The organism is Chryseobacterium sp. C-71 (assembly GCF_020911865.1).
Taxonomy (GTDB): domain Bacteria; phylum Bacteroidota; class Bacteroidia; order Flavobacteriales; family Weeksellaceae; genus Chryseobacterium.
The window spans coordinates 2,076,172-2,133,842 of record NZ_CP087131.1 but is presented as its reverse complement, the minus strand read 5'-3'; the positions used below and the strand labels follow the sequence as shown (position 1 = coordinate 2,133,842).

Genomic DNA, 57,671 nt, shown 5'->3' with positions numbered 1-57,671 from the left:
CTTTAAAAGAATGCGCTAAAGTCAGTCTCTGATAAGGAAAAAAACATGATAAATGCCAAGATAGTTCACAGGTTTCGGGGATGTCGCTCTGTCTGTAAAAGAATGTTTTTTCGGTATCTAGTCCGCAGGCAAGCCAAGCTGCAGCAATTTCGTAGGTGTTGTTTTTTAATTCTTTTGCGTCTTTGATCTGCGTAAGTGAGTGCAGATTCGCAATAAATAAAAATGATTCGTTTCCTGCTTGCTTTGAAAGTTCAATTGCAGGAATAATTGCACCCAAAAGGTTTCCAAGGTGCGGCGTTCCGGTGGCTTGTATGCCGGTAAGAATTCTTGACATTGTTTAAAATTGTTTGTGCAAAAATAGGGAAAATTTAGAATTTTACTTGTTCAAACGGATGTAGAATAATATAAAATAATCAATCTCACTTAATTGAAATTTATAAAAACCTATTTCTTCAATTCAATTGTATATTTAAAAGTTAAAACCTTTAGATGCCAAAGCGTCAAGGTCTGTTCCGCTGAGATGATATCATTTTGTGAACCAATAATCAAACGGTCACGGAATGAACTGATGAATTGCGACCAATAATCACCCTTAGAATCTTTTAGTAAAAAATAAAATCCTGCATCACCAAATCTTTTCCCTGAAGAATCTAAAATCAATTCCCCATTTTCCCCAACATTTGGAATCATCAACACCGTTGCATTCCCATTTGGAAGAGGAAAAACGGCTTTTACACAGGTTTTTCCTGAAGGTAAATTACTAGTCCCATAAACGCCGGAGTAGATCACCTGTCCGCTGGATTTAATAGAGCGAAACCAAAATGTGTATTTTATCTCATTGGTTTTTGTATCGACCAGATTTATAATTTCGCTTTTTAAAGATTCTGAATCATCAATATTTTTAGTTGGAATATTTAATTGATTGATTCTGTTGCTGAATAATTTATTAATCAAAATCCCGAAAAATTTGAAAAACGGATTCCATTGTACCGAAAATTGCAAGTTGTGATTGTCTGTTTTTTCATAAAACCCAATCACATTTTTAGATAAATTAGAAAATTCGGCTTCAGACAAATTCAATTTCTGCATTGAGGGGATAATGCCTTTTGCCTTAGAATCTTTTTGAATAATTAAATTTTCTTTTTCCGCAAATTTGTGAATGAAATCTTCACCAATCGCATCCAGATTTCCAAACGGTCCCATCAGCCAGGGAAAATCTTCTGGCTTTATTTTTCTTCCACGCAGAATCACCCATTGCTGAGTCATCCAATCCTGAAACTTCTGCATCGGATAAGCGAATCTCATTTAGTTACTTTTGAGATTGGGAATAATGTTGCGTCGTCCTTTCCACTCACCAAATTCCGAGATAGGTTTGAAGCGCAACGTTGTAAATTCAAAATGAAAATCTTTTCGATCTCTTTCTTTCATTGCATCAGCGTGTCTTTCTGGTTTTGGAACTTTGCTGTGTCCATTAACCATATCGGTCATTTCTTTCTGCGTTTTCCAAATCGAAAAAGTAGAAACGGTATTTGGAAATTTAATGGAAGCTAAAGACAAAGTAGTTGCAGGATGATCTCTAACTAATTTCTCAACCGGTCTTCCCCAATGAATAAATCTTGGGATTTGCAGGAATTTCATTCGTGCAATAGTGACAGCAACAACTGGAGAATCGGTATTTTCAAATTCTAAAGTTTCATCCGGAATTTCAAACTTATTGAATTTGCCCCATTTTCTCATAAAAGTTAATCTTGTATGCCAACCTTTAGATAAGATTTTTCCAAAATTATTTTCAGTTAAAAAATTATCAACATCACTTTCATTTTCCCATTGAGCAAACACTGCGATTTGTCTGATCAGCATTCGTGAAGGTGAAAATATAGCAGAGCCAAGCGTCATTGCGGTCATACATTCTGCATGAATCAAACCTGGAGTATTTTTTGGCTTCAGTGAAAACAAAAGAATTCTAAGGGCAGAAAAGTAGTTTATTTTAACTAAATGATAAGTGAAGACGCTCATTTTAATCAAGAGTATTTATTAGTTTTTATATTAAATTTTAAAAAAAACTAAGGAATTAAAATTTTATCTCCACCAAACTTCGGCTCAACGCCAAAGATGAAATCCCAAAAAACCTTTGCTCTTGCCAGTTTCTCTCTTGCATTTGTTTTAAAACCTGCATATTTATTTACATCTGCAGCATTGTAACCAAATGCTTCAATTCCGTTTTTTCTCGCAAGATAAACTGCACGTTCATTGTGGAACTGCTGAGAGATGATAATGTAAGAATTCTGTCCGAAAATCTCTTTTGCCCGAACCACTGAGTCTAAAGTTCTGAAACCTGCGAAATCCTCAAAGATTCTTTCTGCAGGAACTCCGGCTTTGATGAGTTCGTTTTTCATTTCCTCCGGTTCGTTGTAATCTTTTTGAGAGTTATCTCCGCTTACAATAATGTTTTGAATTTTCCCTGATTTAAATAATTGTGCAGCAGCTTCAATTCGGTTGACGAAGTAGGCATTTGGTGCACCATTGGAGAGTGTTTTGCTGGTTCCAAGGAGAAGTCCTGTTTTCTCGGTAGGTAGTTTTGAAAGATCTGAAGTAACGAAATTTTTCGTCTGATCTTTAATGGTAAAATTTGACCAGATGACAAAAATAATTCCTGCCACGAAAAGCAGCAGGAAGATTTTGATTGTATTTTTAATTAATTTTTTCATACATTTTAAACCCTAAAAGGTTTCATAAAAGTATGAAATATTTTAAAACTCTAATCCATTCGGAAAAGCTTTCTTTCTGAAAATTAATAAAAATGCTGCACCCACAGTAATTGCAGAATCGGCAACATTGAAAATGTATTTGAAGAATTCAAAGTGTTTTCCACCAATTAATGGCCAGCTTTCGGGAGCAGTCCAGTCTACCAAAGGAAAATGAAGCATATCAACAACACAACCTTTCATAAATGTAGAATAACCTTCACCAAAAGGAACCAGTTTAGAAACTCCGCCGTACCCAATCCATTGATTGACACTTTCGTCATAAACCATTCCGCTGTCGAAAATTAAACCGTAAAACATTCCGTCTAAAAGATTACCAATTGCTCCGGCAAAAATAATAGCCATCGGGATAATCAGATAATTAGATTCACCTCTTGCCAACCATTTTTTAAACAGATAAACCATTCCGCCAATCAAAAAAATACGGACGATGACCAAAAAATATTTGCCAAGCATCCCTCCGAAATGAAAGCCATAAGCCATTCCAGGATTCTCAACAAAAGTTAATTTAAAACCGGGAAAAACAGAAACACTGTCATTAAGACTAAAATTAGTTTTAATATAAATTTTTGATGCCTGATCGATCAATAAAATAAGAAAAGTGATAAGTGCAATCTTCTTCATTACAAATTCGGCTTTGGTTTGTCCTTAAAGTTTCTTGCAGGCTTATCTTTTTTCACCGCAGGAGTACGAGGTTCGAATGTCTGAGTTTTTGCGCCTCTTGTGTGAAATTTTTCGTAACGAATGCCCATTTCTTTCATCACGCTTTTCAGCGCATTCAGCTCCATTTGGTTTTTTGGGTGTACAATTAATGCTTCCATTTTAATTTATTTGAAACGCTGGTAAAGCCTAAAGCTTCACCAACGCTTTATGTTTAATGTTAATGCTTAGAAAGTTCGTCTAATCTTTTTCTGTCTTTTGCAGACAGATCGTTGATTCCGTTCTTGCCCATTTTACTTAGAAGTCTGTCGATTTCCTTTTCCCTTTCTCGCTTGTCTGAATTGAACTGTTGATCGATGGTCAGGTTTTTAGGCTTATCGGGATAGAATCTGTTTTTGATTCGATCTCGGTTAAAATACCATAAAACTGCCATAAGGATGATTCCTAAAATCAAATATTCACTCATAGATATAATTAAAAATTAGGTTTATATAATGCTGAATAACATCATATAAACCCAATTAATTATTTACAAAAATAAGATAAAAATAATTATCTCTGCATATTTTTAGCTTCGATGCTCAAAGTAGCGTGCGGAACTGCCAAAAGTCTTTCTTTCGGGATCAATTTTCCGGTTACTCGGCAAACGCCATACGTTTTGTTTTCAATTCTGATCAAAGCATTTTTCAGATCCCTCACAAACTTCTCCTGTCTTCCTGCCAAAATAGAGTTTTGCTCTTTGCTCAGCGTTTCTGCACCTTCTTCAAAAGCTTTGAAAGTAGGTGATGTGTCGTCAGTTCCGTTGTTTTGATCGTTGATGAAACTTTCTCTAATCAACTGCAGATCTTTCTCTGCTTTATCTATTTTTTCTTTGATTAACTTTTTAAATTCCTGTAAATCAGAGTCGTTATATCTTACCCTTTCGTCTTGCATTGTCTTTTTCTTTTTTAATAAATTTATAGATTGGAATTTGAAAAAACAACAACTGTATGTTAATTTTTTTCAACATTTACTTTAAAATTAAGGTCATCGATGTCGATTTCGTTAAAATTTGAAAGTGAAGATACAATTTCTATTTTATTTGACAAGACCTCAGATGAAATATATTCTTCATTTTGTTTGATTTGCTCCAAAAACGGTGTGTTTTCTTCCAAAATGATGTTTATTCTGTCTGTTAATTCAAAATCTTTCTCTTTTCTCAGATTTTGGATCCTGTTGATAAACTCTCTTGCGATACCTTCAGATTTTAATTCTTCAGTTAGCGTCAAATCTAATGCCACAGTTGTTTTTCCGTCAGAAGTTACGGTCCATCCCGGGATATCTTTCGTTGAAATTTCTACATCGGCTGATGTAATTTCATATCCTTGAATTTCGACTTTTCCTTCTTTTTCTAAAGACGAAATTTGCTCTGGTGTGAAATTAGAAATCTCATTACCAACAACTTTCATGTCTTTTCCTAGTCTTGAACCCAGCGTTTTGAAGTTGGGTTTGATCTGTTTTACAATTAAATGAGATGCTTCTTCGGCATTAATTAACTGCAATTCTTTAACGTTAACTTCTTGTTTAATTAATTCTGAAACCGCTAAAATCTGCTCTTCAGTTTTCTTATCCAAAACAGGAATCAAAACTTTCTGCAAAGGCTGACGCACTTTTATGTTTTCTTTCTTTCTCAGAGAGAAAACCATACTCGTAATATTTTGCGCTAAATGCGTTTTTTCGACCAAATCCTGATCGATTAAACTTTCATCTGCAACAGGGAAATCTGTTAAGTGGACGGATTCAAAAGTTTCCTTTCCAGTAGTTGCATTTAAATCCTGATACAACTGATCCATAAAGAACGGAGCGATTGGCGCAGATAATTTGGCAACAGTTTCAAGACACGTATATAAAGTTTGATAAGCAGAAATTTTATCATCAGAATAATCTCCTTTCCAGAAACGTCTTCTGCATAATCTTACGTACCAGTTACTTAAATTATCATTCACAAAATTACTGATAGATCTTGCTACTCTTGTAGGCTCATAATCTTCGTAGAATGCTTTTACTTCTTTAATTAAAAGATTCAATTCAGATAAAATCCAACGGTCGATTTCTGGTCTGTTTTCAATATTTTTTTCAGAATATTTAAATCCATCAACATTGGCGTATAAAGTGAAGAATGAATAGGTGTTGTACAATGTTCCGAAGAATTTTCTTCTCACTTCGTCAATTCCTTCGATGTCAAATTTCAGGTTTTCCCAAGGATTTGCATTTGAAACCATGTACCAACGTGTTGCGTCAGGTCCGTAAACAGCAAGCGTTTCAAATGGATCAACTGCATTTCCTTTAGATTTTGACATTTTCAGACCGTTTTTATCCAAAACGAGTCCGTTACTCATTACATTTTTATATGCAACCGAGTCAAAAACTGCTGTTCCGATTGCATGAAGTGTATAGAACCATCCACGGGTCTGATCAACGCCTTCTGCGATGAAATCTGCAGGAAATGCTTTATTGTTATCAATTAATTCTTTATTTTCAAAGGGATAATGCAACTGTGCATAAGGCATAGAACCTGAATCGAACCAAACGTCGATCAAGTCGCTCTCACGGTGCATTGCTTTTCCTGATTCTGAAACTAAAACTATTTGGTCAACGATATTTTTGTGTAAATCAACTAAAGAATAGTTTTCTTCAGACATATTTCCTATTTCAAATCCTTTGAAAGGATTTTCTTTCATCAATCCTGCTGCGATAGATTTTTCGATCTCGTTGTATAATTCTTCAACAGAACCGATGATGATTTCTTCCTGTGCTGAGCCTGTCGAAGGATCTGTTCTCCAAATTGGCAAAGGAATTCCCCAATATCTTGAACGGGAAAGGTTCCAGTCGTTCACATTTTCAAGCCAATTCCCGAAACGCCCTTCTCCTGTAGCTTTTGGCTTCCAGTTGATTTCTTTGTTTAAATCTACCAAACGGTCTTTAACCGCCGTCATTTTTACAAACCAAGAATCTAACGGATAATATAAAAGTGGCTCATCAGTTCTCCAGCTGTGCGGGTAGCTGTGAACGTATTTTTCAACTTTAAAAGCTTTATTTTCTTCTTTTAAACGGATAGCAATTTCTACATCAACAGATTTCTCGGGTGCTTTTCCTGCATCATAATATTCGTTTTTTACATATTTACCTGCAAAATCTCCTATTTGCGAAGTAAATTTCCCTTGCAAATCAACCAACGGAACAGGGTTTCCAAATTCATTTAAAACCAACATTGGCGGAACTTCGGGTTTTGCTTCTTTGGCAACTTTCGCATCATCAGCACCGAAAGTTGGCGCGGTATGAACGATTCCTGTACCGTCTTCAGTCGTAACGAAGTCTCCCGAAATTACTCTGAAAGCATTTTCTGGGTTTTGGTAAGGTAAGGTGTATGGCAGTAACTGCTCGTATTTAATTCCCACCAAATCAGAACCTTTGAATTCCCCAAGAATTTGGTAAGGAATGGTTTTGCTTGATGAAGTGTAATTTGCGAAATCTTCGTCAGTTCCTTCGATAAATTTTTTTCCGAACTGTTTTCCCATCAAAGCCTTAGCTAAAACTATATTGATAGGCTCAAAAGTATATTGGTTAAATGTTTTTACTAAAACATAATCGATCTTTGGTCCAACCGTCAAAGCAGTGTTTGAAGGTAAAGTCCATGGAGTTGTCGTCCATGCTAAGAAATGGACATCTCCAAAACCTTGTAAAAATGGAGGCAATGTTTCCGGAAGTGTCTTAAATTGCGCAACAATCGTCGTATCGGTAACGTCACGGTAGGCTCCCGGCTGGTTTACTTCGTGAGAAGAAAGTCCGGTTCCTGCTTTCGGAGAGTAAGGCTGAATCGTGTAACCCTTGTACAACAAATCTTTGCTGTACAATTGCTTCAACAACCACCAAACGGTTTCCATATATTTAGACTTGTACGTGATGTATGGATCTTCCAAATCTACCCAGTAACCGATTTTTTCGGTCAGGTGATTCCAGACATCTGTATAACGCATTACTGCTTCACGACAAGCTTTGTTGTAATCTTCAATCGAAATTTTTTTGCCAATATCTTCTTTTGTGATTCCGAGTTCTTTTTCAACTCCTAATTCTACGGGAAGTCCGTGCGTGTCCCAACCCGCTTTACGGAAAACCTGTTTTCCGTTCTGAGTTTGGTAACGACAGAAAATATCCTTCAACGCTCTTGCCATAACGTGGTGAATTCCAGGCATTCCGTTTGCTGAAGGCGGACCTTCATAAAATACAAACTCAGGATTTCCTTCACGAGTTTCAACACTTTTTTCAAAGGTTTTATTGGCTTTCCAAAATTCCGCAACATTCTCGGCTACGTCTATCAAGTTGAGGTTTTTATATTCTTTAAATTGGCTCATTGTAATTTCTCAATTTCGTTGATTAATCAAGTTGGCAAATTTAGTGATTTTTGTCGGTTTATAATATATGTTTTATTTTGATTGGGTTTATTGAAAAGTTATTGAAAATTGAAGCATTTATTTCAGGTGAACCGTGAAAAGTAAATTTTGACAAGTTATCAGATTGACTAATTATATCTTTATCAATAGGAGCGGGCTTTAGCCCGCTTTCAAATTCGGCGAATGATATTGGCTTTAGCCAAAACTTATTTTTCTCTCGCAGGTCTGCAGATAACGAAGATTTTTAATTCAATCTAAAACAATCATCTGTGAAAATTTGTGCCATCTGTGGGAACAAAATTTATCATTCAACTTTTAATTTTAAATTAAATAAATTTGTCATCTAAATTTAAACTATTGGAACTCTTCCCACTCATTGAGAAATCAAGCATTCAGGACATCAAAAAGTTTCAGGAAGAAAAACTTCAGGAGCTTTTACAATATCTTGAAGCGCATTCGCCTTTTTACCAGAAGCTGTTCAAAGAAAATAATATTCAGATTTCTGATATTCAGACTTTGGAAGATTTGCAGAAAATCCCGACGACATCGAAAAATGACATTCAGCAGAATAATGAAGACTTTTTCTGTGTTCCCCAAAATGAAATTGTTGATTATAGTACAACTTCCGGAACATTGGGTGATCCTGTAACTTTTGGACTTTCAGAAAATGATATGGAGAGAATCGCTTACAACGAGGCAATATCTCTTTCTTGTGCAGGAATTCAAAAAGGCGACGTTGTACAAATGATAACGACGATTGACAAAAGATTTATTGCCGGGCTCGCTTATCTTTTGGGTTTACGAAAAATGGGAGCAAGTGTCATCAGAATGGGACCCGGAATTCCTGAACTTCAATGGGATTCTATTTTCAGATATAAACCTAAGTATTTGATAACGGTACCCTCATTTCTTTTAAAAATGATTGACTACGCTGAAAAACATGGGATTGATTATAAAAAATCAAGCGTTATCGGAGCGGTTTGTATTGGTGAAAGCATCAAAAATCAGGATTTTACAGACAATATTTTATCACAAAAGATTAAAGAAAAGTGGAATATAAAATTATTTTCCACTTATGCGTCAACTGAAATGAGCACAGCATTTACAGAATGTGAATTTCAGATCGGTGGACATCAGCATCCAGAATTGATCATCACAGAAATTCTTGATGACGAAGAAAATCCTGTGAAAGAGGGCGAAAGCGGCGAACTGACGATCACCACTTTAGGTGTTGAGGCTTTACCTTTATTGAGATTTAAAACGGGAGATTTAGTTAAAGCGCATTACGACCCGTGTCAATGTGGAAGAAATACGATGCGATTGGGGCCTGTTGTCGGAAGAAAACAGCAGATGATCAAATATAAAGGAACAACATTATATCCGCCTGCAATGAATGATATTCTGAATGATTTTGACGGAATTTTATGTTACCAGATTGTAATTCAGTCGAATGAAATTGGTTTGGACGAAATTATTATCAAACTCAGCACAGAAAGAGAAGACGAAAGTTTTGAAGGCGAAGTTCGTGATCATTTCCGAGCGAAATTAAGAGTCAGTCCAAAAATTGAAATTGTAGAATTTGATGTTTTGTCTAAAACGGTTTTTAATCCGAACAGCCGAAAACCCATTACGTTTATAGATTTAAGATAACAACAAGAGCGGTCTGAAATTTCAGACCGCTCTTGTTATGCTTTTTCTTTTTCTGTTTTAATGAAATTAGCTAAGTTGACAATTGCCGTATCGTGTATTCTCACAAATGTATTTTTTTTGTCCCAGACATATCCCGCCAAAACGGCACATATTTTTCTTTTCACATCAGGGTTTTCCGGCTGATGGAAAAACAATTCCTGAAGATTTCCGGTATACCATTCTTTTACATACGTTGTAAAAACGTTAACACCGTATAATATATAATCAGCAAACTCTGTTTGCCAATCTACTTTCTCACCTTTCAATTGTCTGATTGCCAGTTTTGCGGCAGTCATTCCGCCTTCTGTGGCAAATGCCATTCCTGATGAAAAGACAGGATCAAGGAATTCAGAGGCATTTCCAGTCAAAGCAAATCCGTCTCCGAATAATTTTTTTACCGAACATGAATAGTCTTTCAAATGTCTCGGTTCAAATAAAAATTCTACCTCTCCGAAACGTTTTACATAATAATCTGATAGAGAAATTGCTTTTCTCAAGGCCTCCGCAGCATCGCCGCTTTCAGATAATTTGTCAATATATTCAGTAGGTCCGACAATTCCTACGCTCGTATTTCCGTTAGAAAAAGGAATAACCCAAAGCCAAACTTCCGTTTCTATAATATCAAATGAAATTAAAGTTCCTTCTTCACCTTCTTCTCTGTTAATATCCTCTACATGAGCAAAAATCGCAGAGTGCGGAGACAGCTTCGAAGGTTTCTCTAAATCTAAAAGTCTTGGAAGAACTCTTCCGTAACCGCTCGAGTCGATTACAAATTTTGCATGAATTTCCTTTGTTTTTCCGTCTCTGTTTTTGACAGTTGTGATAGAATCTGTTCCGTTAAATTCAATTCCGATTACTTCAGTTTCAAATTCAAGATCAACTCCTTTATTAATCACCTCCTGAGCCAAAGTATTGTCAAAGTCAGCTCTCGGAACCTGCCATGTCCAGTCCCATCCTTCACCAAATTTGTTGCTGAAATCGAAAATACAAACTTCATTTCCTCGCATAAAACGAGCTCCCAATTTCTTTTCAAAGCCCATTTTATCTAAAGCGGAAAACAGTCCGGCTTCATCAAAATGATCCATTACTCTCGGAATAAGGCTTTCACCCACTACAAGTCTTGGGAATTTTGTTTTTTCAACCACTTTTACGTTGATATTGTTCTTCTTCAAATAAGCAGAAGAGACGCATCCTGAAGGCCCAGCTCCAATTACCAAAACATCAACAATTTCTTTGTCCATTTGTTTAATAAAACTTTTTATCTTTGCGCAAAATTAGTGACAATTAATTATATCTTACAAAATTATCTCTTATTACTTTAATTAATGAAAATAAATAAATTTTTAGAACTGAAAGATTTTCAGAGAATTATTATCGAAAATGAAAGCATAGAATTAGATCTGTCAATTCTCCAAAGAGTGAATGAGAGTTTTTCTTTTCTGAAAGAATTTTCAAAAAATAAAGTGATTTATGGAGTGAACACTGGTTTCGGACCGATGGCTCAGTTTAAAATCAGTGATGAAGATACGCATCAACTTCAATATAATTTAATCAGAAGCCATTCTTCGGGTATCGGAAATCCGCTTCCTGCCGATGAAGTGAAAGCTTGTATGTTGGCAAGATTGAACACTTTGTCATTAGGAAATTCAGGAGTTCATGAATCTGTCGTGAATTTACTTAAAGAATTAATAAACAGAGATATTACGCCGTTGATTTTTGAACACGGCGGAGTAGGAGCAAGTGGAGACTTGGTACAATTGGCACATTTAGCTTTAGTTTTAATTGGCGAAGGTGAAGTTTTCTATAAAGGAGAAAGAAAATCGACCAAAGAAGTTTTTGAAACTGAAAGTTTGGAACCAATTCAGGTTGAAATTCGTGAAGGTTTAGCGTTAATGAACGGAACTTCTGTGATGTCAGGAATTGGAATTGTTAATGCGTACAAAGCCAATCAGTTAATAGAAATTTCAATTAAATTATCTTGTGCTATCAACGAAATTGTTCAGGCATACGATGACCATTTTTCAGAAGTACTGAACGGAACAAAGCTTCACGCAGGTCAGCAAAAAATTGCAGAAAAAATGCGTAGTCATTTAGCCGATAGTAAATTAATCAGAAAAAGAGCAGATCATTTATACACTCACTTTGAAGAACAGGAAAAGGTTTTCAAAGAAAAAGTACAGGAATATTATTCTTTGAGATGTATTCCTCAGATTTTAGGTCCGGTTTTAGATACTTTAGAATATACAGAGAAAGTTTTAGAAAACGAAATCAACTCGGCAAACGATAACCCAATCATTAACGTTGCAGACAAACATGTTTACCACGGCGGAAACTTCCACGGAGATTATATTTCTTTGGAAATGGATAAGCTTAAAATTGTCGTGACAAAACTGACAATGTTGGCAGAAAGACAATTGAATTATCTTTTGAATTCAAAAATCAACGAAATCTTGCCTCCTTTCGTAAATTTGGGTAAATTAGGTTTCAATTTTGGAATGCAAGGCGTTCAGTTTACGGCGACTTCAACAACGGCAGAAAGCCAGATGTTATCGAATTCGATGTACGTTCACAGTATACCTAATAATAATGATAATCAGGATATTGTAAGCATGGGAACGAATGCTGCAGTGATTTGCAGAAAAGTAATTGAAAATGCTTTTGAAGTGTTGGCGATTGAAGCCATTACTGTTGTTCAGGCGATAGAATATCTTGGTTTTAAAGATAAAGTTTCGTCTTCAACAAAAGAATTGTACGATGAAATTAGAAAAATTATTCCTGCATTTTCAAATGATATGGTGATGTATCCTTATTTGCAAAAGGTAAAAGATTACTTGAAAAAATAAAGCATTCAAATTGTGAACCCGAAGGGTTCAATATGAATAGTCGTAGGGGAACCTATGGAAACAAGATTGAAAAAAGCAATCCGAACCCTGAAAGGGTTCAACAATTAAACATAAAAACTACACATGAAATGTGCAATCATAACAGGTGGTTCCCGTGGAATCGGAAGAGCAATCTGTATAAAACTGGCTGAAGAGAAAAATTATCATATTTTAATTAATTACACTTCCAATGAAGCTGCAGCAAAGGAAACTTTAGCCAAAGTTGAAGAGTTGGGTTCTACAGGAGAAATTCTTAAATTCGATGTAGGAAACGCTGAGGAAACTCAAAAAGTTTTAAATAAATGGCAGGAAAATAATCCAAAATCTATAGTTGAGGTCATTGTCAACAATGCCGGAATCACAAGAGACGGATTATTTATGTGGATGCCGAGTGAGGATTGGAACTCTGTGATTAACACGAGTTTAAATGGTTTTTATAATGTGACCAATTTCTTCATTCAGAAATTGTTGAGAAACAAATACGGCAGAATCATCAATATGGTTTCAGTTTCTGGGGTAAAAGGAACAGCCGGACAAACCAATTATTCAGCTGCGAAAGGAGCTTTGGTCGGAGTTACAAAAGCTCTCGCTCAGGAAGTTGCCAAGAGAAATATCACAGTGAATGCAGTTGCACCAGGTTTCATTAAAACCGATATGACTCAGGATTTCAACGAAGATGAATTGAAAGCCATGATTCCGGCAAATAGATTTGGCGAAGCGGAAGAAGTGGCAGATTTGGTCGCTTTTTTAGTGTCAAAAAAATCTTCATACATCACAGGAGAAATTATTAATATTAACGGAGGAATTTATTCGTAAATAATGTAACAATATAATAATGTACCAGGTTACCAATATGTAAATTGTTACATTGCTAGACTGATACATTGTTAAATTTAAAAAGATGGAAAATAGGGTAGTCATTACCGGAATGGGAATTTATTCTTGCATCGGAACTTCTTTGGAAGAAGTGAAAGAATCCCTGTATAATGGTAAGTCCGGAATCGTTTTAGTCGATGAGAGAAAAGAATTTGGTTTCAGGTCTGGTCTTAGCGGAGTTGTTCCCAAGCCTGACTTGAAAAATCTCCTCAACAGACGCCAGCGTATAAGCATGGGTGAAGAAAGCGAGTATGCATACATTGCAACACTCGATGCTTTACAACAGGCGAATATAACTCAGGACTTTTTAGACCAAAAAGAAGTCGGAATTTTATACGGAAACGACAGCGTTTCTAAGGCCGTAGTAGAATCGATCGACATTGCAAGAGAGAAAAAAGATACCACTTTAATGGGTTCAGGAGCGATTTTTAAATCGATGAATTCCACTGTGACGATGAATCTTTCTACGATTTTTAAATTAAGAGGAATCAATTTAACCATCAGTGCAGCTTGCGCAAGCGGTTCTCATTCTTTGGGATTGGCTTATATGATGATTAAAAACGGTTTTCAGGACATCATCGTTTGTGGCGGTGCCCAGGAAACCAATAAATATTCAATGGCAAGCTTCGATGGTTTGGGCGTTTTTTCAGTGAGAGAAGATGAGCCAACCAAAGCGTCAAGACCTTTCGACTCAGGAAGAGATGGCTTAATTCCAAGTGGCGGAGCAGCTTCTTTAATTGTGGAAAGTTTAGAATCAGCTCAAAAAAGAGGTGCCAATATCATCGCAGAAATCGTTGGTTACGGATTTTCTTCAAACGGCGGACATATTTCTACCCCAAATATTGACGGTCCCGCTTTGGCAATGAACCGCGCTTTAAAACAATCCGGTCTCGAAGTGAAAGATATCGACTACATCAATGCTCATGCGACTTCAACACCGATCGGCGACGCCAACGAAGCAAAAGCTATCCATGAGATTTTCGGAAGCGAAGTTCCTGTAAGCTCGACCAAATCAATGACCGGTCACGAATGCTGGATGGCGGGTGCAAGTGAAGTAATCTATTCTATTCTGATGATGCAAAACGATTTTGTGGCTCCGAACATCAATTTAGAAAACCCTGATGAAGACGCAAAAAAGATAAATTTAATCTCCGAAACTAAAAATCAAAAAATTGACGTATTTTTGTCGAATTCTTTCGGATTCGGAGGAACAAATTCTGCATTAATCGTTAAAAAATTTGAGTAAAAACATGGAAAGAGAAAAAATTGTTGCCATTGCGAATGATTTTTTAATAAATGAATTTGAGGTAGATGGTGATGAGATCAGCAATGATGCCCATTTTAAAAAGACTTTGGGTTTAGACAGTTTAGATTATATCGATTTAGTGGTGGTCATCGAATCCAATTTTGGCGTGAAATTAGGTGAAGCCGATTTCAAAAATATCGTCACTTTCGACGATTTCTACTCGACAATCGAAAATAAAATCACTGAAAAAAAAGCTTAATTGTCGATTAAATATTTACTCTTAAATAATGTAACGATGTATAAGTTTACCAATGTTTGAATATTGTTACACTGATACATTGTCAAATTAAAATTATGAACAAGTGGAAAGGCAAATCTAAAGGCACCATCTTAGGTTACAGAATCTTTGTCTGGTCCATTAGAAATATGGGAATCCGAAGTTCTTATTTTGTTCTTTATTTCGTAGCTTTCTACTATTTTCTATTCGAAAAAAACAGCAATAAATATTACCGCTATTACTTCCAAAAAAGACTCAATTATGGGTTTTGGAAAACGAAAATTTCTCTGTTTAAAAGTTATTTTACTTTTGGAACGATTCTTATTGACAAAACCGCAATTTCTGCAGGTTTAAGAAATAAATACACCTACGAATTCGACGGAATAGAAAATCTCAGAAATCTTTTAGCAGAAAAAAAAGGCGGAGTTCTCATCAGTGCCCACATCGGGAATTTCGAAATTGCAGAACATTTTTTTGCCGAAATTGATTTCGATTGTCAGATTAATTTAGTTACTACAGATCAGGAAGTTACGGTAATTAAAGAATATCTTGAAAGTGTTTCTGTAAAACAGAGCAACATTAAATTCATCTACGTGAAAGACGACATGTCGCATATTTTTAACATCAATGAGGCTTTATCTAAGAACGAATTGATTTGCTTTACAGGCGATCGTTATTTTGAAGGTTCAAAATTTCTTGAGGGAGATTTATTAGGAAAAAGTGCAAAATTTCCTGCAGGTCCGTTCCTTATTGCTTCAAGATTAGGCGTTCCGGTGGTTTATGTCTATGTGATGAAAGAAAAAAATCTACATTATCATTTGTATGCGAGAATTGCTGAAAACGTGAAAAAACGTGATGCGCAGGGACTTTTGAACTCTTACACTAAGAATCTTGAATCAATGATTCAGAAATATCCGCTTCAATGGTTCAACTATTTCGATTTTTGGGATGATATTGATTAATTTTCAATATTTTTAGGGCAGCTATTCCGCCTTCCGCTCCCAATCTTTTTTGCCAAGGCTTTTCCCAAGGCGAAAAAAGGATTTCAGCTCAAGTCGGGCTGCGTGCAATTCAAAATTTATGAGCATTTAAAATCCCTGAAAGGACGATTTAGCAAAGGATGGGATGAATTCCTATCATTAGAAGATACATCCAAAAGTTGAAAAAAACATACGACATATTGATTATCGGCAGCGGAATAGGAGGTCTTGTTTCGGCTCTTATTTTGGCGAAAGAAGGCTTGAAAGTCTGTGTATTGGAGAAAAACAATCAATATGGCGGAAACTTGCAGACATTTTCAAGAGATAAATTAATTTTCGACACAGGAGTTCACTATTTGGGAGGACTTTCAAAAGGACAAAACCTACATCAGTTTTTTTCTTATCTGGAAATAATGAATGATCTGGAACTCCAGAAAATGGATGAAAACGGCTATGATAAAATCACTTTCGGAGATGATGAAATTGAATATCCGCACGCTCAAGGATATGACAATTTTGTTGAGCAATTATCCAACTATTTTCCTGAAGAAAGAGAAAATTTAGAAAATTATTGTGAAGAAATCCAGCGTGTCTGCAATCATTTTCCGAGATATAATATTGTAGGAAAAGATAGTTATAGCGAAGAAATTCTCCATTTAAATACCAAAAGATTCATCGAATCCATTACTCAGAATAAAAAACTGCAATCCGTTTTATTAGGCTCTAATTTTTTATATGCAGGAGATTCTGAAAATGTTCCGTTTTATGTTCACGCCTTAACGGTGAATTCTTACATTCAAAGTGCGTACAAATGCGTGAAAGGAGGAAGTCAGATTTCTAAACTTTTAATCCGTAAATTGAGAGAATACGGAGCAGATATTCACAAGCATTCAGAAGTGGCTGAAATTATTTTTAATGAAAATAATGTTTTAAGTTCTGTAAAAACGAAATCAGGCAAAGAATATTTCGCTAAAAAGTTTGTTTCGAATATTGAAATTCGCTCTTTAACTAAATTAATTGGTGAAGAAAGACTGAAGAAATCTTTCTTAAACAGAGTGTTAAGCTGGGAACCTGTTTCGTCGTGTTTTAGCGTTTATTTGGTTTTAAAACCTCAGACAATTTCAAATTTTAATTATAATCTTTATCATTATTCGACCGAAGAAGCAGTATGGAATGCCTATCGTTACGATAAGAAATCGTGGCCGGAAACCTATATGCTTTCTTCCACGCCTGCAAAACATCATCCTGAATTTGCAGAAAGCTTAACTGCCATTTCTTATATGAATTTTGATGAGGTGAAAGTTTGGGAAACTACCGTAAATACTGTTGTTGAAGAAAATGAAAGAGGAAAGCAATACGAAAAATTCAAGCTGGAAAAAACAGAAAAAATGATTGATGCTTTGGAAAAGAAGATTCCGAATTTAAGAAACTCAATTAAAAATATTTATACGTCTTCACCTTTGTCTTATCGGGATTATATCGGAAGTTTTGAAGGAAATATGTACGGTTATATCAAAAGTTCAGAAAACCCTTTGAAAACGATGGTTTCGCCACGCACAAAGATTGAAAACCTTTTCCTCACAGGCCAATCAGTTAACATGCACGGAATTTTAGGCTGTACAATTGGAGCATTCAATACCTGTGCTGAAATTTTAGGTAAAGAATTAATTGATGAGCGCTTATCGAAAATTTTAAATCAAGCCCATGAAAAGTAAATCTTTATTTTTTATTTTTCTGGTTTTAAATCTTATTTCGTGTGGGACAAGAAAGTCTGTCAAACACATTCCTGATGTAAAACAATATTCTTTAGAAATACCGAAAGTGAAGACGATCAATGATTCCACTTTTAGTTTTAATCAAAATTATTTAACCAAAAATAAGCAGCAGCTCTGGGAATTGTATATTAAAGGTAATCCTTTGCAGTTGGGTTACAATAATGGTGCTTTAACGCAGAATTTAATGCAACATCAGGAAGAAATTTTCTTTTCAAAAGTAGAAGGTTTTGTTCCGTCGAAATTTAAGCAAAAATTGTTGAGAGGTTTCCTAAAATGGTACAACCGAAAAATGTATCTCAATGTAAGAGAAGATTTTCAAGCTGAATTGTATGGCTTATCCCAATATTCAGCGGATAAATATGATTTTATAGCTCCAAAATTCAGAAGAGCAATCTATCTGCACGGCGCACACGATATCGGTCATGCTATGCAGGATTTAATGGTAGTGGGCTGTACGTCACTGGCTGTTTGGAACGAAAATACAGAAGACGGAGATTTGTTGATCGGTAGAAATTTTGATTTTTCTGTGGGGGAAAATTTTGCTAAAAATAAACTGATCGAATTTGTTGAGCCAGAAGTAGGAATTTCGTACATGTCTGTAAGTTGGCCCGGAATGATTGGTGTAGTTTCCGGAATGAATAAAGAAGGAATTACGGTGACAATCAATGCGGGAAAATCTAAAATTCCATTAACAGCAAAAACACCAATTTCTCTGGTGACGAGAGAGATTTTGCAATATGCTAAAAATATTGATGAGGCGATTGCCATTGCAAGAAAACGAACGGTTTTTGTGTCAGAATCTATTTTGGTTGGAAGCGCAAATGATAAAAAAGCAGTGATTATTGAAGTTTCACCTAAAAACCTCGGTGTTTATGAAGTTCAGAATTCTAATAAACTTTTTTGCACTAATCATTTTCAGTCAGATAGTTTTAAAGATGATAAAAGAAATCAAAAACATATAGTAGAAAGTCATTCAGAATATCGCTATGAAAAACTTCAAGAGCTTTTGCAGGAAAACCCAAAACTGAATCCTGAGAAAATGGCTTCTATTTTAAGAGATAAATCTGGTTTAAAAGATAAAAGTATTGGTTACGGAAATGAAAAGGCTATAAATCAACTTTTAGCTCATCACGCGGTTATTTTTTCGCCCGAAAAAAAAATGGTTTGGGTTTCTTCCAATCCTTATCAGCTAGGAGAATTTGTATGTTATGATCTGAACGAAATTTTTTCTGATAAAAGATTGAAAAGTGGTGAGTTTGCTAAATCAAGTTTCAATATTCGTAAAGATTCTTTTACAGATTCTCAGGAATTTAAGAATTATGAAGAATTTAAAAAACTGGGATCTCAATTTGAAGACGAAGATAAAATACTTTCAGAAGAATTTATTGAATATTATCAGTCTTTAAACCCGGATTTTTGGTTGGTTTACTTCCAAGTGGGCAAATATTATTTTGATCATAAACTGTATTCTAAAGCAAATATTGAATTTGAAAAAGCATTGACAAAAGAAATTACAACGGTTCCGGACAGAGAAAACATTAAAAAATATTTAAAGAAAACTAGTAGAAAGTTGAAGTAATTTTAAGCTTAATTATTCTCAGGAGTTACTTTATTCAGAAATAAAAACGTTGCGATTCCGGAAATTAGTGACATTGAAGTTGCCAGGATAAGACTTCCAATCACGTATTGTAAAACATTATTTTTCACTAAATCGAAATTCCATTCCTGACGAAAAATATCGCTATCTCCCGCTACAAATGGTGCTCCCAAATAAAGTGATGACACAATGATAAATGGAATAAACGGCGGCAAACTCACGTTTGAAGCTACAAAAGCCAGAACTTTATTGAGTTTGAATAAAACCGATAAAGAAATGACAAGCAGTGTGTGAAATCCCCAAAAAGGAGAGAACCCTACGAAAACACCGAGCGCAATAGAAAATGCTTTGGTGCGATTACTTCCGTCACTTTCTAAGACATCTTCTCTGATAAATTTCTTGAAACTTTTTTTTCTGAAATTATTGATGAAATTTCGGGGAATAATATACAAAAGAGTAATCACCACCAAAATTGTATTTAAAATACTGATTCTCGTAAAATCTTTGAACGGTCTGAAGTGAGAAACCCTTTCTGCAGGGTCATACAGAACTTTTATCGGGATATTTTTTACAGGAATATGTCTCCAGGCTGTCCGTACAATGATTTCAATTTCAAATTCAAATTTTGGAGTGAAATATTTTTTTGGAATTTTATGCAAAGGATATAAGCGGTAACCAGATTGTGTGTCTTCCAGTTTAATTCCGGTTTCGAACCAGAACCAGAAATTAGAAAAACGATTTCCGAAACTGCTTTTCTTAGGAATTCCGTCTTGTGACATATTTCGGTTTCCAATTAATAAAACATCTTGATTTTCATTCAATAATGCTTCTACAAAAACGGGAATATCGTTTGGATAATGCTGTCCGTCTGAATCAATCGTGATGGCGTGATGGTAACCTAATTCTTTTGCTTTTCTGAAACCGATTTTTAAACCATTTCCTTTCCCTTTATTTTCAGGTAAATTGAGAATGGTAAGTTGAGAATAAGTTTTTAGAATTTCTGAAGTAGAATCTGTAGAACCGTCGTTGACAACAATGATGTTTTGCGTGTATTCTAAAACGCCGTCAATCACTCTTTGAAGTGTCTTTTCGTTGTTATAGGTAGGAATTAAAACGCAGATTTTCCTCTCGTCAATTGCATTCTGTACTTCAGAAAGAGTCATTTGATTATCTTAAAGAATTTTTTTCTGCTGCATTCATTGTTTTAGACTGCGATGCAAATTTTCTAATATAAGTTTTCAGAGCAGGATTTTGTCTGCTATAATTGTCGATGATGAACATTTTATCTTCTTTAAGATTTTTAGAGTAACCCACAATTTTCGGAATGTTTTCCTGAACGCTCATTCTGATCAATCTCAGTTCGACATTATTGGGATTAGATTTTATCACACTTTCTAATTCTGTAGCACCAGATTTCACGAAAGATTTTCTTTTGTTTTTTTCTGTAGTTACTTTGGCTTCAAGAATTTCTGCAGCAGCTTTGTATCCTTTAGTCAACGGATCAGAAGCAGAGTTTTTCTCCGCAATTTCAATGAAGTTTTTTGCACCTTCATTTGATGAATTTGCTTTAGAATAAGCATTTCTCAAAACTTCTAAATCAGAAGACTGAAAAAAGAAAAATAGTCCAGCGAAAAAAGATAATATCAGTTTCATGCTATATTTTTGTATAATTAACTGACATTTTCAATGCAATAGTCTCGCCAAAGGAAGTTATGTTTTTTACCTTCACTTCATTTTCACCTTCGTTAATATCAAGCTGTATCCTAAGATAAGGCGTTTCGAAAGGATTGATAATCGCCATAAATTTTACATTAGAAGCAGATTTTAGAAATAGTTTTTTCCCTGTAAATTCTTCAGTAAGCTCTTTCACAATCTGCATCATACAAACTCCAGGAGTTACCGGATTTCCAGGAAAATGCCCGTTAAAAATATCGTGAGCCTGATTTAATTTGATATTTGCGATAAAACTTCCGCTTTCTGTTTTTTCCTGAGTTTCCAACGTATAAAAGTCAGTAAGAATCGTTTGCATATTTATTCAGTTTCGGTAATTTGAAATAGTTTAATATTGATTTTGAAATCTTTATGTTCAAGATTAATCATCTCTGCAAAAGTAGGTTTTTTAGCTTCAAAACTAAAATTGATTTTCTCCTTATTATTCTTTGTGTAAACAATTTTTGTTAGAAGAGAATTTTCTTTATTGAAAGACAGGTAATAATTTTTTTTATCTAGTTCTGATCGAAAAATACTAAAGTTTTCATTTTCAAAACTTTCAGCAACAGGATATTTCTGTCGTAATAATTCCTGAAAATCATTTTTCAGAAAATTAATAACCATTTTTTTGTCTAAATCTGCCAAAACATAGTTGAGCTTAAAATCACTTTCCGAAATTTCAAAATCAATCATTTTATTCCCAAAATCAGAAGTCATTACAACTCGATGTGTGGTATCAGAGATTTTTTTAATAATTAAAATTCCACTGATGTGATTTTTATAAATATCCATCTGACATTTATACACGTAATCTTCTTTTGATGAAAAGTAAAGATTTTCAACCGTTTTTTCTGTATTTGAAACCGATTTTACGTCTTTTAGCTGATAAGATTTACAAGAAACCAAAAGCAAAAAAAACGAACTATAAAGAAAACTCAGCAGCAGGAATCGGCGCATTGATTTTGGTGTTTTTGAAAACAATATTCGTTGTATCGCCGGAAGCTTCAGTCATATTAACTTGAGAAACTGTCGATTGATTTTTAGGAAAATGAAGTTCGATTTGTTTGATGTATTTCAACAATTGAGCAGATTTTGGAGTAAATTTAGCAATATTTGTACTTGAATTTTTCAAATAAACCACAGAAAATTCCGGATCGTTGAACATTTTTCCGTTCGAACTTCCGACAATCAGTTTATTGATTTTTTCAAAGGTTTTGCTTTTGGCATCAACCGAAGATTTTTTACCCTGATCGTTGATGAAGATTTTATTTTCCTTAAAAATAATGCTGTATTGATAAGGTTTTGTGTATTTCCAACTTAAAATATTTGGAGATTTCAAAGACAGCCTACCTTGTGTGACAATATTTTTATCTAAAAAATCCATTTTTTTTGTCTGAACAAAATCACTTTGCAAAGTTTTAATTTCTTTGGTTTCAGCAGAAATTTTTGTCACGAATGCTTTAGATTCAGCGCTCGTCATTGCTGTGTTCTGTGCAAAAACAAAAGTTGAAATTAATAAAAGTGCTATGAAAGCTATATTTTTAAACATTATTTTTAGATTTAAATATTGAATCAATAGTGAAAGTTGAATACTTTTGACGCTCCAAAAATAACAATAATTCGACCAAAACATTGTACGTTTTTTCCGAAGTATCGTGAAGCAGAATGATACTGTCTTTTTTCAAACCTTTTGTTACTTTCCTTAAAATTTTCTTCTCGTCCGTAATCACAGTGTCCAAAGAACGAACATTCCAACCGATACTTTTTTTCTGTGTTTTCTTGATTGCTTTCGCAATATTCGGATTAGTTACTCCGAAAGGTGGGCGGTAAAGGTTAGTTGTAATATTTCCTGTTTTGAAAATTATTTCATCACATTTTTCAATTTCTTCAATCATTTTAGTAGTTGATAAAAATCCGGTGTTATTTGAATGTGAAAAAGTGTGATTTCCAATTGTATGACCTTCCGTAATAATTCTTTGGAACGTTTCTGGGTATTTTTCAATCTGTTTTCCGATGCAGAAAAAGGTAGCTTTGATGTTATTCTCTTTTAAAATATCTAAAAACTTCGGTGTAAATTCTGTCGGTCCGTCATCGAAAGTTAAAGCAACTTCATTATTTTTTGTTCGTTTATGGGTAAAACTGTTGACAAAATAGCCTAATTGAATATCAAAAGAACCCCAAATGACAACCGCAGAAAAGAGTATGAAACAGAAAATATAAACCCAAATTGTTCCTTGAAATGCGTAAATAAAGAAATTCAAGAAAAGATAAAAAATAATAAATGGATAATGTTTCATCTTTATTGTTTTTGGAGTTAAACTTTAACAATCTGTTTGTCATTCCGTAGGAATCTCGACAGTGTCTTAAATTTGCTTAGATTCCACGCTCCACTTCGTTTCGCTCTGAATGACAAAGACTCTGATTATTTTCACACAAAATAATCTAGTAAATTAAGCTTTCTCCAACAAAACCAAACTATGGTCGCTTCCTTTCAAATGATTATACAAAAGCACATTTTTAATGCTTTCTTTTTTCAGATCATTAATCAACATCACTTCAGGAATCACTTGATTTTTAAGAATCTGACAAGCCATAAAAGTTGAAAAACCACTCGCTGTATTGAATTCTCCACTCAAATGTTTGTAATACAATAAAGATGAACTTGGAAATAATTCTGAAGCATTTTTATAACAAACATCCGATTCAGAATCTCCGCTGAAACCTAAAATCACAGCTTCAATATCTTGGTTTTTCAAATTATTTTTAACTAAAAAATCTTCGATGAATTGTTGAGTTTCATTTAATTTTAATGAGTTAATAATTTGAATATCTTTTAATTGTGCATAAGAAGTTTCCGTCTTATCTTTTCCTAAAACGAAAAAGCTCGAACCTTCGCCCCAAATCACGCCTTCAGTTGTCGAATTTAAATAATCAACAGGAAGATTTTTTTCTTTTTTAATCGAATCATTCAGCTTGAACAATTCCATTGTTCTGTCGGTTTGTTCATCTGTTGAACCCACCAAAACATTATCTGCTTCGCCATCCAAAATCTGAAGTTTTGCATCCAGCATTGAGAATTCCAGCGACGAAGAACAGTTGACATAAGTGAAATTATAGCCGTGACACTGCAATCCCAAAGCAATTTGTCCGGCAACCGTATTGTGCGTAGATTGAATAAAAAACGTTGGGGTTAGAAATTCTTCATTATTTTCAAGAACATTTTTTAAAAACTTTTCAGAATCCTGAGAGCAACCCATTCCTGTTCCGACGATGATGGCATCGGGTTTTTCGATTCCAGCTTCCTGTAAAGCTTTTGTGGAAGCTACTGAACTCATTTTTACCGTTTTAGACATTCTTCTGCTCATTGCTGGCGGAATGAATTCTTTGTAATTCGGCTCAATCGCTTTTAAAACCTGAACAGAATTTTCAGGCTTTAAATTGTCAAAAAAGTTTTCGTTTAAAGTGTCCTGAACCGAGATGCAGGCAGCACTGTTGATGTAAACTGCACTCATTATTTAGAAAAAATTAAAGTTGAACAGTTTCCTCCAAATCCAAATGAATTGGAAAGTACGTGATTGATGTTTTTCTCTTTCAGTTCGGTAACCGGCGTCAAATCAAATTCTTCCATTTTAGTTTTGAAATTTAAATTTGGAAAAATCACATTGTTCCGCATTGCTAAAATCGAGTAAACCGCCTCAATTCCAGCCGCAGCTGCCAAAGTATGACCTGTGAACGCTTTCGTTGAACTGAATTCCGGAACCTGATTTTCGCCAAAAATCCGAATCATTGCAATGCCTTCAGACAAGTCATTATTCGGAGTTGCAGTTCCGTGAACGTTGATGTAATCAATGTTTTCTTTATTTAAACCTGAAACTTTCAATGCTTTTTCCATTGCCAAGTAAGCACCTTGTCCGTTTTCCGAAGAAGCGGTTTGGTGGTGCGCATCGTTGGCGTTTCCGTAACCTGAAAGATAGGCGAGTACTTTTTTATTTTCTTTTTTTACAACTTCATCAGATTCCAAAACTAGGAAAGCGGCTGCTTCGCCTAAGTTTAGACCTTTTCTGTCGTTGTCAAAAGGCGTGTTGTAAGAATCGGTGAGAATCATCAGCGTATTAAATCCATTCAAAGTAAACTTCGAAAGCGAATCTGTTCCGCCAACAATCACACGGTCCAGAACGCCGTTTTTGATAAGTTTTGCGCCTATCATAATCGCATTGGCTGCAGACGAACAGGCTGTGCTGATGGTAGAAACCATTCCTTTCAGACCCAACAGTTCTGCAATTGCCAAAGATGAATTTCCGGCATCGTGTGAATCAATATATTTTTGTTTTTCAGGGAAATCTTCGTAGGTGTAGAAATATTTTTCGGTGATATCCATTCCGCCCACGCTTGTGGAGGAGATGAGTCCGGTTTTATATTCGTTGATATCCGAAATTCCGGCACTTTCTACAGCTTCTTTTGCAGCGACCATTCCCAACAAAGCAGTTCTTGTTAAATTGTTGTCTTCAAGTAGCTGAAGTTTCTGTGCAAGCTCTTCATTAGACAATTTTATCTCGCCTGTTTTGATGCTTCCGGCGTGGCGTGTTTCAAACAATTCGATGTCTGAAATGCCGTGTTTTCCGGTCGTCAGCGAAATAAAATTTTCCTCAACATTGTTACCAATGGAGGAAATGATGCCCATTCCTGTAATGGCAATTTTTTGACTCATTGATTTGAATTCTTTTTAACGCAAAGAGCGCAAAGATTTTTTATAATAATTCTGTTTTTAAGTCCGCAAAGGCGTTTCACTCAGCCAAGAAAATACAATTGGTGTTCGTTGCTGAGCAAAGAGCCGTTGAGAACGAAAAATATTTTCAATTTTTTAACAATGACTTAGAGAACTTAGTGTTCAAAATAAAAAGAATTATTTTGTTCTGTTTTCTTCGATGTATTTTGCCATCACTTCGATGGACTGGAAGATTTCTTTCCCTTTTTTCGGGTCAGATAATTTGATTCCGTAGTCTTTATCGAGAAGTACGATTAATTCCAGCGCGTCGATAGAATCCAAACCAAGACCGCCACCGAAAAGTGGGTCTGTATCTTTGATTTCTTCTACTGCAACATCCTCAAGATTAAGAACTTCTATGATTTTGTTTTTTAATTCTAATTTTAAATCTTCCATAAATAAATTTCATTTATAATGTACCAATGTATAAGTTTAGCAATTTACCAATTATGTTTAAGGTGTTTAATTATTGATAAACTTTTACATTGTTAAATTGTTATATTACAAAGTCAGCAAATATACAAAAGCTTTGTAACTTTCCTGATACAGTTCGACCCAGCCACATAAAACTTTTTCAGCTTTCCCTGATTGCAGAATCTGTGCCACGTATGAATTCAAAAATTCTTCATCGAATTCATCCAATACGAAAAACGCATTTTCGGTCTGCATTTTATGTTTAATGCTAATTTCGCCAACACAAATATTCGGCAAAGTGTACACAAAAACAGCAGGACTCGGGAAATAATTTTCCTGAGAATTGATGCTTTCCTGATATTTAAAATCGGTATCGAGGCTTGAGGATTTGTTGGCGAAAACCAAAGCTGTTTTGCTGTGGTTGTCATTTTTCAGAATCATTTCGGAAGCTAGAAATGCAAGTTTGCTGAGATTATCCATTTTATGAAATTTCGGATAATTAAGTTCTAAATTTTTATATGCTTCTTTAGCAAAGTCTGAGAAAGAAGATAATTCCGATTCGAAAATGATTTTATGATTAAGAATAATCTGAGCATTTTCAATAGTGCAAACGTGAAGTTTTTTCATTTACTGGTGTATCTATTAGGCAGTATGTCAATATTGATTTTTGAAGGGTTAATTTTCAAGGCTATAGACTAGAAGATTTTATTTTAATAAATGAGATTTATCATCTAATAAATAACTTACAAGAATGTAGATGAATTTTCATAGTTTAGCTTCTTTTCTCAACACTCCATGTTTTTATTTCTTTAGCTTCTTTACATGTAAATTAACACTGGGTTTTAAAACATTAAAAATGATTATCTTCTTTTGTAAAATAACAAAAATTCTCAATTTCTATTATTCTCAATTCTACTAAACAAAAAAAAGTTTTTTTTAGTCCGGAATGACGGTAAACCACCACACTAAACTGTTTCAATTTTATGTTTAGAGTAGGTTATGTGTAAATCTCCATATTGTGGCTATGGTGCTTCATCCCCTTCAGCAAATTATAAAAAGAAGTAGTATCAAAGTGATATTTTTAAGTTTTTTAATATCAATAAAAAAACTTAATACTAATCGAATTTTAAATAAATTTATAATTTTTAAATCTTAAAAAGAATCATATTCAAAAGTTGCTTTGCTTCCAAAATTTCCATTACTTGAGCCAATTTTATTTGGCAATCCATTTAAACTTATATCAGTTTCGTAATTAAAATAATAATTTGAAAATAATGACTGTAGTACATAAGTTGTTAAGCCATTTTTTGCATTTTTTGAAAAATAATCGACACTATACTCGCTATTTTCAAGACTTAAGTGTGCTAAGTAGGCTTGGAATTCTATCGGAAATGTAGAATAAGGGTTAATTATCGAATTATTGTAAGTATATAATCTTGTAAAGTATGCATAAGATTCAGCATTAATCACTCCTGTAGCTTTACTATATTGTCCTGTAATAAAAGTTGCTTTTGTTACGTTTTCACCAGAAAATTCTAATTCCGTTATATTACAGTTATTTAGAGTGTCGTTTATATAATCTTGTGGTGTATTATAAGTGGTTCTGATAAGACGATATATTTTAGAATTTTTATACTGAACAGTGTAACTTGTGTTTAGCAAGAAATTGCCATTTGTATCTTTGTGTAGATATACAATTTCTGAAAGCAAATTGTTGTTATATTTAAATTGTGCTTCATAATAATTAATAGAGGAGGAATTAGAAATTGATATTTTATCAATTTTACCCATTGAGTTATAGGTTACCGAGTGTATAGTCGCATTGTAATTGTTATTGTAACTAGTATTCCATAAAACTATTTTGCCATTAGAATTTTGAAAGTAATGTGTAGGATTATTATCAGTAGATTTAATAAATTTCAATATTTTATTGGAATTCTGAGTAGGATTCTGCAAACTAGTATTGGTTGGAGTTGTTTGTACTTCATCTCCATTTGAACACGAATTATTGAAAAAGACAATAAAAGCCAATAACAAAAATGTGAAAATTTTAGAATTCATAGAAATTTTTATTATAGACAAATATATTCAAAAGTTTGTATAACCCCATTAAAAATAGAATTTTCCTTAACATAAAATATAAGAATTTTGTAATAGTTAATGATTTAGAAATAAACTTTTTATAAAGATTCAATTTCTAATACTATCGCCGCATTGCACCCGCCAAAACCAGAAGCCGTTTTCAAGATATATTTGATTTCTGCCGACTGATTTTCTTTGATAATATTCAAATCTTTCGAAACGCCCATTTCTTCAAAGTTTTTGGACGGAATTAAAATATTGTTCAAAGCAGATTCCATTGAAATAATACTTTCCAGCAAACCTGATGCGCCTAAACAATGTCCGTAATATCCTTTCATACTGTTGAGAGGAACATTTTGCAAATCCATTCGGTTGAAGGCGATGGCTTCCATCTCGTCGTTGTAAAGGGTTGCCGTTCCGTGAGCGGAAATAAAATCGATTTGTTCGGATGAAACTTTTGCTTCTTTCATTGCATTTTGAACGCTCGCAAATAATCCGTCGCCGGTTCTCGATGGTCCGGAAATATGGTTGGCATCATTAATTGCTGAGTCGCCCAGAATTTTAAACTTAAATTTTTCATTCGCTGATGGGGTAGAAGTGATGTAAGCTATAGCGGTCGCTTCTCCCAAATTAATTCCATTACGGTTTTTATCGTACGGTTTGCAAGGCTCACTTCCAATCGCCTGAAAAGAATTAAAACCTGAAATTACAAATTCAGTAATCTCGTCTCCGGCAACCACAAAAGCGTCTTTGTATTTTCCTGCCTGAATCATATTTTTCGCCACAGAAATCGCCATTACTCCGGAAACACAGGCGTTGGAAACCACAATCGGTTTTGTTTTAAATCCAAAAAAATCAGCCAGTTTTTGAGCTAAATTTGAAAGGTAAACACCTTCCGGTAAAGTGCTTTCGTTTTTTAATAAACTTATATTTCCTTTTGTTGTTGAAAGAATAAAAGCCGTTTCATCTGAGATTGGATTTCTGTCCACCAAAGCTTTTAGACTTAATAAAAACATCTTTTCAAGTCTTGTGAAATTCTGATTGTCACTCTGATCGGAGTCGAAGAGTTTACTAAATTCTTCATCCAGTTTCTCAGAATCAATTTTAGAAACAAAGAACGCTTCTTGATTTTCTATAATTTTATGCAACGCAACGCCGGATTTTCCTTCCAAAAGTGCGTTCCAGTTTGATTCCACATCAAAACCCAAAGGCGTGACACAGTTGTAATCTGTAATGTAAATTTCTTTGTTCATTAATTGCTGATTGGTTTGATTAAACATTTTTAGCTAAAAGCCAAATGCAAATAGCTACAAGCCATTTTTATCTTTCCAAGCCTGAAAAAACTCGGGATTGTACAGGCATAAATTATTCTCAGAATCCAGAAAAACCTGAATGGTTTCTCCACTGCAAACCAATTGATTTTGCTGATTGAAAATCTCGTATTTGTAAATAAGTTTCGCTGAAACAGAATTCACGAAAGTCGTTACAATATTGAATGTTTCACCATATTTTAAAGGAAGAAAATGTTCGCACGTGCTTTTCACAATCGGCGTGGTAAATCCAGCTTTCTGAATGTCGAGATAGGTCAAACCGTGCTGTCTTCCGAAAGCTTCTCTTCCGTCCTCAAAATAAACGATGTAATGGCCGTGCCACACGATTCCCAGCGGATCTGTCTCGTTGAAACGAACGCGTACTTCTTCGGTACAGGTTATGTTTTTAGATAGCATTTTGTTTTTTTATGAAGGCTATTTAATATTGAACCCTGTCGGGTTCTTATTGAGTTTTATTTTATTCCATAGGTTTCACCTATGGCTATTCACATTAAATCCTGCGGATTTTCCAGTGACGGGTGCTTAAAATAATGTGATGATATACTTCATCTTTCTATTCAGGCATTTAATTACAGTTCTACTATTTTTGTCAAAGAGCCTGTTAATTCATATTAATCAATCTTTAACTTTGGCGAAGTTTTGACTTTTGATAGGGTTGACAAAACGTGAATTTCCCACGAAATCCCTAGCCCTGATGGGAACGGCATCCTTTTTTGTCATTGCGATTGCTGATAAGTTCGATTTATTGATTCACGTCGTTAGCAATGACAAAAAAGATACAGTGGACAGCAGGTTCCCGGCTCCTTACAATAAATCAGACACTATTTTGTTTCCTCTCATACAATAACGAAATCGTCACCATCGCAATATAAAATAAAAATAAGAAAATCAGTTCTTTGGCAATTTCCCCAATGCCGCTGTTTCTTAAAATAATATCGTAATACGCATTCAGTCCCCAATTCATCGGGGAAAATGATGCGATTTTCTGCATAAATTCGGGCATCAGGAAAACAGGAACCCAAATTCCGCCAATCGCCGCCAAAACAACTACGGAAGTTGCTCCAAACGGCGCCGACTGTTCCTGAGTATTAGACATCGTTCCGATTAAAACCCCAAATCCAATCGCAGCCAATCCTGCAAAAAGAGTGACAATCAAAAGGTGGAACATTTTTCCGGAAACATCAAACTGTGGCAAATCCATCAGCGGGAAAAGCCAGATTCCTACTGCAACCATCAGCAAAAACTGGATGACGCAAATGATCAGATAAGTAAAGGTTTTCCCTAAAATATGAATATAATACGGCGTCGGACTCACGCGAACTCTCACGCTCGTTCCCTGACTTTTTTCTTTGACTAAATTAATCGACAAAGGCACCACAATAAAGAAAATCGCAAACAGCGCCCACGCAGGAACATTGTGCTGAACGGAATTTGGCATCAGTTCTTCTTTGCCTTTGTTCGGTGTGATTTCTTTAAAAGTAATTAAGCTTTTATTTTCAAGGTCTTCCGTCGTCCCAAGTTGGTCCTGGAAGGCTTTGTAGATTTTTTTATTCTCGATTTCGAAAACCATTTTGTTGATGGCATTCATCACAGAATTTTTGAAACCTGCGTTGGTTGCGGGGTCAAAATAGAGATGAATGTCTTTTGCTTTTGAAGCTACAGCTTTTGTCGCAGTAGAATCAGTTTCCAAACCAAACGAGCTTACGACGGTCTGAACTTTAGAATCGATATTTGAATTTAAATCTTTCGTTAAATTTTCAGGAATGACGATGGCCATCTGATAATCTCCGGTAAACACAGCTTTCTCAGCTGATTTTTCGTTGTAGTCGGTGACGAGCTCAAATGTTTTGCTGGTTTCGAGTTCTTTTTTGATGACTTTGGAAACTTCGGATTTATCATTGTCAATAAAAATAATCGGGATTTTTGAACCTTCCAGATTTTTGAATGTCGAATCCTGAATTAAAGTGATCGTAATAATCAACAGCAACGGCATCAGAAAAATAATGACAATTCCGCCCGAATCTCTTTTCAGTAACTGAATTTCCTTGATGAAACTTCTCCACAATTTATACAACATCTCTCAATTCTTTTCCGGTTAATGAAATGAAAACATCCTCCAGGTTTTCCGCATTGGCAACTCTTTCCACCAATTCTTGAGGTGTTCCGGTTGCGTGGATTTTTCCGTGGTCGATGATGGCGATTTTTGTACAGAATTCCTCAGCCTCAGAAAGGTGATGCGAAGTGTAAATAATGCACGTTCCTTTTTTATTTAAATCTAAAAGATAATCGATGATGGCTTTTTTTGATTGAACATCTACGCCAACCGTCGGCTCATCTAGAAACAGAACTTTCGGGTTGTGAAGCGTTCCTGCAATAAGATTGCAACGGCGTTTCATTCCGCCTGAAAACTGGTCGACTTTTTTGTTGGCGAATTTCGTTAAACCCATCAATTCTAAAGCTTCATCGATGGCCTTGTGAAGGTAATCGTGTTTTAAACCATACAAACTTCCAAAGAACAAAAGATTTTCTTTCGCTGTTAAAGTAGGATAGAGCGCATATTCCTGAGGAACAACGCCGATGATTTGTTTGATTTTCGAATTGTCTTTTTTCGGCGACAATCCGTTGATGGTAAAACTTCCTGAGGTTGGTTTAATCAAACCTGAAAGCATAGAAATCAAAGTGGTTTTTCCCGCTCCGTTTGGGCCGAGAATTCCGTAGATTTCGTTTTTATCGATGTTCAAAGAAATATCATTAACCGAAAAGTCTTCCGAATTTTTGTATTTCTTATAGAGGTTTTTTATTTCGATGATGAAATTTGACATTGTTTTTAATTTCTTCGATAGCAATATCTACAGTGATTTATTATCGTTATTAAAGTCATTTATTAAATTATTTATAAAGTATGAATCATTTATAAATTCAATTTTTCCTAATAAATCAGGTTTATAAGTGTCATAAGATTCACCATTCGAGCTATCATAATCTGTATAGTTAGGTGCGAAATTTTTTGCTCCAACAAATTCATTAGTGATTAAATCTTCAACAACTTTCATTATTTTTTCTGAACTGCCATTATAATTATCTAAAACGAATGACTTAAACATAATTCCTTTATAAATATTTATTTTAGGATGTATTTTATGGATATCCAATAGAGCTCTTTTTTCTATTTCCCCATTGCAGTAAATTTTAAATTCTTCAAGACTTAAAACATTTCTATAAACTTGATATAGCTTTTTATCATTTGTTATAAGTAAAGGATAATCTATATGACATTCATTTTCAGAATACCAATCTCGTATTGTTGGATATTCGTTTTCAAAAATAAACTTTAAGGTTTTTTCTATATAAAATTTAGCTAAATTATATTCGGGAACTTTCCACAATGACAGTCGATTATATCCTGCTCCACCTTCAGTGCCTTTATAATCTCTGTCAATTGCAATATAAAAATGTTCCGTTGTCATCTTCTTAAATTTAAATACCAACTATTTTTAGAATATTTATCTTAAATCGCTTTTCTCAATTTCTTATAAAACGCTTCCTCCAAATCAGCAATATGAAGCATCGATTTTGAAAGCTGATTGTAAATGTCGCTTTTCGAATTTCTGTTCTTATAAACTCTTGCAATATCCACGGCAAAATCTCTCCAAAGGTCACCAATTGCGGTAATTTCTTTAGATAATTCTTTCAATTCTTCATTTTTAAGGATTAAAGCCGCTTCTTGTAAAAAAGCACCATAAATAAATCTGAATCCGCCACCGCCGGTTCCGATTTCCTCCTGCATTCTAATCAACTGGCCAAGATAATGATTGGTCACTTTTGTGCCTTTTTTCTCTGCCCATTTTGGGATGCTTTTTGCGACCCAACGCATTGCTTTTACCCCAATAATCGGAACGGGAGCCAACATATTTTTGCAGGTATCTTTAATTCCTTTTTTAATAGCTTCTTCCAGATTTACATTTTCAGGAATGTGTGTCGGGAAATACATATGGCCTTTCGGAGCGAGTGCGCCTTTTGCATAACGAACTTTTTCCAATTCAGCTTCGGTCAAAGTTGTTGCGAAATCCATTACAGGGTCGCTGATGAGGAATTTTCCGTCTTCTTTTCCGTACACTACAAGATTGTGGGCGTTGAAATGGAATTTATATTCCTCAGGAAAATAAGTAAGATTGAAAACTCCTACTTGTAAACCTGTCGGGATATTTTGTTCTAAATTTTTCTCTAAAGCAGCCTGAGCTTCTTTCGGGTTTGAAAATTTAACTCTTTTGATTTTGATACCAAGTCTTTTTGCCGCTTTGCTGAAAATAGCTCCCGGCATCGGACGATAACTGAAACCCGGAGCGAAATTGACTTTCAGGAAAGGTAAATATACGAAAAACAATCCAGAACCGATTCCGAAAATCATGGGTTCACTAAGTTTTAAACCTCTGTTGAGAAGTAAATTGGAGGCAACACCGTTTTCGCAATGGGCTGTCTGATGGTGTTCAAAATTCAATTTCATTATTTACCGTCGAAGTTTTTTAATTCATCTACCGAAATCCCGAATGTGTCGGCATATTTTTTTAAAGTAGAATCGCTGAGTTTTTTAAATATTTTCGGTTTAGCGTGTCGTTTAACCGTCCATTGCCACTTTCCGACGTATGCTGCAAGAACCTGTAAATCCATTTTATTCAATTCCATAAAATAAATGATAGGACTTACGATATTATTGGCAACGTTTTGTTTTGCTTCTTCAATTCTTTCGTTGATGAGCGCCATTGATTCATCGAGAGCAGCTTTTTTAGCTTCCCAGCCGATGCTTTGAGCGGTGGTGTAATTGTTATTTTCATCAGTCACATATAACATTTCGGTCATATTTGCTGATTGAAGATTGCTTTCGTCCTGTGGAATGTCTTGTTTTTTCATTTGAAAATTTGCTGTTTCAATGACTTGGCTAAATTAGTAAAAATGAAGGGATAATTTTAGGAAAACTTCTGATATGAAATAACAGCATTCTCTACATTTTAAACACATTAAATTTATGTCCGTCAGGATCTGAAAATACAAAACCATAATAGTTGTCACCAAACTCTTTCGGTTCAGACTCAATTTTTCCTCCTGCTTTTCTTACAGTTTCTGCCCATTGATCAACTTCATCTTTAGTTTCTGCCAACATAGAAAAAAGAATTTCATTGGAATTTTGATTATTTGCAAATGAAACGTTTGTATTTTTCTCCAATACATCTTTCAGGAAAAAATGAATGACGAACTCGTTTTCTCCAAAGAAAAAACTGGTCAATTCATCAGATCTTCCATTTGATTTAAATCCCAACGAATTGTAAAACTCTGTAGTTCGATCAAGATTATCTACGGCAAAATTTGCCCAGATCGTTTTTGTTTTCATATTTAATTTTTAATGGATTGATGACTTATAGCTTGCAAATCTCATTCCTCATGATTAGAAAATAACATTTTAAACACCCATTGTGCATTTTTAATTATTGTATTTCTAAAATAAGAATCGAAGATTCGACATAGTCAAACGGCTTTGTTTACCTTGATTTAGGAGCTTTTTTACAATCCCTTGTATAACCTTGCGTTTTTTATCGCCAAGAAAGACAAAGTTTTTATAATAAATGTAATCTTTTAAGATAAACAATGGCATTTCATTTAGCAAAGAAATACAAAGGCTTAAAATTTCAGTCACTTGACGGCATCTGCAAAATGCATAACGGGTATTTAAACAATCATTTATTACACCTGTAACAAAAGGTATTCATTCTTACACTAATCATTTTACTTAATATGATTTAATCAATTCAACTATGAAGAAAGTTTTTATTTCTCTATCACTCTTTTTCGTAATCAATGCAATGGCGCAGAAATTCGATACACAAACAGTGACCGATGGTCAGGGTTATACGTATGAAACTGTAAAAAATGATCTGGCAGGCGTAAGAGTCTATACCTTAAAAAACGGATTGAAAGTTTATCTGGCAAAGAACGACGATGCTCCGAGAATTCAAACCTATGTGCCAGTGAGAACGGGTTCAAATAATGATCCAAGTGATAACACAGGTCTTGCACATTACCTTGAGCATATGGTTTTCAAGGGAACTTCTCATTTGGGAACTCAGGATTGGGCAAAAGAAAAAGTTTTGTTGCAGCAGATTTCTGATCTTTACGAGCAGCACAAAGCAGAAAAAGATCCTGAAAAGAAAAAATTACTTTACAAAAAGATCGATGAGGTTTCTCAGGAAGCTTCAAAATATGCGATTGCAAACGAATATGACAAAGCAATTTCATCTTTGGGAGCAACAGGAACCAACGCTCATACTTGGCTTGACGAAACGGTTTACAAAAATAACATTCCTGCTAATGAGCTTGAAAAATGGTTAAAAATAGAAAAAGAACGTTTCTCAGAATTGGTTCTTCGTCTTTTCCATACAGAGTTGGAGGCAGTTTATGAAGAATTCAACAGAGCTCAGGATAACGACAGCCGTTTGGTAAATTATGCTTTAATGGAAGCTCTTTTTCCTAAACATCCAAATGGTCAGCAAACGACAATCGGTACTTCAGAACATTTGAAGAGCCCTTCAATGGTTGCAATCCACAAGTATTTTGACACATATTATGTGCCTAATAATATGGCGGTTGTATTGGTTGGAGACTTAGATTTCGACAAAACGATAAAATTAGTTGATCAGTATTTCGGGACGTTCAAATACAAAGAACTTCCGATGAAGAAAATGGTCTCTGAAGAGCCAATGACACAGGTTGTCAGCAGAACAGTGAAAAGTCCGTCTGCACCGAGAATGACCATGGCGTGGAGATCTGATTCTTATGGAACAAAAGATGCAAGATTGGCAAGCATGGTTGGTGAAATTTTAAGCAACAGCGGAGATGCAGGTTTAATAGATTTAAATATCAGCCAAAAGCAGAAAGTCTTAAGCGCAGGAGCTTACGAATCTCCTTATAAAACGTACGGAGCATTTACATTATACGTTGTTCCAAAAGATGGACAGAGCTTTGATGAGGCGAAAAAATTGTTGTTGGAGCAGTTAGATTTAATCAAAAAAGGTCAGTTTCCGGATTGGATGATGAAAGCGATCGTCAATGATATGAAAGTACAGCGTATGAAAGGTTGGGAAACTGCTGATGGTTTAGCAACTACTTTGTACAACGCATATATCAACGAAAGAACATGGCAACAGGAATTAGACGAGATTAACGATTACGAAAAAATAACCAAAGCAGATATTGTAAAATTTGCAAATGAGTTTTTCAAAGATAATTATGTGGTCGTTTATAAAGAAAAAGGAGTGAATGACAAATTGGTTCGTGTGCAAAATCCTGCGATCACACCAATTAAACTCAACAGAGAAGCTCAGTCACCTTTCCTGAAAGATATTCTGGCAACAAAAGCGGGAGACATCAAACCTCAGTTTATAGATTACAAAACGGCAATCGCTACTTCTGAAATCAAAGACAAAAAGGTAAGTTTCGTTCAGAATAAATACAATAAAGTCGCTCAGGTCAATTATATTTTCCCTTTCGGGTCAGATAATGACAAAGAATTGAGCCTTGGTGTAAGCGTTCTACAATATCTTGGAACCGATAAATATACTCCTGAACAGTTGAAAGAAGAATTCTATAAATTAGGAATTTCAAACAATTTCAGAACTTCAAATGACCAAACCATCATCACTTTGAGCGGATTGGAAGAAAACATGAAGAAAGGAGTAGAGCTAATGAACCACTGGATGACCAACGTAAAAGCCGACAAAGCAATCTATGACCAGACGGTAAAAACAATTCTGGAATCCAGAGAAGTTGCCAAAAAAGACAAAGGCAGAATCATGGCAGCACTTTCCAACTATGCGAAATACGGGAAAGACTCAAGAATGACGGATATTATTTCTAAACAACGTTTAGAAAGCATCAACGTCAATGAATTGATGTCTAAGATTAAAACTTTAAACCAATATCCTTACGAGATTTTCATCTACGGTGAAGATCAAAAAGGTTTGGAAAAAGCCGTAAAACCTTTCGTTGAGAATACCAAGCTGCAGCCTGCAAAAGCAAAAATATACGCAGAGCCTGCTACTGAAGGTAAAGTGTATTTCACTGCTTACGATATGGTGCAGATGGAAATGGCTAAAGTTGCCAAAGGCAGCAATGTCAACCTTTCAAACTTCGGTAAGGCCAATGTATTTAATGAATACTTCGGACGTGGTTTGTCGTCTATCGTTTTCCAGGAGATCAGAGAAAGTAAGTCATTGGCGTATTCTGCGTATGTTTCTTACGCAACGGCTTCTGAAAAAAATCACCCGAACTATGTAACGAATTACATTGGAACTCAGGCTAACAAATTGCCTCTTGCCGTAAGTGCAATGAATGATTTGATGGCAGATTTCCCACAAGTTCCGGCACAATTTGAAAATTCTAAAGGTTCAGCATTGAAGCAGATCGCATCAAACAGGATCAACAGAACCAGTATTTTCTATAATCAATTGGCACTGAAAAAATTGGGCGTTGATTATGATATCAGAAAAGATGTGTATGCAGAAATTCAGAATTTAAGTTTACCTCAATTGACAAGCTTTTACAATTCAGACATCAAACCGTTGAAATACAACACCGCCATCATCGGGAAAAAAGAAAACCTGGATATGGAATCGATCAACAAAATGGGTGAATTCAAAGAAGTGACCCTTGAAGAAATCTTCGGATATTAATTTATCATCAATATAAATTGTTTGAAGTGAGGCAGAAATGTCTCACTTTTTTTGTTGGATGTATACTAGCTTAATTTGATTTAAAAAAGTATGTATATTTGAGCTTAATCTTCAATCGTGATAAAAGCACCTAAATGAAAATATTATTTTTATTCGTAACATCATTTCTTTTTCTTTCTTGTGCAAAAAATTCAGGAAGTATTGAAAGTACATTACCAGGTGAAAGTGACTCATCTTCGCTTGAAAACCTGAATATCCAAACAAATTCGTTTACTGAAATTGACAGCACAGGAGTCTTGATTTTTCCTTTAGAAATGGGTCAAAATAAACGGAATGACAATAGCTATGGTTATAAAGAAATGCCAGAAAACCAATATTGGAACATATTATTTCTAAACTCAAACACGAATGAATATCACCTTTTGACAGAAGAAAAGGTAGTCGTCTTAAATTACGATTTCAATTACAATGCAGAAGACGGAAGGGGAAAAACTAAAAATGCAAAACATATCTTTTATAACATTAGAAGCAAAGATTATAATAAAGATAAAATGATAACTGATGATGATCCGGTTTACCTATACGTATCAGATAGATTTGGGAAAAACTTTCGTCAAATTTCTCCTTTAGATTACAGTTTGAATTATTGGGAATATATTGAAAGTTCGAACAAAGTTATTATGACTTTAACTAAAGATAGCAATCGTAATAAATTATTTGATGAAAAGGATGAGGTTTTGACTTTTGAGACTGTTTTAGATGAGGCGGAAAAACCTAGAGAAGTATTTAAACCTGAGCTTAAAGAAAAACTTAAAAAACTTTATGATAGAGACTGGAAAAATATAAAATAACTTCAAATATTGTTATGGAGATTGTAAATCTTACTCGATATGATACAATGAGTAGGTGTATATGATCTAGTACAATATGCTGCCCAATACCCGGCAGCTTTCCTTTTTTAAATCAACTTGGGTTTATCATGTAAGTTTGGTATAAGGATAGAGAGAAAGTCTATGAATGGTGTATTAAATTTAAATTAACAAATTCATTATAAGGTAGATAATAGAATTCATAATCTTTTTATAATGTTTGTTAAATAATGAAAAAATATTATTTAATTTTACTTTATAAAATCATATTGATATGAAATCACCAAATCACTATCTCAATATGCTGGTTGTAAGTTTGCTATTGGGAATCACCAGCTGCAAGAAACCTGCAGAAAAACCTGCTTCAGAAACTGAAACTCAAATAGCTGCGCAGGATACGGCATCGACAACTGCAGATCCGATGTCTCAACAAAGCTCTTTCGACCTCAATACCGTTGAAGATTCTTTGGCACTCAGAATTAAAGAGTACATCACTAAAGAATACCTGAAACCGGAAGATCTGAAATTGCTGGATGAAGACGACAGAAAATTTAATCTGTATCAGATCGATCTGAATAATGATGGTAAAAAAGAGGTTTTTATCAATTTCTTTACGCCTTATTTCTGCGGTTCCGGCGGATGTTCGCTGGTGCTTTTGGATAGCAATCTCAAATTAATCAACAAATTTACCGTCACCCGTACTCCGATCAGTATAGACTCCGAAACAGAAAACGGTTGGAAAGTTTTGTGGCTGCAAGACGGTGATTCGTGGAAAGTGTTGACCAACAAAAACGGAAAATATCCATCAAACCCATCATCAATAGAGGTTGCCAATAGTGCACCCGAAAGTAATGCTCTGAAACTTTTTAATACGAATCTCTCAAAACCCTATTCATTCTAAAAAATTAATATCATGAAAAAATCAATAATCTCAGCACTTTTTTTTGTGCTTCTTTCTTTAACTAATTTTTACGGTCAGAAAATAACAGATGGCGCAACAGTTGATTTGAATGGCTTGGCGGTGACTTTCAATATCCTTAATAAAGAATCAATCAATGTAAGTGGCAAAAGTTTTGACCGATATAAAGTTTCTGCAAGCGTGACCAATAATAGCGGGAAAAGTATCAATATGAGACTGGCAAATGCACCGCAGATTGTGACCAATATCGCTTTGGTGGAGGTTAATTGCTTGAATGCTACCGGAGCAAAATTAACCTCAAAAAAGATTGATCTGAAACCAAAACCGCACAATCTCAACGTAACGTATTGGGCATACAACAAAGAAGGGAAATACGAAAGCTCGATAATTCCTGTGATTGCAGGTTACTATCTTGATCCTGGAGATACGGTGAATGATAACGCCATTTTTATCGTTCCGCAGGGCGAAGAGCCCAATGTTTCGGTGAGAAAACTGCAGTAAGTTTTGAATGATTATAATGTAAAAAAGGTAACATGAAAAACTTATTTTATCTTATTTTAATGTATTTTACTTTGGGGTCTTGCATACGAGAAGCTCCGCTGAATCCCGAGGCGGATATAGAAGAATTCAATATTGACGCTCAGTTTTTGTCTTCATCTACCATTATAGATCAGGCAAACAGTAAGATACTGATTTATCTGAAGCCCGATGCTTACCAGAGTGGAGTTTCACCTGCTTTAAAGCTTTCGAAAGGAGCAACGGTGAGTCCGGCATCCGGCACATTAGTCAATTTCTCGCAACCTGTTTTTTATACGGTAAAGTCAGAGTCCGGTGAGAATCTAAAAACCTATGAAGTCGATGTAGTAGAAATCGGAAACTGGACTTTTAACTTCGAAACATGGACGGAGAACGCTCAGAACAAATACGAATATCCGCTTGACAATAATGTTCAGTTGTGGTCATCAGGAAATCCCGGTGCTGCGTTGGCAGGAGTTATGCAGCAGACAGATGCCTACCCAACAAAGTCAACCATCAATGGGTTAAACGGAACAAAAGCTGCTGAGATGCGCACCATTCCGGGAACGACATTGTCTGAATTTTTAGGGATAAAACTAATTCCGGGATCTTTCTTTTTGGGTGATTTTAATTCTAATCAGGCACTCATCAATCCACTTGCTGCTACAGAATTCGGGCAGCCGTACTTTCAGCTTCCGGAAAAATTTACCGGTTATTACACATACACACCAGGTGGCAATTTCCAGGATCAAAATGGAAACACAGTACCAGGACAGACCGACAGATTCTCGCTGTATGCAGTTTTATATAATGGACCTACGAGGTTAAACGGTACAAACATCAATACTTCTGATCAGGTAATAGCAAGAGCCAAACTTCCGAATACGACTGCTCCTACAGCGTTTACACGATTTGAAGTTCCTTTTAACTATATTCCAGGGAAAACTCCGGGTAATAATCTGATGGTTGCTATCGTAGCTTCATCAAGCTATCAAGGTGATCAGTATCGTGGTGCAATTGGAAGCAAATTGACGGTTGACAGTTTAAGAATTATAGCTAAATAATATGAAAAAGTTATTTTACATTACGTTTGTTTTTGCTTTAATCCTAAGCTTAAAACTCAATGCACAGGATTTAAATATCCAAGATAGTATTGAAAAATTCCAGTTCAGAGTAACGGCAGGTCTCAATGTAGGAGGACTGACGCCGATTCCTCTTCCCAACAATATAAGAAAGGTTAAAAGTTATAATCCGAGATTCAATCCATCACTCGGAATAGAAGGTTTGTATCAATTCCATAAAAAATGGAGTGTAGGGATCAACCCGAGAGTAGAATACAAAGGAATGAAAGTGAAAGATAGTGTCCTTTATTTCCACACAATGATTCAGCAGGGCGAAGGTCCTTCAGCTGCTTCATTTGAAGGAGATTTTACTGGAACCAATTATACCGAGGCGAAAAATCTCTATCTCGGCGTTCCTGTATTTGTGCAATTTACTCCACAAAAAAAATGGCATTACCGATTGGGAGGTTATATTGCATTTCTTCTAAAACCAGAATTTCAAGGCAACGTTTCAGATGGTTACATAAGAAACGGTGGTTCTAAAGGTGAAAAAGTCCCTATTTCATCTGCAACTTTTGACTTTTCAGATAAGATCGAAAAGTTTGACTACGGTTTGTACGGAGGAATCAATAGAGATATTTGCGATCGATTTTCTCTGGATCTCAGCCTGCAATGGGGATTGGGATCTGCTTTTCCTTCATCATTTACAGGGATCAGTTTCCCGATGCATAATGTGTTTGCACAGATCGGCGGTGGTTACAGGTTTTAAAAGATGAAGAGAGAATTTCTATTGTGAAATGTCATATCCCAACAGTAAAACCGTTGCGCATATCAATATAAATGCAATGATTAAATAAATAATATAGCTTAAGATACTTCTTACAAATACTTCTTTTGCTGACAATTTATTAAAAAACTGTCTATTCGTCCAAAAAATCAAAATAAAATCTATAAAAAGGAGAAGATTTGTTATGATGTTAAAACTAGCTTCATTTTTCATAAAATACAAGACTGGTAAAAAAAGTATGTGAACACCAAGTCGCTGAGAACTTTTGAATGCTTCAAAAATTATAAATTCGTAGAAGTTATATCCGGTTTTTTTGAATGCAATGTACGTAGTAAGTGCATAAATAGGAATGGTGGCAACCATAAACCAGTAGTAATGCTCAAAAACTTTTTCTAATATAATTCCGGAAGATGCATCAAGATCAGATCGATCGTTCAGGTCGAGGAGGTGATAAATTAAAGCATAAATGGTTGCCATAATAATCACCATAGAAATAGGTCTGAAATGATTCACCCGCTTACCTGCAATATAATCATTGATCACATGACCTGGCTTTTCGAATAGTTTTTTTAAAGAGTAGCCAATCCCTTTATCATAATGAAGAAGACCATGCTGAATATCTTCCCAAAGAAATTCGTGGTTGATTCTTTTGGTTTTGGCCGACTGTCCGCACTGGTTACAGTAGTTTCCTTCAAACGTGTTTCCGCAGTTTTTACAGGTGGTCATAGAATGATTTTAATTTTAGTCTTAGCAATACAATTGAATTGCATCAAAACACATTAGACAAGATATAAAACTACTATTTATTTTTTTTAATTTTATTAAAAAATCATTGAATTATAATTTAATCCCAATTTTTGTTCAAAATATGCGATCATTCTTTTAATATGAATACTGTTTTGACAACATAAAGCAAAATTACACGATCAGTTTTGAGAATTAATAACGAAGTACACAAATTACATGACCATGAAAATAAAAATATTGTCTTTATCCATTTTCATGCTGCCCTTATCATTGCATCATGCTCAGGATAGTCTCGCAGTAGATACAAACCCTCAACCTTTAGCTTTTGACACAAAACCAAACTCCCAAAAACCTTTTTTTCAAAAAGAATGGGTGAAAAAGTCTACCGCTCCTGTCTTATTTTTTACAGCATCAGCTGCAACTTGGGGAGAGAGAAAAAATATCCGTGAGATCAGAAACCGATATATTCCTACATTCAGAGTAGGATATGATAATTATCTGCAATATGCTCCAACGGCTGCTGTTTACGGACTAAAATTGGCTGGGGTAAAAGGTCGTAACAACATTGGTAGAGCTACACTTTCTTATGCTGCAAGTATAGGAGTAATGGCAATCTTGGTCAATTCTATCAAATATACTGCAAAAGTAGAACGACCTGACGGATCTAGCAGAAACTCTTTTCCTTCCGGTCATACATCGATGGCGTTTACCAATGCGAGTTTTCTGCACAAAGAATATGGTTTGGTCAATCCTGCATACAGTATCGGGGGATATAGTGCTGCTGCAATTACCGGATTGGGACGAAATTTAAATAACAGGCATTGGATTTCAGACGTTTTGGCTGGAGCAGGAATTGGGATTATTTCAACAGAATTGGGTTACTTTTTTATTGATAAGATTTATAAAAACAAAGGTGATAATTTGGGAATGTTAGCCGGTATCGAAGGAAACGGAAATCCTTCTTTTCTGTCACTCAAGTTGGGAACGGCTCTTTCTACCACCAATTTTCTAAAAGAATCTGCACTGAGCGATAAAAAGGAAATAGGTTTTGAAACTGGGATTGAAGGAGCTTATTTTTTCTCTAAAAAATGGGGTGCAGGCGGAGACTTTAGTTTCAGCAGTTTTCCTGTAAAATCTTTGGAGTTTCCGCTTGATGAGGAACTCGGAAATTTTGATATTAATACAGAATCTCTGGGCTTTCTTAATTTTGGAATCGGGCCTTATTATTCTCATGAATTTTCGGAAAAACTACAATTAACATTAAAGGCTACCGCTGGATATTCGTCACCCGCCAGCGGAAAGGTAATTGTAAAAAGTGAGTTATTTGATCTGCCTAATAACGAATTTCAGGTTGCCGAATATAAACCATCTAGGAGTTTCCGATGGAACAGCGGAGCGGCTTTAACATATAAATTTAATCCAGAATTGGGGATTAGTTTGTATGCAGATTATAACCAAACTCAATCAAAAATCACTTATCATTTTAATGAAATATTGCAGAATGATGCTGAACTAAGTGAGGATTTAAATGACGATTCTGCCAAAGAAAAAATAAATTATGTTTCGGCAGGACTTAAATTAACAGCGTTTTTTTAGATAAATAAAAGCTGCTCAGTTTTGGCAGCTTTATTTCGATAAATAGTAAAAAGGTGAAAGATTTATCTTAGCGATGATCATTTACTTTCGTCTTTTGTACTTTAAATGAACCAATAGATATACCTCATCCTTCTCTATGTCTTTGCACCAAGTACGCTCAGTAACCAATGCATTTTCATAAAGATATAGATCTTCCATATTATTCACATATTCTAATCTTTCAGAAGTTTTATATTTAAAAAATGAAATCAAGTTCACCTCATCACCTACTGCAGGCGCAACAGGAAACTCCACAGAGTTTTCGAACTCAAATTCTATATCGTAGGAATAAAACCTTACTTTAACGCTCATAACTTTATTTTTGTCAAATATATTGAAAATAAAGGGGTTTTAAGGTGTTGATCCTCTAGTCAAATTTGATAGCTTAATTCTTGCCATTTTAATAATAAACTTGAATTGTTTCGTCACGCCGTCAATTCAAGTGTTTTTCGAAGAAAAATGTATCGAGAATCAATGAACTAATCAAACTTCTCGATACGATTTTTTCAAAATCTACTCGAAGCGACGATATACGAATTAAAAATCTTTAATTATCCTTCTTCTTTTCTCTCATTATGGTAATTGAAGAATAAATAAGCAACAAAATTGTGATTGAGATTGTGAAAATTAGTTTTGTAAATGTTTGAGAAGGCACTTTGTGACTACTCACTAGAATCATGAAAGTGTAAAACAGAAGAATTAAGAGAAACACTACTGAAATTAATCTTACTATTTTTAAATAAAATACTGCTTTATTAATCATTAAAAACAATATTCTAAGATTTCAGTTCCTGAATAAACAAACTGATCTCTGTACGAATCAGTAATTCATCTCCTAAAAAAGTTTCGCAAAAAATCTGGCAGATATTTTCATATTGAGAAATTAAAGAAGCTTTTGAAATGATTTTATCACCGACTTTGGGCAAGGCGAAAATCTCAATCTTTTTGATATTGGTGATAAAGCCGATTACTTTAGTTCCGTCATCAGGACCTTTAAAAAAACTCTGCCCCAGAATCGAAGAACACGTTTGTGCCGAATGTTCTATAAGACCAGCTTCTACAAAATGATTGTTGTGAACGAAAATATTGTCTGAAGTAATTTCAAAAGAAGTAACCACCTTTTCCGGAGTAAGCTCAAGGATATAATCAGCCATCAGCATCGGTTCGCGATGAGGTAAAAAATGGTGAATATTGATGATGTTTTCTTCTTTTAGCTCCATGTAAATTTTTCTTCTAAAAAAACTTGAATTATATCATTTCGTCACTTCGAGTAGATTTTGAAAAAATCGTATCGAGAAGTTGATTTGCTAAAGTTCTCGATACAAATTCTTGCAGAATTTTACTCGAACTGACGAAATGTCTTTAAATCTATTTTACAACCGTTTTCATCTGCGATTTTGCAATTACGGTATCATTTATTTTAGTGATGATTTCTACTAAGGTTACACCCAGCATTTCATTCAGAATGGTAGCTTCGGTTATCAGTTGGTCACCCACTTTTGGTAAAGCATCTGCTTCAAAAGATTTGATGGCGCCGATGTAGCCTGTCGGAGATTCTTTTCCTAAAAGAAAATATTTGTAACCGGTATGTAAAGCCACAGTCTGAGCCTGATGCTCGATTAAACCGGAAGCCTGAAATATTCCTTCGTGTACAAAAAGATTATCTTCTTTGATGGTGAATCCTGAGATGACGTGATTTTCAGAATACTCCGAAACCTCGTCTACCATGACAAAAGGTGCTTTTTGCGGAATAAGACTTCCTACAAAATTTTGATCGGAATTGGGTAATAAAACTTCCATTAGCAAACCGTTAGTAATGCACAAGAATAAGCGAATCTTCCACTTTCAGGAACACACAGAAGAATTTTTTCTCCTTTTTTCAGTTTTCCTGAATTCATCAATTGCTCAACTGCAATAAAGATTGATCCTGCTCCGATGTTTCCAACTTCTGAAAGATTATAGAACCATTTTTCCCATGGAAAATCTAATCCCACATTAGCAAATTCTTCTTTTAAACCTTCTTTGAAATAACCTGAAGAAATATGCGCCAAAACGTGATCCACAGTTTCAGGGTCTAGCTGATGCTTGTCGAAAGATGATCTCAAACTTTCTGCACCTTTCACCAAAATGTATTTATCTAAAATTTTCGTATCCTGTTTTAAAGCAAAAATAGATTGGTTCAGCCATTCTTCAGCAGGGTATTCTGCCCAAGATTTTAAGCTTCCGTCTTCCTGCTTTTCACAACCTGAATACATGCATGCTTCAATTTCGTGAGCATAAGAATAGAAATCGATCCAGTCGATTTTTAAAGAAACTTCATTCTCTCTTGGTTTTGTTTCCAATAAAAATGCACCTGCACCGTCAGAAAGCATCCATCTCAAAAACTCTCTTTTGAAAGCTACGATAGGTCTTTCTTCCAGAAGTTTGAGGTTTTCAGCTTCGTGGTTAAATTTATCGGCAGTCATCCACGCAGACATTCTTTCAGAACCTACACAGACAGCATTGTCTTTTATTCCAGCTTTAATATTTAGAAAACCATAGTTTAATGCGTTCATACCAGAATTACAAAGTCCGGTTGAGGTATTGATCTCTATTGATTTGCTCATATTAAGTTCTCCGTGCACCATTGAAGCATGAGACGGCTGAATCTGATCCGGAGAAGTAGTTCCTACCGATAACAAAGTCATATCTTCTTTTTTGAAGTTTTCATCAAAAAGTCCTTCAATTGCTTTTGCTGTGATTTGAGCGTTGGTATGCGTAGATTTTCCGTTTTTATCTAAAGCGTAATATCTCGTTGTGATTTTATTGTTCCTTAGAATTAAGGCTCTCGCTTTAGAGGGTGTATTATTTACCAAGCCAAGATAGCTTTCCATTTCGTCATTCGAAACCGGCTCATTCGGCAAGTATGTTGAAGCTTTTGTTATAAATACGTCTTGCATTTCTATTTTAAATTAATTCCTTGTAAATATTCTTTTTGCTTTTGTCTTTTAGACCACAAAAGGGGTGCTAATAAGAGATGAAAAACCAATACGATTGGCGAAATGATCCAAATTGCTGCCATCAAATATACTTTAAAGAATTTGATCAGCAAAGGTCGTTTTTCTTTTTTCTTGATAATCAGATTACTCCAAATGGTAAAGATTTTGTTTCCTACTTTTTCTACTCTTACTAGAAAAGGTCTGATTTCTACGGCTCTGTTTTTTACCAGATCGGGTTGTAGGTTGGTAAAATCATTGTTTTCAAAGTGATTTTCGATGATCTTCCCATATTTTCCGGCTCCGTTGATTTCTTCATCTGAAACTCCCGCTGCAGGAAGTATTCCAGATTTTTCTTTTTGTCCGGTTGTCAGCCAGCGAAGAATCGTCAAAACGCTGGTGTAATTATCGTGTCTGTCTACCAAAGCGATATTTCCGATCAGTTTGGTATTTAGATTTTTTAAATAAACTTTTAATTTTTCCTGAGAAAGCATCCACATATTTCTGGTTGCAGAAACGGTAACGATGGGAGTGTCTTTTAATAAACCTTCTGCGTAACCACTTTTCAAAAATGAAATGATAGGAATAGAAGGAGTCAGATACCAAACCTGATATCCGAAAAGAATGAGGTCATATTTTTTATTCAGTACATTTTCCGGTGGCGGAAGAATCTCGCTTGGAATCTGCAAATAAGATTCGGGGAAAGTATTAAAAAAAACATCACTCGGCCAGGGAAAAGGAAAGTCTTCTTTGAGCTGAATGTTGTAGTAAGTGACTAGATATTCGTCTTTCTTATCCTCAAACGGCTGGGCAATATTTTTCATAATATCCTCCAGCTGACCCGTCTGTGTATAATAGAGAACAAGTACGTTTTTCTGCATTAATATTCTTTATGGATTACAAAAATATGCTTTTAAAATTTATTATTCGTTTCGGAATACTCTTATTGATTCAGAAGTGAACACTAAGTTAAATGAAGTGTTTTCAAAAATATTATTTTCGGTGTTTAGAAAAATAATGGTTTTTGGAAGCTGAGTGATTTCGGTTACATTAAATTTGGGATCTGAAATCAAAAGAACATCAATGTCTTTGGTGATTTCAGACGTGTTTTTGATGTAATTGATTTTTCGTGTTTTAACGACATAATTATTCTTTGCAATCTGTCTTTTTTCTTCATCTTTAATTAAACTGAAAACTCTTCTTCCGGCTTGCTGAAGAGTCAGTAGAATATCTTTCTGCCCAAAATCATCGGCAATGTGCAAAATGTTGGCGTCTTTTGCGATGTGTTTATTCAATTCAAAATAAACAGATTTATTTTTAATAAAATCTTGTTTAACTTCTTTTACAATTTCGGTTTCTTTATAAAGGAAACTTAAAAACAATTTCTTTCTAAAATAATTTTCGTCTTCAATTTCATTTCTCAGTTTAGCAAATTCATTTCTGAAATAAAAATTAATGTTTTTAGCTCTTTCTTTATAAGTCGTTCCAAATGACAAATCATCTTTGCTGATTCTTTCACCAACTTTCACAATAATATCACCATCGTAAATGATAAAATCTCCTTTAGGCAAAACTTCAGAATTCCCGTGAATGTAGATTGGCAAAATATCCAAGCCAAATTCTTCCGCAAGATAAAAAGCTCCTTTGTGGAAACGTTTTACATCATTCGTATAAGACCTTTCCGCTTCAGGGAAAACGACTAATGAATATCCTTGTTCAATTTTTTCCTTTAATTTTTCCTTCCCATTTTCGATACCCTGTGAAACTGGATAAAAACCTAAAGCTTTTACGAGTTTGCCAAAAACCGGAGAATCATACACCCAATCATTGACCAGGTAGACAATTTTATGTGTTGCCATAGCAATTGCTAAGGTATCGAGAAACGAAGTGTGATTCGCAATAATTATTGCCGGTTTGTTGAAATTTTCGTTGGGATTTGTTATGACTTTTTTCTTCACAAATGGATTTCCGTACAATACAGACGTTAAAAATTTAGCTAGAATTAATTTAATTAGATCTAAAGTTTTCCCTCTAGAGTTTTTCACAAAAATACTTCCGATGACCGAAAATATCAATCCGCCTAAACCATAATAAATAAAGAGAATCACTGAATGTATGAACAGTCTGAAAGTAATCGGTGAAAGTCCTTTTTTAGTTCTGTTAATAATTAAAAATCTAAACCAGAACGGATATAAAGTTGAGGTAATGATAATCACGGAAAGCATTCCAATCAGTGCAACCAAAGCCAAAGAATGCAATGCCGGATGTTTTGCGAAAACCAAAGAACCGATGGATAAAATCGTTGTAAAAACTGCCAAAATAATCGAAATTCTGTACGTCGGAAGTTCATTTTTCCCTGTCGTATGTTCTTTCTGCATTGCTTTCGTGAGGAAAATACTGAAGTCATCACCAACCCCGAAAACCAAAGTGCAGACAACGGTGCTGAAAATATTGAGTTCTAATCCAAGGAAATAGAGAATTCCCGCTGTGACAACTCCTGTTAAAACAATAGGAAACATCGTAAGCAAAGTCAATTCAAAATTTCTAAAGAAAACGATGATCGTGAGAAGAATCGCTAACAATGAATAATTAATCAACGTGCTGAAGTCTCTTTTCAGTAAGCCTAAAAAGTTCTCGTTCATTTGCTGACGGTCGATGGCGATGGCGTCGTGTTTCTTTTCAATGTCTTTTATGAAAGCATCACGTTTTTTTTCATCTACTTTTACCACATTCGAAACGGTGTAAAAACCATTTTCCTGACTCAGGAATTCTGAGATTTGAAGGGCTTTTATTGTTGAGTAATCTTTTAAACTTACAGTAGAGTAGGTTTTATTTAAATTTTTATTGAACTGATCAAAAGCAGAACTGTTGAAACCGAATTTATTTCCGTTGTTGACCAATTCAGAAATGGTTTGGTTTTTCTTGTTTTCGTCCCAGAAGCTTTGCCAGATTGCTACTTTTTTCTGCTGGTCTTCTTTAGATAAAACAACGTTTCCAAGAGAATTGTAGCTTAAAATTTTCCCTTCCTTTTTTTCTTTCTCCAAAAACTGACTCAAATCTGAGTTTCTTGCCAAAGCTTCTTCCTCAGAGTTTCCGTAAGAAATGGTGTAAATAGATTTTGAAGTGATGTCAGAAAGTTTTTCCAGCTTCGCCTCACTTATTTTCAAGTCTTTTGGAATGTAGTTTAAGTCACCAATATCTTCATTAAAACCAACATGCCTAAAACCAAACAAACAAGCAATAATTACAAGCGAACAGAAAATAATCAAAGGCTTGTTTTTCTCGTAAGGATAATGCCCAATTTTGTCTATAAAGTTAGTATTTAGTTTATCTGATTTTTCTTTCGGATGATATAGCTGTGGAACGATAATCAAAGCTAAAACCGACGAAAACAAAACTGTAATTGAAGCAAAAAGTCCCAAATCTTTCAACGCTTCCGAACGCACAAAAACCAGACATAAAAATGAAACTGCAGTTGTTACACTACTTAAAATTATTGGCTGTGTAATTTCTTTGTAAAGCTCTTCAATATTGTTGTTGTGCTTGTAATGCGTGAGAATGTGAAGCGCATAATCAATCGTAATTCCAATTAAAATTGCGCCGACGCTCAATGAAATGGCTGAAATTTTATCTTTAATAAAATATAAAACCAACAACGCAAGCAATACCGAAAATAAAGTCGGAAGAAAAATAACAATAGGAGTGAAAAAACTTCTAAAATAATAAATCAATAAAATCATGAGCACAGTCATCGAAATAATAACCGTATTCTGGATGTCTTTCTTGATTTGTTGTGCATTTGCAACCGCAATTACGGGCGAACCGAAATAACTTAATTCAGTTTTTCCTTTGAATTCTTTGTTGAGGTTGTCTTTGATTTCGTTCAGCTGATTGACGAAAGCTTCGTTGTTTTTGGTGTCGTTGCTTTTATTTTTCGGTTCGATGAAAAGCAAAAGGTTTTTTCCGTCTTTGGTTACGACGTAATTGTCTTCGAGCTTAAAATCTTTGCTGATGTTTAAAGCGTTCAGTTTTTTGATTCCTAAAAATGTGATTCCCAGCGGATCTTTTTTTATGAAATCTTTCGTCACCAAACTCGTCGGAGAAACTAATGAAACGTAATTGTTCTCAACTTGTTTTGCAATGCTGTCTTTGTTGAGTTTCCTTTCAATTTCCTTGTAATCGTTTTCGTCTAAAAATAGAGGCAGATTCTGATTGACGAAATTAAACGTTTCTGAAATCTCATTGTCATTCACTTTTCCCTGAATAGAACCGATATATTTCTGTAAAGGTTTTGTTTTTTCTAAAAATTGGTCAGCCGTTTCGGATAACTGAAAGTTGTCGTCTTTCGATTTTTTTTCGATAATGACGATGATTTTATCTGAAAAATTGAGTTGTTTCAGAACTTTTGCCGTCAAATCAGATTTTTCGCTTTTAGGAATGATTTGATTGATGTCTTCTTCAAAATTAATTTTTGAAGCAAAAAACAAACACAAAACAGCAACTCCCAGCGCCGTTGCGATGGAAAGAATTCTGTTTTTGGCAATCAGATAATATAAAAAGATAAAAAAGCGATGCATGAGATTCTCAAATCAAGTTTGCAAATTTAAATTTTTATAGAGTAGTTTAAAACATTTGTGAGAGAAGTTTTCGCTGAAAATCAATAAAATATTCCATTTAAAATGAAAAAATCTTTTACTTTTGCACAAGTTCCCTTTTTTGCTACTTATTTATAAAACACGAAAATTATTTTAAATTGAGGGACATCTTGTATGTTGAAAATTTTTGATGAAAAATTAAACGGATTTCTATTTGTAGTAATTTTCCCATTTCTGCTGTTTTTCATGTCTTATTATGGCTTCGAATCGTCGTATGTAAAGCTGAAATCTATGGAGAAGGCTCCGGATTTTATGTTTATATCGGTGTATGCTTATCGGGTGATTCCTAATTTTCTGATGGTGCATGTGACGGATTTGCTTAATTCTTTTATCAATCTTTTTCTGCCATTCTCAAAACCGATGCTTCTGAAGAACGGAACTGTTTTTTATCACAGTGTTTTTCTGATTAACAGTTTCTTTTTTGTGCTTTCATCTTATATTTTAAATTTAATTTTAAAGTATAGACCTGTCAACACTCTTTTCAATTCAAATGTAAAATGGCTGGTTCATCTTTTGGCAGTTTTTTTTATTGTCATTGTTCAGTATGTGCCCACCAATTGCGATTGTATTGCAATTTTCTTTTATCTGCTTGGAGTTTTATTAAGCTTAAAATATTACCATGAGAAGAAGACTTCAGATTTTATTTTTTTGTGTCTTACAATTTTTGTTTCAACTTTTGTGAGAGAAACATCTTGTCTGAATATTGCTTTTTTCGCTGCGGTTTTTATTGATTTCGAAAAACTTAAAGCTGGAAATTTTAAATATGTAAAAGAAATTGCCTTTCTGGTTTTGTCTTTTGTTTTGCCATACATCGGCTTGAAGCTGATGATTCCACAGGATACATCGTTTTTTGAAGGGGTGTATCTGGTTAAAAATTTCACCAGCCCATTTAATCTGGCAGGATTGTTTTTCGGACTTCTTGGTTTTTACTTTACGTTCAGGCTTTGTGATGATGATTACAGAAAATTAATAATGAAAAAATATCTGTTTTTTTCATTACCCTATTTGGGAATGATTACTTTTGTCGGGCTTTTTTGGGAAACCAGACTATTTTTGCCGCTTATTCTTTCAGGAATTATTGTGGCTTTTCATCAGTTTAAAATATCCGTACCGCAACAATGAGTTTACTGCATCCATATTATATCATAGCAATTCTTTACATGCTTTTTTTTAGTATTCAAGAAGTGTATTCTGGTAAAAGCAATAGAAAGGCTTTGTATGTTTTGGCTGTATATCTTGTTGTCATAGCAGGATTTAGGGATAATGTAGGGCCAGATTATGGTAGTTATAGAGGTATTTATGCATATTCTGATACGAAAGATTATATCAGCATACTGTTTGCGGCTTTATCTATTGAAGGTGGGCAGCCTATGGAATTAGAATGGCTTTTTGTATTGATTAATAAGTTGCTTTTAAACATATTCAATGCGCCTTTTTACATGTTGACATTTGTGATTGCGGCACTTGTAACATTTTTTAAAACAAAATTTGTTGAAGAGAATACATATTATCCCTTCACTTTTTTACTCTTCATATTTGTGCCTGGTTTTTTTATAGGTGAGAGTGGTCAGATAAGGCAGAATCTCGGTTGTTTTGTAGGTTATTATGCAATAAGATACATAAAGGAAAGGAATGTATGGATGTATCTTTTGTGGATTTATTTGGCAGCAGGTATACATAATGTCTGCTTTCTTTTACTTCCCATGTATTGGGTGGCACGTATTCCTATTAATAAAACGATAATGCTCATCTGTATTATTGCATCTATTTTTGCATCTCCATTTGAAGTATATAGGGTTTTTGGTGATTTTCTCAGCGATGTAGCTGGTGATAATACGCTTGTGGCGGGTTTTAATGGTTATGTTGATGAAGGTATAGGAGGTGAGAGGCTTAATGGAGGTTTTGGACTACCGGAATTAATGATGGCAATCTGTACTACATTTTTATTTGTTTTTGATACGGCAATGAAAGAGAAATATCCGTATTATGAATACCATCGTAACTATACTGTAATAGGAATTTGTTTTTATTTTATTTTCAGGAACAATCCTATTTTTTCATCCCGATTGACGGGAACTTTTTTCGCATTTGGATATCTTTTAGTGCCAAATACAATGTATGTTGTAAATGAGGGTACAAGAAAGCTTATACACGCATTTATTATAAGTTTGGCAGTTTTCTATTTTGTAGTATTTTCTAGTTTTAAAAATATTACTGCAGGAAGATTTACGATCGATTTATATAAGAATCATATTCTTCCTTAGAAAATATTACTGAATTAATCTTAATATTAAAGTTCACATGTCTGATCAGAAAAATAATAGAATTTTAGTTTTAGATGGCTTACGAGGCTTTGCTATTTTCTTGGTTTTCCTTTTTCATGGATACTATATTTGGAGCAAACATTATCCTTTTGGCGATTTGTACAAAGACAATATTTTGGTGAAATATGGTGATCTTGGTGTTCAATTGTTTTTTTTGATTTCGGGCTTTGTAATTCTGATGTCTATGGAAAAGACAACAGGTTTTATAAAATTCATCAAAAAAAGATGGGTACGACTATTTCCAAGTATGATTATCTGTTCTGTGATAATTTATGCTACTGCAGGATTTTTTTCTGAAAGACCTTTAGGGATTCCAGAATTAAAATCTCTGATTCCGGGAGTGTTGTTCATTGATGAGGGAGTATTGGAGCGGGTTTTTAAAACAGATTTTCCTGTATTAGAATCTTCATTTTGGTCTCTTTACATAGAAGTGAAGTTTTATGTGATTTTTGGTCTTTTATATTATTGGTTTAAAAGAAAAATAGCATTATTAGGGATATTTGTGATATATCTTCTTGCGGTTACTTACCAAATTTTAGAATTTCATCAGTTGTTGCCGCTTTATCTATTGAAATTTAAAGCTTATATAGGAAATTTCGTGTATTTTGGGTGGTTTGTTGCGGGTGCCCTGATTTATATTTACTATCAGGAAAGGAAGAAAAAATATCTTGTTGCCTTTATTGTTGCAACCATTTGCGCCATGTTTTATATGTATAAACTTCAGGATTTCGTTAGAAATGTATATCTGATGATTTTAGTCTTTATTTTTGTTGGATCACTTTTTTGGAAACCCATGGAGCGACTTTTTTCTATGAAGTTTTTCACATTTATCGGTTTTATAAGTTACCCCGTTTATTTACTGCATGAAAACATGATGGTGGCAATGATGGTAAAACTTAATGATTATATTGGACTTCCTTATGCCGTTTTACCAATTTTTTCTTTTGCTTTCGTGATTCCTATAGCATATGTAGTGGCGGCTTATTTAGAGCCAATCTTGCAAAAATATTTAAATAAAATTATTTTTTAGCAGGCTGAAAAATTTTCAGATTATAACATGTAAAGTCTGAAAGAATAAATTTAGAATAATCTTTTTTGAAAACCGTCCCTTTATTGAGGCGGTTTTTTGTTTGTTATTCACCGTTGTAAGTTAATTGTTGATATGCTTTTTTACCTACCACTTAATTTTTAAATAATATGCTTTTTGAATATTAAGAAAAATTGACTCTATGTATGTTTGTTTATTCGCAGATTATTGTATTTTTGTCCAAAATCATTAAATGAAGTTTTTGTTAAAATCAATTTAATTTTGATTATTTGATAATATAAGTGTTAAATGTTTTTCTTATATTTAAAACAAATTGATTATTGTTTATTTTGGTTTAAAATTTGAAAATGGTGTGATAAGCGCAATTCTTTAAGTATGAAAGGTAAAATAAGTAAGAACCTAATAGCAATATTTTGCTTAGCTTCTTTGAATGGATATTCTAAAAATAGTTTAGAAAAAGACAGAGATTTTGGTACATCTAAAATGTATAGCTTTATTAAAAAGGATACTTTAGATAAAATCTCAGGGAATGTAAATGACGAGCTGTTTATTCAATCGCGTATTGCGGTAGCTCCGGATTGGACGAAGGCTCCCAATAGTTATATTTTTGACCCTGCTCAACATGGTGAAGGATTATATATTCCCGTGAAGAAGGCTTATGAAATGTGGCGTAGCTATAAATATCTGGCAAGTGCAGGAGCTATAAAAGGTAAAATTAGTGCTGAAGTACTTTGGGAAGATGTTCATGGTCTCATAAAATCGGGGACAAACTATAATTTAGAAATTGTAGACTCCGGTGAAAACGGGAAAATAAAAGTCATGATCAACAAAGCAAAAAAAGGTAATGCTGTTGTGGCTTTTAGAGTAAATGGCGATATTTTCTGGTCTTGGCATATCTGGGTTACAGATGATCCTACCAATGGGTCTACTTATAAAAGTTTTGCTGGTGTAAAAAGAGAAAGAAAGAACGGGACAATAGAAAATATTCCTGATGCTGAATGGAAATGGATGGACAGAAATTTAGGAGCCATCACCAACAGCAATACCAGCGGTGATTGGAATCGTAGCGGTGGGCTTCTTTATCAATGGGGGAGAAAAGATCCTATTCCGCCTTTGGTAATGAAAGGAGAAGATTTTTATGAAGTTTCGGGTACTATCGGAAGGGTAAGACACCGAGGTGCGAAAAATTTCACAAATGCTATAAATTTTGATGCTCTCAGAAAATTTGTACTGCTTTCTAATGCTACTTTAGATAATAATCTTCAGCTTTCTGTTAAGAATCCTTTAAGTTTAATCTATGTCAATAAAGATGATAATTCGGGTCCTGCTTATTACAATAATAATGCAAATTTGATGGTCAATTGGTTCGGTAGAGCTGCGGGCGTTAATGACAGCAGATTATCTGAACTTAATTTATGGTCAGACAATTCGAAAGGGGTCTTAGCAACAGATTACAACAATGATAACAGCGCTGCACCTTACAGAGATAAATCTCCTTTCGACCCGTGCCCAAATGGTTGGAGAATTCCTTCAATGCTTGTTGCTAATTTAGCATCAGCTGCTTATGTAGATGATGTAAGAATAGATTATTCGCCTTTTGGGGTAAGAACGAATTTAGGCAAAAATACTTTTGATGCCAATGGTTATCATATTATAAAGCCAAACGACACCAATACGCCTTCATTTATGACCGGTTTCAAACTATATTCAAATGTTGGTTTCGATTTATCTAATGCAGGCGGAAATAATATGGGAATTTTTCCTGGGACGGGGCAATTAGCAATCAACTCTCAGGCAGGTCAGTACACCGATCAGCATCATGTTTCGTTATGGACGGCAACAATGACGAGGTTTTTTGATACAACGCCGGCAGTTGGAGCCCGTGCATTGTTTATGCTTCCCGATAAATACCAGAATGATATCCCAGATCCCGCTA

Annotated in this window: 55 protein-coding genes (2 of these 55 only partly in view); 19 read left to right on the top strand and 36 right to left on the bottom strand. The window is 34.6% G+C overall.

Annotated elements, in window-relative coordinates; translation table 11 throughout:
- From trpS to ileS, 9 genes are all read right to left on the bottom strand, one after another.
- On the bottom strand, window positions 1-334 hold the 5' portion of the coding sequence (trpS, locus tag LNP04_RS09725) for a tryptophan--tRNA ligase (protein ID WP_229982774.1). The gene continues 635 nt to the left of window position 1, outside the view; 334 of the gene's 969 nt are visible here — the first part of the coding sequence; the start codon lies at window positions 332-334; its stop codon lies off the left edge, out of view.
- A gap of 110 nt (window positions 335-444) precedes the next feature.
- The gene (locus LNP04_RS09720) at window positions 445-1,305 is read right to left on the bottom strand and encodes a hypothetical protein (protein ID WP_229982773.1); all 861 of its coding nucleotides are present in this window, start codon (window positions 1,303-1,305) and stop codon (window positions 445-447) included.
- The gene (locus tag LNP04_RS09715; RefSeq protein WP_229982772.1) at window positions 1,306-2,016 is read right to left on the bottom strand and encodes a hypothetical protein; all 711 of its coding nucleotides are present in this window, start codon (window positions 2,014-2,016) and stop codon (window positions 1,306-1,308) included.
- Between the two features lie 47 nt (window positions 2,017-2,063).
- On the bottom strand, window positions 2,064-2,708 hold the full coding sequence (locus LNP04_RS09710; RefSeq protein WP_229982771.1) for a vancomycin high temperature exclusion protein: 645 nt from the start codon (window positions 2,706-2,708) through the stop codon (window positions 2,064-2,066).
- 42 nt (window positions 2,709-2,750) lie between these two features.
- The gene (locus tag LNP04_RS09705) at window positions 2,751-3,389 is read right to left on the bottom strand and encodes a lipoprotein signal peptidase (RefSeq protein ID WP_229982770.1); all 639 of its coding nucleotides are present in this window, start codon (window positions 3,387-3,389) and stop codon (window positions 2,751-2,753) included.
- A complete protein-coding gene (locus tag LNP04_RS09700; RefSeq protein WP_229982769.1) occupies window positions 3,389-3,586 on the bottom strand; it encodes a DUF2683 family protein in 198 nt (65 codons plus the stop codon). The genes LNP04_RS09705 and LNP04_RS09700 overlap by 1 nt, the downstream gene beginning before the upstream one ends.
- A gap of 59 nt (window positions 3,587-3,645) precedes the next feature.
- Complete coding sequence (locus LNP04_RS09695) at window positions 3,646-3,891, bottom strand: DUF6576 domain-containing protein (RefSeq protein WP_229982768.1); 246 nt, start codon at window positions 3,889-3,891, stop codon at window positions 3,646-3,648.
- Window positions 3,892-3,977: 86 nt separating this feature from the next.
- Window positions 3,978-4,358 (bottom strand): TraR/DksA C4-type zinc finger protein, encoded by a 381-nt coding sequence (locus LNP04_RS09690; protein WP_229982767.1) that lies wholly within the window; start codon window positions 4,356-4,358, stop codon window positions 3,978-3,980.
- 59 nt (window positions 4,359-4,417) lie between these two features.
- Window positions 4,418-7,816, bottom strand: a complete 3,399-nt coding sequence (gene ileS, locus LNP04_RS09685) for an isoleucine--tRNA ligase (RefSeq protein ID WP_229982766.1) — start codon at window positions 7,814-7,816, stop codon at window positions 4,418-4,420.
- Between the two features lie 396 nt (window positions 7,817-8,212).
- Here ileS and LNP04_RS09680 point away from each other — a divergent pair, with 396 nt between their 5' ends.
- The gene (locus LNP04_RS09680) at window positions 8,213-9,505 is read left to right on the top strand and encodes a phenylacetate--CoA ligase family protein (protein WP_229986288.1); all 1,293 of its coding nucleotides are present in this window, start codon (window positions 8,213-8,215) and stop codon (window positions 9,503-9,505) included.
- A 35-nt stretch (window positions 9,506-9,540) separates the two neighbouring features.
- Here the strand turns inward: LNP04_RS09680 and LNP04_RS09675 are convergent, their stop codons facing one another.
- Window positions 9,541-10,785, bottom strand: a complete 1,245-nt coding sequence (locus LNP04_RS09675; RefSeq protein WP_229982765.1) for an NAD(P)/FAD-dependent oxidoreductase — start codon at window positions 10,783-10,785, stop codon at window positions 9,541-9,543.
- A gap of 84 nt (window positions 10,786-10,869) precedes the next feature.
- Between LNP04_RS09675 and hutH the strand changes: the two genes are divergently transcribed.
- From hutH to LNP04_RS09640, 7 genes are all read left to right on the top strand, one after another.
- Window positions 10,870-12,387 (top strand): histidine ammonia-lyase, encoded by a 1,518-nt coding sequence (hutH, locus tag LNP04_RS09670; RefSeq protein WP_229982764.1) that lies wholly within the window; start codon window positions 10,870-10,872, stop codon window positions 12,385-12,387.
- A gap of 123 nt (window positions 12,388-12,510) precedes the next feature.
- Entirely contained in the window at window positions 12,511-13,242 is a 732-nt protein-coding gene (fabG, locus tag LNP04_RS09665; protein ID WP_229982763.1) for a 3-oxoacyl-ACP reductase FabG, read from the top strand.
- A gap of 85 nt (window positions 13,243-13,327) precedes the next feature.
- On the top strand, window positions 13,328-14,548 hold the full coding sequence (locus LNP04_RS09660; RefSeq protein ID WP_229982762.1) for a beta-ketoacyl synthase: 1,221 nt from the start codon (window positions 13,328-13,330) through the stop codon (window positions 14,546-14,548).
- Window positions 14,549-14,552: 4 nt separating this feature from the next.
- On the top strand, window positions 14,553-14,807 hold the full coding sequence (locus LNP04_RS09655) for an acyl carrier protein (protein WP_229982761.1): 255 nt from the start codon (window positions 14,553-14,555) through the stop codon (window positions 14,805-14,807).
- Window positions 14,808-14,902: 95 nt separating this feature from the next.
- The gene (locus tag LNP04_RS09650; protein WP_229982760.1) at window positions 14,903-15,787 is read left to right on the top strand and encodes a lipid A biosynthesis acyltransferase; all 885 of its coding nucleotides are present in this window, start codon (window positions 14,903-14,905) and stop codon (window positions 15,785-15,787) included.
- A gap of 197 nt (window positions 15,788-15,984) precedes the next feature.
- A complete protein-coding gene (locus LNP04_RS09645; protein WP_229982759.1) occupies window positions 15,985-17,520 on the top strand; it encodes an NAD(P)/FAD-dependent oxidoreductase in 1,536 nt (511 codons plus the stop codon).
- The gene (locus tag LNP04_RS09640) at window positions 17,510-19,159 is read left to right on the top strand and encodes a C45 family peptidase (RefSeq protein ID WP_229982758.1); all 1,650 of its coding nucleotides are present in this window, start codon (window positions 17,510-17,512) and stop codon (window positions 19,157-19,159) included. The genes LNP04_RS09645 and LNP04_RS09640 overlap by 11 nt, the downstream gene beginning before the upstream one ends.
- Before the next feature lie 8 nt (window positions 19,160-19,167).
- Here the strand turns inward: LNP04_RS09640 and LNP04_RS09635 are convergent, their stop codons facing one another.
- The 19 genes from LNP04_RS09635 to LNP04_RS09545 form a co-directional block, all read right to left on the bottom strand.
- A complete protein-coding gene (locus LNP04_RS09635; RefSeq protein WP_229982757.1) occupies window positions 19,168-20,340 on the bottom strand; it encodes a DUF2062 domain-containing protein in 1,173 nt (390 codons plus the stop codon).
- 4 nt (window positions 20,341-20,344) lie between these two features.
- Complete coding sequence (locus LNP04_RS09630; protein ID WP_229982756.1) at window positions 20,345-20,830, bottom strand: hypothetical protein; 486 nt, start codon at window positions 20,828-20,830, stop codon at window positions 20,345-20,347.
- 1 nt (window position 20,831) lies between these two features.
- Window positions 20,832-21,206 (bottom strand): 3-hydroxyacyl-ACP dehydratase, encoded by a 375-nt coding sequence (locus tag LNP04_RS09625; RefSeq protein ID WP_229982755.1) that lies wholly within the window; start codon window positions 21,204-21,206, stop codon window positions 20,832-20,834.
- Window positions 21,207-21,208: 2 nt separating this feature from the next.
- Complete coding sequence (locus LNP04_RS09620) at window positions 21,209-21,844, bottom strand: hypothetical protein (protein WP_229982754.1); 636 nt, start codon at window positions 21,842-21,844, stop codon at window positions 21,209-21,211.
- Complete coding sequence (locus LNP04_RS09615; RefSeq protein WP_229982753.1) at window positions 21,810-22,436, bottom strand: outer membrane lipoprotein carrier protein LolA; 627 nt, start codon at window positions 22,434-22,436, stop codon at window positions 21,810-21,812. The genes LNP04_RS09620 and LNP04_RS09615 overlap by 35 nt, the downstream gene beginning before the upstream one ends.
- Window positions 22,429-23,184 carry a polysaccharide deacetylase family protein gene (locus LNP04_RS09610; protein WP_229982752.1) on the bottom strand — a complete coding sequence of 252 codons (756 nt, stop codon included), beginning with the start codon at window positions 23,182-23,184 and terminating at the stop codon, window positions 22,429-22,431. Before LNP04_RS09610 ends, LNP04_RS09615 begins: the two co-directional genes overlap by 8 nt.
- A 153-nt stretch (window positions 23,185-23,337) precedes the next feature.
- The gene (locus tag LNP04_RS09605; protein WP_229986265.1) at window positions 23,338-24,399 is read right to left on the bottom strand and encodes a beta-ketoacyl synthase N-terminal-like domain-containing protein; all 1,062 of its coding nucleotides are present in this window, start codon (window positions 24,397-24,399) and stop codon (window positions 23,338-23,340) included.
- Window positions 24,399-25,595 (bottom strand): beta-ketoacyl synthase, encoded by a 1,197-nt coding sequence (locus LNP04_RS09600; RefSeq protein WP_229986261.1) that lies wholly within the window; start codon window positions 25,593-25,595, stop codon window positions 24,399-24,401. The genes LNP04_RS09605 and LNP04_RS09600 overlap by 1 nt, the downstream gene beginning before the upstream one ends.
- Window positions 25,596-25,790: 195 nt before the next feature.
- On the bottom strand, window positions 25,791-26,048 hold the full coding sequence (locus tag LNP04_RS09595; protein ID WP_034963026.1) for a phosphopantetheine-binding protein: 258 nt from the start codon (window positions 26,046-26,048) through the stop codon (window positions 25,791-25,793).
- A gap of 105 nt (window positions 26,049-26,153) precedes the next feature.
- Entirely contained in the window at window positions 26,154-26,693 is a 540-nt protein-coding gene (locus LNP04_RS09590; protein ID WP_229986260.1) for a 3-oxoacyl-ACP synthase, read from the bottom strand.
- Between the two features lie 525 nt (window positions 26,694-27,218).
- Window positions 27,219-28,127: a hypothetical protein gene (locus LNP04_RS09585; RefSeq protein WP_229986258.1), complete on the bottom strand. Its 909-nt coding sequence runs from the start codon at window positions 28,125-28,127 to the stop codon at window positions 27,219-27,221.
- A gap of 119 nt (window positions 28,128-28,246) precedes the next feature.
- Window positions 28,247-29,401 (bottom strand): beta-ketoacyl synthase N-terminal-like domain-containing protein, encoded by a 1,155-nt coding sequence (locus tag LNP04_RS09580; RefSeq protein ID WP_229986287.1) that lies wholly within the window; start codon window positions 29,399-29,401, stop codon window positions 28,247-28,249.
- 54 nt (window positions 29,402-29,455) lie between these two features.
- The gene (locus LNP04_RS09575) at window positions 29,456-29,875 is read right to left on the bottom strand and encodes a thioesterase family protein (RefSeq protein ID WP_229986257.1); all 420 of its coding nucleotides are present in this window, start codon (window positions 29,873-29,875) and stop codon (window positions 29,456-29,458) included.
- A gap of 418 nt (window positions 29,876-30,293) precedes the next feature.
- Complete coding sequence (locus tag LNP04_RS09570; RefSeq protein ID WP_229986256.1) at window positions 30,294-31,556, bottom strand: ABC transporter permease; 1,263 nt, start codon at window positions 31,554-31,556, stop codon at window positions 30,294-30,296.
- Window positions 31,546-32,301 carry an ABC transporter ATP-binding protein gene (locus tag LNP04_RS09565; RefSeq protein WP_229986255.1) on the bottom strand — a complete coding sequence of 252 codons (756 nt, stop codon included), beginning with the start codon at window positions 32,299-32,301 and terminating at the stop codon, window positions 31,546-31,548. The genes LNP04_RS09570 and LNP04_RS09565 overlap by 11 nt, the downstream gene beginning before the upstream one ends.
- A 27-nt stretch (window positions 32,302-32,328) precedes the next feature.
- On the bottom strand, window positions 32,329-32,946 hold the full coding sequence (locus tag LNP04_RS09560) for a hypothetical protein (protein WP_229986254.1): 618 nt from the start codon (window positions 32,944-32,946) through the stop codon (window positions 32,329-32,331).
- A 41-nt stretch (window positions 32,947-32,987) separates the two neighbouring features.
- Window positions 32,988-33,983, bottom strand: coding sequence for a BtrH N-terminal domain-containing protein (locus LNP04_RS09555; protein ID WP_229986253.1), 996 nt, complete (start codon window positions 33,981-33,983; stop codon window positions 32,988-32,990).
- Complete coding sequence (locus LNP04_RS09550; protein ID WP_229986252.1) at window positions 33,983-34,387, bottom strand: hypothetical protein; 405 nt, start codon at window positions 34,385-34,387, stop codon at window positions 33,983-33,985. The genes LNP04_RS09555 and LNP04_RS09550 overlap by 1 nt, the downstream gene beginning before the upstream one ends.
- 91 nt (window positions 34,388-34,478) lie before the next feature.
- Window positions 34,479-34,865: a VOC family protein gene (locus LNP04_RS09545; RefSeq protein WP_229986251.1), complete on the bottom strand. Its 387-nt coding sequence runs from the start codon at window positions 34,863-34,865 to the stop codon at window positions 34,479-34,481.
- 421 nt (window positions 34,866-35,286) lie between these two features.
- Here LNP04_RS09545 and LNP04_RS09540 point away from each other — a divergent pair, with 421 nt between their 5' ends.
- The 6 genes from LNP04_RS09540 (at window position 35,287) to LNP04_RS09515 (ending at window position 42,333) form a co-directional block, all read left to right on the top strand.
- On the top strand, window positions 35,287-38,199 hold the full coding sequence (locus LNP04_RS09540) for a pitrilysin family protein (protein WP_229986250.1): 2,913 nt from the start codon (window positions 35,287-35,289) through the stop codon (window positions 38,197-38,199).
- Between the two features lie 134 nt (window positions 38,200-38,333).
- Window positions 38,334-39,050: a hypothetical protein gene (locus LNP04_RS09535; protein WP_229986249.1), complete on the top strand. Its 717-nt coding sequence runs from the start codon at window positions 38,334-38,336 to the stop codon at window positions 39,048-39,050.
- Between the two features lie 292 nt (window positions 39,051-39,342).
- On the top strand, window positions 39,343-39,969 hold the full coding sequence (locus LNP04_RS09530; RefSeq protein ID WP_229986248.1) for a hypothetical protein: 627 nt from the start codon (window positions 39,343-39,345) through the stop codon (window positions 39,967-39,969).
- 12 nt (window positions 39,970-39,981) lie between these two features.
- The gene (locus tag LNP04_RS09525; protein WP_229986247.1) at window positions 39,982-40,488 is read left to right on the top strand and encodes a hypothetical protein; all 507 of its coding nucleotides are present in this window, start codon (window positions 39,982-39,984) and stop codon (window positions 40,486-40,488) included.
- Window positions 40,489-40,520: 32 nt separating this feature from the next.
- The gene (locus LNP04_RS09520; protein ID WP_229986246.1) at window positions 40,521-41,567 is read left to right on the top strand and encodes a PCMD domain-containing protein; all 1,047 of its coding nucleotides are present in this window, start codon (window positions 40,521-40,523) and stop codon (window positions 41,565-41,567) included.
- Between the two features lies 1 nt (window position 41,568).
- Entirely contained in the window at window positions 41,569-42,333 is a 765-nt protein-coding gene (locus LNP04_RS09515) for a porin family protein (protein ID WP_229986245.1), read from the top strand.
- 18 nt (window positions 42,334-42,351) lie between these two features.
- Here the strand turns inward: LNP04_RS09515 and LNP04_RS09510 are convergent, their stop codons facing one another.
- A complete protein-coding gene (locus LNP04_RS09510; RefSeq protein ID WP_229986244.1) occupies window positions 42,352-43,077 on the bottom strand; it encodes a DUF3667 domain-containing protein in 726 nt (241 codons plus the stop codon).
- Window positions 43,078-43,320: 243 nt separating this feature from the next.
- Here LNP04_RS09510 and LNP04_RS09505 point away from each other — a divergent pair, with 243 nt between their 5' ends.
- Window positions 43,321-44,694 (top strand): phosphatase PAP2 family protein, encoded by a 1,374-nt coding sequence (locus LNP04_RS09505; protein ID WP_229986243.1) that lies wholly within the window; start codon window positions 43,321-43,323, stop codon window positions 44,692-44,694.
- Between the two features lie 81 nt (window positions 44,695-44,775).
- Here LNP04_RS09505 and LNP04_RS09500 read toward each other — a convergent pair whose 3' ends face one another.
- The 6 genes from LNP04_RS09500 to LNP04_RS09475 all read right to left on the bottom strand — a co-directional run bounded on the left by LNP04_RS09500 (window position 44,776) and on the right by LNP04_RS09475 (window position 52,285).
- Window positions 44,776-45,045, bottom strand: coding sequence for a hypothetical protein (locus LNP04_RS09500; RefSeq protein ID WP_229986242.1), 270 nt, complete (start codon window positions 45,043-45,045; stop codon window positions 44,776-44,778).
- A gap of 464 nt (window positions 45,046-45,509) precedes the next feature.
- On the bottom strand, window positions 45,510-45,953 hold the full coding sequence (locus LNP04_RS09495; RefSeq protein WP_229986241.1) for an ABC transporter permease: 444 nt from the start codon (window positions 45,951-45,953) through the stop codon (window positions 45,510-45,512).
- A 148-nt stretch (window positions 45,954-46,101) separates the two neighbouring features.
- Complete coding sequence (locus LNP04_RS09490; protein WP_229986240.1) at window positions 46,102-46,533, bottom strand: hypothetical protein; 432 nt, start codon at window positions 46,531-46,533, stop codon at window positions 46,102-46,104.
- Window positions 46,533-47,672: a beta-ketoacyl-ACP synthase III gene (locus tag LNP04_RS09485; protein ID WP_229986239.1), complete on the bottom strand. Its 1,140-nt coding sequence runs from the start codon at window positions 47,670-47,672 to the stop codon at window positions 46,533-46,535. Before LNP04_RS09485 ends, LNP04_RS09490 begins: the two co-directional genes overlap by 1 nt.
- A gap of 2 nt (window positions 47,673-47,674) precedes the next feature.
- Window positions 47,675-48,589 carry a dialkylrecorsinol condensing enzyme DarA gene (locus LNP04_RS09480; RefSeq protein WP_229986238.1) on the bottom strand — a complete coding sequence of 305 codons (915 nt, stop codon included), beginning with the start codon at window positions 48,587-48,589 and terminating at the stop codon, window positions 47,675-47,677.
- Window positions 48,590-48,631: 42 nt separating this feature from the next.
- Window positions 48,632-52,285: an MMPL family transporter gene (locus LNP04_RS09475; protein ID WP_229986237.1), complete on the bottom strand. Its 3,654-nt coding sequence runs from the start codon at window positions 52,283-52,285 to the stop codon at window positions 48,632-48,634.
- 192 nt (window positions 52,286-52,477) lie between these two features.
- On the opposite strand from LNP04_RS09475, the gene LNP04_RS09470 reads away from it, so the two are divergent.
- From LNP04_RS09470 to LNP04_RS09455, 4 genes are all read left to right on the top strand, one after another.
- On the top strand, window positions 52,478-53,485 hold the full coding sequence (locus LNP04_RS09470) for a hypothetical protein (protein ID WP_229986236.1): 1,008 nt from the start codon (window positions 52,478-52,480) through the stop codon (window positions 53,483-53,485).
- Window positions 53,482-54,627: an EpsG family protein gene (locus LNP04_RS09465; RefSeq protein ID WP_229986235.1), complete on the top strand. Its 1,146-nt coding sequence runs from the start codon at window positions 53,482-53,484 to the stop codon at window positions 54,625-54,627. The genes LNP04_RS09470 and LNP04_RS09465 overlap by 4 nt, the downstream gene beginning before the upstream one ends.
- Before the next feature lie 37 nt (window positions 54,628-54,664).
- Window positions 54,665-55,717 carry an acyltransferase gene (locus LNP04_RS09460; RefSeq protein WP_229986234.1) on the top strand — a complete coding sequence of 351 codons (1,053 nt, stop codon included), beginning with the start codon at window positions 54,665-54,667 and terminating at the stop codon, window positions 55,715-55,717.
- A gap of 393 nt (window positions 55,718-56,110) precedes the next feature.
- Window positions 56,111-57,671, top strand: partial view of a T9SS type A sorting domain-containing protein gene (locus tag LNP04_RS09455; RefSeq protein ID WP_229986233.1) — the start only. Its footprint extends 1,901 nt past the window's final position; the window shows 1,561 of its 3,462 coding nt (coding positions 1-1,561); the start codon lies at window positions 56,111-56,113; its stop codon lies beyond the right edge, outside the window.

Coding starts and splice junctions, on each gene's coding strand:
- LNP04_RS09720 (WP_229982773.1), bottom strand. CDS start 1,305: ATGAGATTCGCTTATCCGATGCAGAAGTTTCAGGATTGGATGACTCAG.
- LNP04_RS09715 (WP_229982772.1), bottom strand. CDS start 2,016: ATGAGCGTCTTCACTTATCATTTAGTTAAAATAAACTACTTTTCTGCC.
- LNP04_RS09710 (WP_229982771.1), bottom strand. CDS start 2,708: ATGAAAAAATTAATTAAAAATACAATCAAAATCTTCCTGCTGCTTTTC.
- LNP04_RS09705 (WP_229982770.1), bottom strand. CDS start 3,389: ATGAAGAAGATTGCACTTATCACTTTTCTTATTTTATTGATCGATCAG.
- LNP04_RS09700 (WP_229982769.1), bottom strand. CDS start 3,586: ATGGAAGCATTAATTGTACACCCAAAAAACCAAATGGAGCTGAATGCG.
- LNP04_RS09695 (WP_229982768.1), bottom strand. CDS start 3,891: ATGAGTGAATATTTGATTTTAGGAATCATCCTTATGGCAGTTTTATGG.
- LNP04_RS09690 (WP_229982767.1), bottom strand. CDS start 4,358: ATGCAAGACGAAAGGGTAAGATATAACGACTCTGATTTACAGGAATTT.
- ileS (WP_229982766.1), bottom strand. CDS start 7,816: ATGAGCCAATTTAAAGAATATAAAAACCTCAACTTGATAGACGTAGCC.
- LNP04_RS09675 (WP_229982765.1), bottom strand. CDS start 10,785: ATGGACAAAGAAATTGTTGATGTTTTGGTAATTGGAGCTGGGCCTTCA.
- hutH (WP_229982764.1), top strand. CDS start 10,870: ATGAAAATAAATAAATTTTTAGAACTGAAAGATTTTCAGAGAATTATT.
- fabG (WP_229982763.1), top strand. CDS start 12,511: ATGAAATGTGCAATCATAACAGGTGGTTCCCGTGGAATCGGAAGAGCA.
- LNP04_RS09660 (WP_229982762.1), top strand. CDS start 13,328: ATGGAAAATAGGGTAGTCATTACCGGAATGGGAATTTATTCTTGCATC.
- LNP04_RS09655 (WP_229982761.1), top strand. CDS start 14,553: ATGGAAAGAGAAAAAATTGTTGCCATTGCGAATGATTTTTTAATAAAT.
- LNP04_RS09650 (WP_229982760.1), top strand. CDS start 14,903: ATGAACAAGTGGAAAGGCAAATCTAAAGGCACCATCTTAGGTTACAGA.
- LNP04_RS09640 (WP_229982758.1), top strand. CDS start 17,510: ATGAAAAGTAAATCTTTATTTTTTATTTTTCTGGTTTTAAATCTTATT.
- LNP04_RS09635 (WP_229982757.1), bottom strand. CDS start 20,340: ATGACTCTTTCTGAAGTACAGAATGCAATTGACGAGAGGAAAATCTGC.
- LNP04_RS09630 (WP_229982756.1), bottom strand. CDS start 20,830: ATGAAACTGATATTATCTTTTTTCGCTGGACTATTTTTCTTTTTTCAG.
- LNP04_RS09625 (WP_229982755.1), bottom strand. CDS start 21,206: ATGCAAACGATTCTTACTGACTTTTATACGTTGGAAACTCAGGAAAAA.
- LNP04_RS09620 (WP_229982754.1), bottom strand. CDS start 21,844: ATGCGCCGATTCCTGCTGCTGAGTTTTCTTTATAGTTCGTTTTTTTTG.
- LNP04_RS09615 (WP_229982753.1), bottom strand. CDS start 22,436: ATGTTTAAAAATATAGCTTTCATAGCACTTTTATTAATTTCAACTTTT.
- LNP04_RS09610 (WP_229982752.1), bottom strand. CDS start 23,184: ATGAAACATTATCCATTTATTATTTTTTATCTTTTCTTGAATTTCTTT.
- LNP04_RS09605 (WP_229986265.1), bottom strand. CDS start 24,399: ATGAGTGCAGTTTACATCAACAGTGCTGCCTGCATCTCGGTTCAGGAC.
- LNP04_RS09600 (WP_229986261.1), bottom strand. CDS start 25,595: ATGAGTCAAAAAATTGCCATTACAGGAATGGGCATCATTTCCTCCATT.
- LNP04_RS09595 (WP_034963026.1), bottom strand. CDS start 26,048: ATGGAAGATTTAAAATTAGAATTAAAAAACAAAATCATAGAAGTTCTT.
- LNP04_RS09590 (WP_229986260.1), bottom strand. CDS start 26,693: ATGAAAAAACTTCACGTTTGCACTATTGAAAATGCTCAGATTATTCTT.
- LNP04_RS09585 (WP_229986258.1), bottom strand. CDS start 28,127: ATGAATTCTAAAATTTTCACATTTTTGTTATTGGCTTTTATTGTCTTT.
- LNP04_RS09580 (WP_229986287.1), bottom strand. CDS start 29,401: ATGAACAAAGAAATTTACATTACAGATTACAACTGTGTCACGCCTTTG.
- LNP04_RS09575 (WP_229986257.1), bottom strand. CDS start 29,875: ATGCTATCTAAAAACATAACCTGTACCGAAGAAGTACGCGTTCGTTTC.
- LNP04_RS09570 (WP_229986256.1), bottom strand. CDS start 31,556: ATGTTGTATAAATTGTGGAGAAGTTTCATCAAGGAAATTCAGTTACTG.
- LNP04_RS09565 (WP_229986255.1), bottom strand. CDS start 32,301: ATGTCAAATTTCATCATCGAAATAAAAAACCTCTATAAGAAATACAAA.
- LNP04_RS09560 (WP_229986254.1), bottom strand. CDS start 32,946: ATGACAACGGAACATTTTTATATTGCAATTGACAGAGATTATAAAGGC.
- LNP04_RS09555 (WP_229986253.1), bottom strand. CDS start 33,983: ATGAAATTGAATTTTGAACACCATCAGACAGCCCATTGCGAAAACGGT.
- LNP04_RS09550 (WP_229986252.1), bottom strand. CDS start 34,387: ATGAAAAAACAAGACATTCCACAGGACGAAAGCAATCTTCAATCAGCA.
- LNP04_RS09545 (WP_229986251.1), bottom strand. CDS start 34,865: ATGAAAACAAAAACGATCTGGGCAAATTTTGCCGTAGATAATCTTGAT.
- LNP04_RS09540 (WP_229986250.1), top strand. CDS start 35,287: ATGAAGAAAGTTTTTATTTCTCTATCACTCTTTTTCGTAATCAATGCA.
- LNP04_RS09535 (WP_229986249.1), top strand. CDS start 38,334: ATGAAAATATTATTTTTATTCGTAACATCATTTCTTTTTCTTTCTTGT.
- LNP04_RS09530 (WP_229986248.1), top strand. CDS start 39,343: ATGAAATCACCAAATCACTATCTCAATATGCTGGTTGTAAGTTTGCTA.
- LNP04_RS09525 (WP_229986247.1), top strand. CDS start 39,982: ATGAAAAAATCAATAATCTCAGCACTTTTTTTTGTGCTTCTTTCTTTA.
- LNP04_RS09520 (WP_229986246.1), top strand. CDS start 40,521: ATGAAAAACTTATTTTATCTTATTTTAATGTATTTTACTTTGGGGTCT.
- LNP04_RS09515 (WP_229986245.1), top strand. CDS start 41,569: ATGAAAAAGTTATTTTACATTACGTTTGTTTTTGCTTTAATCCTAAGC.
- LNP04_RS09510 (WP_229986244.1), bottom strand. CDS start 43,077: ATGACCACCTGTAAAAACTGCGGAAACACGTTTGAAGGAAACTACTGT.
- LNP04_RS09505 (WP_229986243.1), top strand. CDS start 43,321: ATGAAAATAAAAATATTGTCTTTATCCATTTTCATGCTGCCCTTATCA.
- LNP04_RS09500 (WP_229986242.1), bottom strand. CDS start 45,045: ATGAGCGTTAAAGTAAGGTTTTATTCCTACGATATAGAATTTGAGTTC.
- LNP04_RS09495 (WP_229986241.1), bottom strand. CDS start 45,953: ATGGAGCTAAAAGAAGAAAACATCATCAATATTCACCATTTTTTACCT.
- LNP04_RS09490 (WP_229986240.1), bottom strand. CDS start 46,533: ATGGAAGTTTTATTACCCAATTCCGATCAAAATTTTGTAGGAAGTCTT.
- LNP04_RS09485 (WP_229986239.1), bottom strand. CDS start 47,672: ATGCAAGACGTATTTATAACAAAAGCTTCAACATACTTGCCGAATGAG.
- LNP04_RS09480 (WP_229986238.1), bottom strand. CDS start 48,589: ATGCAGAAAAACGTACTTGTTCTCTATTATACACAGACGGGTCAGCTG.
- LNP04_RS09475 (WP_229986237.1), bottom strand. CDS start 52,285: ATGCATCGCTTTTTTATCTTTTTATATTATCTGATTGCCAAAAACAGA.
- LNP04_RS09470 (WP_229986236.1), top strand. CDS start 52,478: ATGTTGAAAATTTTTGATGAAAAATTAAACGGATTTCTATTTGTAGTA.
- LNP04_RS09465 (WP_229986235.1), top strand. CDS start 53,482: ATGAGTTTACTGCATCCATATTATATCATAGCAATTCTTTACATGCTT.
- LNP04_RS09460 (WP_229986234.1), top strand. CDS start 54,665: ATGTCTGATCAGAAAAATAATAGAATTTTAGTTTTAGATGGCTTACGA.